We start from the raw sequence: 57,671 nt of genomic DNA on the forward strand, positions 1-57,671 counted from the left end.
TGGACTGGTCCGCCAACCCGCCGCGCGGCGTGGTCAAGCCGAATGTCAGAGTGGCCTGGGACGAGGCCTCATGCGTTCAGCTTGTCTGGCTCTATGGCGAGATCGCGGTCAAGTTCGGCGGCAATATCGACGGTTTCTTCAAATTGACCGGCAAGCCGCGCCAGCTCTTCGACACCGACAAGCCGCCGCAGCCGGATGTCCCGCCGGCCCCCTCGCTCAGGATTGCGAGCCTCGACATCGGCGGCGGCACCACCGATCTGATGATCACCACCTATTTCCATGAAGAGAACCGGGCCATTGTTCCCGTTCAGACATTCCGGGAAAGCTTCCGGATCGCCGGCGACGACATTGCACGCTCCGTGATCGAGCGGATCATCGTGCCGGCCTTCATCAATCACCTTTCCGCCCTCGGCGTTCAGGGGCCGCGCGAACTGCTGAAATACTGCTTCAACAATCACGCGAACATCACCAAGCAGGAAACCAACCAGAGGCGCCTGTTTGTTCAACGCGTGTTCCTGCCGGTTGCCTATGAGCTCATGGCCCAGTTCGAGCAGATGCCCCCCCATGACTACGGCAGCGCGCGCAGCCTGAGCCTGGGCGAATTGCTTCCCGGGATTGACGAGACGGCACGCGATGCCACCGGTTTCATCGAGGATCAGATCCCGAACCGCGACGAGCTGAACCTCCTTTTGAGCGACATCCGCATTCCCTTCAACTTCGAGAGCCTGAGACAGGCGGTCCAGGAACCGCTCGAGGCGGTGATGGACAATCTCTGCGAAGCGACCGGGCACTTCGACTGCGATATCGTGATCCTGTCGGGGCGGCCGAGCAAACTGCCGGCGGTGCGCGAAATGGTCTACAACCGGCTGTCCGTGCCGACCAGCCGGATCGTCGCCATGCATGAGTACCGGCCCGGCAACTGGTATCCGTTCCGGTCCCACGACCGCGTGCGCCTGGGGGATCCGAAGACCTCGGCGGTTGTGGGCGGCACCCTTTGTGCCCTGTCTGAAGGCCGGCTGCGCAACTTCCTGCTTTTCACCAACAGACTTCAGATGCGTTCGACCGCGAAATACATCGGCCGCCTGGAGAGCAACAACAAGTTGCTGAACAAGAACATCGTGTTCTCGCCGGATGACCTGAACGACAGCGCGCAGGGCGAAGTCATAAAGAACGTCTCCTACTTCACCAAGGAATTCTACGGTTACAAGCAACTGCCCCTGGAACGCTGGGTCGCCTCTCCGCTTTACCTGCTCAACGAAAACAAGAGTTCCAACTCCTATGCCACGCCGATCACGATTTCCCTGAAGCGGGCGGAACTCGTCGATGAGGAGAACCCCAATGAGCTGCTCGATGCGGAAAGCCGCAAGGAGGAGCTTTTGATCGAAGAGGCGATCGATCGGGAAGGCACACCGGCACGCCGGTCCCTCAGTCTGGTGTTCAGGACGGTGGACGACAACAGCGACAGCTACTGGCTGGATTCCGGAATTATTTCTATCTAGGATTTTCGAGGCCGAACGATGAACGACATTGCAGACACACTGGAAGACGGCGCCCGCGACACCGCCACGACGGTGCAGGAGCTGATTGACTGGACGCGTTTCCTGGCAAACGAAAAGACCGTGGCCGGCCAGAAACCCCATGTGCTGAAAGAACTCATGCGGGGGGCCATATCGGCCAAGCGCCTCGCCAAGGCGGCGCAAAGGCCGATGGCTGTTGCGGTGTTCGGGGCAAGCCAGGTCGGCAAATCACACCTGATATCGGTTCTGGCACGCAAGGACGACACCTTGCAGGCCGTGTTCGACGGCATCGATGAACCTGTGAGCTATATCGACAAGATCAACCCGGACAAGGGCACCGAGGCAACCGGCCTCGTGACGCGCTTCACGATACACCGGAGCCCGACACCGGACGGCTTTCCGGTTCAACTGGAACTTCTGGAACATGCCGACATCATCAAGATACTGGCCAACAGCTACTTCTTCGACGGCAATCCGGCGCGCTACGAGGAATGCATGGAGCCGCAGGAGATCACGGCCCATGTGGACGCCTTCAAGCAGTATGAAACCCTGCCGGAAAAAGACAACGGCCTGACGCCCGAAGATGCCTGGGACCTGGAAGCCTATCTCAGCAACAACATCAAGGAATCCGAGCTCACCAAGAGGCTGCGGCGTTCGGAATTCTGGGAAGTTTCAGCGAAGATCATAAACAGGCTCACGCTGGAACAATGCGCCGCGTTCTTTGCCATCCTCTGGGGCCGCCATCAGGCCCTGACGGATGTCTATCTTTCACTCGTCACCGGTCTTGAAAAACTGGCTTTCGCCAGGGACGCCTTTGTTCCGCTGTCGGCGATCGACGTGACCGTCCCGGACGTCCAGTCCATCCTGGATGTCAGTGCGCTCGACAAGCTGGCCGACACCGATGGCGCTGGCGAAAACGTCGACGTCCGTGGTTCGGAAGGGCATCAGGCGTCTCTGCCCCGTCCGGTCGTCACGGCGCTGACCGCCGAACTGCGCATCTGCCTGAAGGATCGCCCCTGGGATTTTTTCGATCACACCGATCTGCTTGACTTTCCGGGCTATCGCGGGCGTGGCCTCAAGGCCAAGGGCATGCCCGGCGAAAGCGACGGCGACGAACCGCAGGGTCTCGCCAAGGCCTTCGAAACCGCTCTTTCAAAGACGGTGTCCGAACTGATGCTGCGCGGCAAGGTGGAATACCTGTTCCAGCGCTACGTCGCGGAGCAGGAGATCACCGCGATGCTGCTTTGCGTCAAGGAAAGCAACATGGACGTGGTCCAGTTGCCGGATGTCATTTCGCGGTGGATCGCATCGACACACGGCCAGACGCCGGAAGACCGTTCCGCAAGGCAGACGCTGCTCTATTTCGTGCTCACGCGTTTCGACATGCATTTCGAGGAGAAGGTGTCGGACGGATCGCTCGGCGTCGGCGCGCGGTTCGAGGGTCGGATGAAGGCCTCCCTTCTGGACCCGTTCGGCTCTTCGGAGAAGACCTGGGTGCAGAACTGGGCGAACGGGTTGCCGTTCCGCAACTGTTTCCTGATGCGAAACCCGAACGTGCGCAACCGGGCCATGTTCGATTTCGACGACAGGACCGAAGCCGCGATCCTGCCCGATCGTGTCGACTGGGTGAAGACCCTGCGGGAAGCCTTCATTTCCGTGGAGGCGGTGCAGCGCCACTTTGCCGATCCCGAACGTGCCTTCGACGAAATGATGCGCCTCAATGACGGCGGCTCCCGGTACATTGCGGAAAATCTCGCCTCGGTCTGCAAGCCGTCGGTGAAAACCGATCAGGTCCGCGCCTCGCTGAACGCACTGCGCCGCCATCTGACCTCCGTCATGACCCCCTTCTACGTGCCCACGGACATAGGTGAACGCGTCAAGGAACGGCTGGAGGTCTACAGCGGCCTGGCCGCCGAACTCGACCAGGCCGATCAGAACCACAAGCTCGGCACGCTGCTCAAGGGCCTGACCATCGATCCGATCGATCTTCGCGAGCAGCTTTATCGCGCGGACTTCCCGGCACCGGAAACAGGCACAGGCGATGCACGCGACAACGAGGCAAAACCGGAAGCGCAAGACAGGAAGCCGGCGGAAGGCCGGCGCGTTCCGGGGCGCCGCGTCCCCGGTCGCCGTGCGCTCGAACAGAGCGATGCCGGGAGCCCCCGCTCCTCCGAAGGCCCTGCGCCCAACGGCGCCGGCCCCGCCGTGCCGGTCCAGTCACTGCCCTACCGCCAGGCCTTGACGGTAGTCGAAGCCTGGCAGGACAACATGTACGAGATCGCGTCAAACCAGCATTTCTGCCAGGAAGTCGGCGTTTCCGCCGACAAACTGGGGGAGCTGGTCACCGAGGTTGCGAGCGCCGCCCGCAGGCAAAGGCTCATCGAACTGCTCTCGGAAAAAATCGCGGAGCAGGGTTTTGCCGGTGACCGCCGGGATCTTGCCCACGACAAGGCCACTGTCGTTTCGTCCCACTACCTGAACAAATTCATCTCGGATCTCGGCTTTTCGCTCCGACCGGATCAGGACCGGCTGCTCGAGATCCCCTATGGCGACACCGTCGAGCAGCAGGAAGTCTTCGCCCCCCGCCCCGTCACCTATGACGCCACGGGCATTGGTGCGCAGGCGGCACCGCTGCGGGACGCTTATGTCAGCGACTGGCTGGCGGCGCTTTACAGAACCGTCGAGGAAAACGCGAGTTCGGAAGACGGCCTGAACGTCGACGTCATCGAGAACACAAAGCTTGGCGACGCGCTGGACCGGTTGAGATCACAATACTAGGGCTGCGGGGCTGACAGGAAAATGTCGAACAAGGGTATCGAAGTTGCAAGGGACAAGGGATCCGGCCACGCACGGCTTCATGTCGGGCGTCCGGTCACGGCCCCGGTCCGGATCGCCGTTCAGCGGTGTGACCGGGACAACCGGACCTTCCTCGGCCGGCCAGGCGCAGCGACCGGCAGCAAGGAGCAGGCCTGGCAGGACTTTCAGACCTATTTTGATGTCGAGTTGGAGGGCGGGCAATCCGGCACCGGCGGCAGCCTGCTGCTTGGCCCGGAAATCTGCAACTACATCGATCCCTATCTCGATGTGATCTTCCTCGTCCAGGATGACAGCGGCGCGGAATTCCGGACCGACTACGAATTCTGGCCGGAGGTGCCGAAGTCGGGAAATCGCGGTCAGGGCACCATTGTGATGCCGCCGCGACCGGCCGAGGATGCCCCGCAGCCGGCGCCCCGGAACGCGGACACCGACACGCCCAGTCCCGGACCGGAGACACCCGGCACGGACGGGGATCCGGAGACCGGCGGGAACGAGACCGGCCTGGACGGGATCGACGGGGACGAAAACGCGGGTGCCGTGAACGGCGGCAGCAGCGAACAACCCGGCCGCCAGTGGCGGCTCTGGGCCGCGACGGCCGCGAGCCTCGTCCTGATGGCCTCCGCCAGTGCCGCCCTTTTCACATTCCACGAAGACATCCTGTGCAGAACCGGGCTGGCGGAGTGTTTGCCAGCAGAAGTCGTCCCAGTGGACCCCGAGCCCGAGCCCGAGCCCGAAATCCCGACTGGGCAGTCTCCGTGGGACGAGCTGATTTCGGGCGGCCCCGATCGCTGGGCCGGGCTCTACACCGATCCCGCGGCCGATCCGATCGAGGTGCACCGGCTCGCAACCACGCTGATGGAGCAACCGGACGAACCCGAGCGCTTCAACCACGGCGTCGAGGCCCTGTGGGCCGCCGCCCGGCAAAATCATCTGCCTGCCCTTCTGGAATTCGCCACGCTTTACGACCCGGCCCTCGGCGGCAGCGCGGCGTCGGCCGGGATCGAGAAGAAACCGGGTCTTGCCATGGACTACTACAAGCGCGCCGAAAGCGAAGGCAGCCCGGAAGCCACGCCGGCAATCGAGCGTCTGTGCGGCTGGTTGGCCGAGCGGCGGTATTCCGGTGACGGCTCGGCAAACGGAATTTACCTGGACAATTGCGGAGATTAGGCATGACAAGCACGAAAATTGCGACCCCGTTCCGGCGGCTATCGTTGTGTCTGCCGGGCACGGGGATTGCCGCGCTGATTTTTCTGGCCATCGCCTGTCAGGCCAGCGCGCAGGCGGCCACTGCCCTTCTGGAGCCGGGAACGTCGCAGATCTATCAGAGAATCATAACCAAACCCGACGGAGTCCTGGTCGAGGCTCCGGCCTCAGGCAGCCGGGTGATCGAGGCTGACGTCGCCGCTTTTTCGATCTTCTACGTGTTCGACCGCACCAACGGCTATGTCGCCGTTGGCGCCAATATCAACGGCGATGCCAAGGGCTGGATCGCGGAAACCCATGTGGTGAAGTGGCGCAGTCCGGTCGTGGTCGCTTTCAACAACCGGGAAGAAGCCAACCGGCCGCAGCAGTTGTTTTTCGACAGCAAGGCCAGTCTGGAAACCGTTGTCCGCGATGAGGAAACCGTCACACTGGTCTCCGGCCTGACCGCGGCTGCGCAGGCGGGAAATCCACCGAGCGCCGGAGTGGTGGCTCTTGAGCCCGAACACATGATCGACATCGAACAGAATTTCTATCTGTTCCCGATCCTCGATTTCAGTCACTCCCGGCTGGCATTCCGCCAAAGAGGCTACCTCCTTGAAGTCGCCTCGATCTCGGAGAGCGAACCCGAACAACAGGACCGGCAATTCCGGGCCGGCATCATCTTCGTGATCGACACCACCAAGTCGATGCAGCCCTATATCGACCAGACACGCGAAGCAATCCGGTCGATACAGCAGACACTCTCTACCTCCGAATTCGGGTCAGACGTTCGTTTCGGGCTTGTCGGCTTCCGCCAGGCGCCGGGAAATCGCACCGGTCTGGAATATCATGTGAAGACATTCCTTGAATTGGCGGAAGACAGCACGGCAGAAAAATTCGTCGAGGTCATCGGCACGATGAGCGCAGCGACTGTTTCCACCGAAGGGTTCACGGAAGACGCAATCGGCGGTCTTTACGAAGCGATCGAAGAGACTGACTGGGATGGCATCACCTCGAAATACGTCGTCCTGGTGACCGATGCCGGGCCGCGGCCCAGCGTCATGGGAGACAATCATGCCGGCGCCATGAACATAGAACAGCTCACCGCCCTGGCAGAACGGAAAAGGATACGCCTGCTCGCCATGCATCTCAAAACCGATGCCGGGCAGCCGGACCACGAGTATGCCCGAAGGGCCTACACCGCTGCGACGCTCCGTCACGGACATCCTTCCTACATCCCCATCGAGGGTGGCAAACCCGAGGCGTTCAGGGACCAGGCCGGCAACATTTCCAGACAGCTCGTCGAGAACGTCACCGCCGCAAGGGAGGGCCGTGTTCCGGAAGCGATCAATGACAGTCTGGGAGCGCAATTCATGGCGCGTGCCGGGCGGGCAATGCAGCTTGAATATGTCGGTGCGGCACAGGGAACGGAGGCGCCCCGGTTTCTACGCTCCTGGACAAGCGACATGGCGCTGATCAACCCGAGGACGCGCGCCCTGGACGTTCGCGTTCTGATGACGCGGAACCAGCTTTCCACGCTGGCGCAGATGCTGCAGCCGCTCGTCGAACAGGCCATGGCACCGGGCATGGACGCCGATGCGTTGACGTTTTTCCAGCGTCTGCAGGAAATCGCGGCGCAATCGAATACGGACGGGGCCCAGATTGCCGATATCAATCCGACCGGGCTGGTGCTGGAAGAGTTCCTCTCCCGCTTGCCCTATCGAAGCGACATTCTCTATCTCCAGGAAGAAGACTGGGTCAGAATGTCCCGGCCCGACCAGCGCAGCCTGATCCACGGATTGAGTTCCAAGCTAAGGTATTATCAGACTGTCCACGATGCGCCGGACCGCTGGGTGCAACTCGATCCGACCGCCTCTCCCGGGGAGAGCGTCATCCTGATGCCGCTGTCTCAGATGCCCTGAGGGAGCCGTCCAACATGGCCAAGTTATACGTGGAACGGCTGGTCAAGGTCCTCAAGGACAAAAACCGCCGGTTCAGGCTCGATGTGCCGCACTTCTCGCTTGAACCGGGAGATTGCAAGGCCATCCTGGGCGTGACCGGCTCGGGCAAGACCACCGCGATGGACATTCTCGCACTGGCCAGTCCGGTCAACCGGGCCGGCCAGTTCCGCCTGGAAGCGGATGGCAGCACACACGATCTTGGAACCGGCGCCGCGCACGCGGATCTGGCCCGGCTTCGGGCACGCCATTTCGGCTATGTTTTTCAGTCCAGCCCGCTGTTCCCGTTTCTGTCCCTGAAGGAAAACATCCTGTTGAGCCAGCAGTTGGCGGGCAGAAAGAACGGCAAGCTCATCACCAGCCTGCTGGCCGCCCTGGACCTTCGGGTGGATCCGCGCACGAAGGTGACCGACCTGTCCGTCGGCCAGCGCCAGCGCGTGGCGGTGGCCCGCGCCCTTGCCCATCGCCCGAGTTTCATCATGTGCGACGAGCCGACCGCATCGCTCGATCCAGCCACGGCAAGACGCCTGATCAGACTGATCGTGATGCTTGCCCGGGAGTATCGGTCCGCGGTCCTCATCATCACGCATAATCCGGAATTGCTCGAAGATCATAATTTCGAAATTTTCAGAACCATACCAAACAAGAAATCCAATCACTCAACGCTCAGACCTCACAATTGAAAGTAGTTTCGTGAACGGCATCCGACTTGGATTAATCTATTTCTTTCGAGTTCCCGGAGTGAACTTGCTGGCGGTCCTGGCTTTGTCGGCCTGCACCCTGCCGGTGCTGATATCCTGGGGCCTGAAAACCGGTTATGTCGATCCGATGATCGACGCCCTGCGCGGCAACCCGACGGTTCTGGAAGTACGTCTGCGCGGCGACCGCGCGATCGAGCCTCAGGAAATCGCGACGCTCGGCAACCTGCCCGGCATCGGCTATCTGGAGCCGACGACGCGAAGCCTGTCACTCAGGGCCTTCGCCTCGAACCTGGACAGGTCGCGCGAGGAAACGGCCACCCTCGTGCCGTCCAGCGAGGGCGATCCCCTGCTTGACGGAGTTCCCCCACCAAACCACGAGCAGGCCTATGTCAGCGCCCGGCTGGCGCGGCAACTCGAGCTTCGGCCGGGCGACACCTTTCCCCTCTATACGAGCCGCAGCACCGCCCCCTACGATCTGGAACTCCTGCTCGAGGTCGCGGGCATCATTCCGGTGGAAGTCGTTTCGGCCAGGAAAGTGTTCCTGGCGCCGGCCCTCACCTACGGGATCGAAGATTTCCTGGAGGGATATGAAGTGCCCGGCCTGGGTGTCTCGGGCACGCCCCGCCCGGTCGGGCAGCGGACCTTTGCAAACGCCCGGGTATTTGCCGACGGCATCGAAATGGTGGCGCCGCTTCAGACCGCTCTCGAGGAGCGCGGATACTACGTCGATACCAACGCGGCCTCCATCTCGTTTGTTCTGTCCATGAGCCGCGCGGCAACGTTCCTGACCGGTTTTTTCGGCGTGATCCTCGCCATCGGCTCGGCATTCTGCCTCTGGTCCTGCCTCAATATGAGTTTCACCCCGCAACGGCGCCACATTGCGTTGTTCCTGCTCATGGGAGGGCAGTTGAAGGACGTGATCGGCTACGTGCTCGTTCAGGTAATCGGAGTCTACATCAGCACAATCTTCACGCTAACTCTGGCATTTCTTTCGGTTTCTACACTTCTCGACAGGATCTGGTCCCAAGTCGACCTGATCAACGGCGGCGATACCCACCTTTCGATTCAACAACTTTTTGTTGCTTTTTTTCTTCTATTGGGTATGGTCTCCCTTATTGGTTTATTTTTTTCGTTTAAAGTTTTTTGTAAGTTTCCAGCGAGCGTTCTCCGGAATGAGTCATTTTAAACCTGCACTGTCAGGTTTTGCAGTAATTTGTCTTTTTTTACTATCAGATACGGCAATCTCTGCAAACGAAACCTGGCCGGAACTCCTGTACAATCCTGCCCCGTCGGAGGGAGACCAGAATCTTCCGCTGCCCTGCGGCGGAACCCTGACCCTGCGCAAGATCGTGACCAACGAGGTCTACGATCCCGACAATCCGCAAAGTGCCTTGTCCGACCGGGAGATCACGATTGGCAACAACAACAGCCAGAACCGGCGCTACATGGAAAACACCCGGGCTGAACATATTGCGGGGCCCATCGCCACCGGCCCGGGCGAACGTTTCTACTACATGGGCAAATACGAGATCACGACGGCGCAATACCAGGCGGTCATGGGCAAAGGCGCCGACTGCCCGGACCTGACCGCCCTGGAAGCGGAACTGCCGCAGAACAATCTGAGCTGGTACGAGGCCGTCGAGTTCACCCGCCGCCTCAACCAGTGGATCTATTCGGAAGAAAACAGTCTGGCCGCCCTGTCGGCGTTGGAAATCGCCAATGCCTATGTCCGGCTGCCCACCGAGGTGGAATGGGAATTCGCGGCCCGCGGCGGCGGCCGTGTCGGGTCGGCCGAACATGCCAATCTGACATTCCCGATGGATGCCCCGCTGGCCCAGTACGCCTGGTACAACGACAGCCAGTCGGCGGCGGGCAGGCTGCAGCCGATCGGTGCCTTGCGTCCAAATCCGGTCGAAATCCACGACATCTACGGCAACGTCGGCGAATTGACGCTCGAGCCGTTCCGGATGACCCGCGGCCCGCGCTTGCACGGCCAGGTGGGTGGATACGTCGTGCGGGGCGGCTCGTTCCTGAGCAGCAGTTCCAATGTGAATTCCGCACACCGCGACGAGCTGCCGTATTTCTCCCAGGAAGCCAGTGGCGAACACCGCACCCGCGCCAACGGAATGCGCGTGGTTGTCGGAACATCGGCAATCAATCAGACGGACATCGGCGCACTCGAAGCCGCGGCGCTGAGCCTCGGCAGCCAGGGGCCGCAATCGCTCGCGCCGAACGCGCAGGATCGTCTGGCGGCGGTCGCCCGGCAGACTGAGAGCGCCGAACTCAGACAGGAAATCGAGCGGCTTTCAACCGAACTGGACAACGAATTCGTCCGCCGGGACGAGCTGGAAGCAAAACACCTGAAAGCCATCCTCGAAGCCGCGTCCCTGCTGCACCGGGAGCTCACCGTGTCGGCTTTCTCGATCAAGAACCTCTTCGAAAGCTATCGGCTCGGGGTTGATCTCGGCGATACCGAAGAACAGCTCCAGTCCGACCGCGACTGGATCGAAAGAGAACTCGCCCATTTCGATCTCTACGCCCGGATCTATACGAACACGGTCCAGAAGCTGGCTTCGAACGACATTTCCAGGATCGGGCGTCTTGCCGAGGAACTGGCGGCGGAATGGCGTGCCCAGGGCGACACCGACGGTCACGGCACTCTTACGTCAACTGTCGAACAGGTCCGCGCTTACGCGGACGGGCAGGTGACCGATACGCGGGAGATTATCCGCAACGTGATTGGCGGAGACCTTCCCCGCAACTGATTTTCAGCGATACTATTGGGGGTATATATTATGTTTAAGTCATTGATAAATATTAAGTTTACCAGAGTTCTCACCATCAGCCTGATTTGCGCGGCTCTGACCGCCTGCCAGACGACCGGCGGCGGCGCGAACCTGTCGGTCGCGGAAAGGCAGCTGCGTCAAACGGAAACCAAACGCCTTGCGCAGGGCGTGGTCAGCGGCGCCGCGGTCGGTGCCGTTGTCACCGGTCTGATCACGGCTGCAGCCGGCGGGTCGCCGGAAGCCATCATCCGCAACGCCGCGATCGGCGGCGCGGTCGGCGGCATCGGCGGCGGCCTCTACGCGGGCAACGTCAACAAGAATTCGCGCGGCTACGCTCAGCAGCAGCAAGCCTACAAGGGCATCATTTCCCAGGCGGACGCCAACATTGCCTCTTACCGCCGCATGGCCTCCGCAGCCAACCAGGTGAGAGCGGATGAGGCCCGCAAGATTTCGCGACTGAATGAACAATTGCGCCAGGGGGCAATCACCAAGGCCCAATACCGTTCCGAGCTGTCCTCTGCCAGGGCCAATATCCGGCTGATCGAACGCCAGATCAACAATGCGCAGGCCGACGTGACCAGCCTGAACACGGCGATCCAGAACGGAGCACCAGGCGGACTGGTCTCGCGCCGCAATCAGCTCCAGGCGCAGAAAAACCTGCTCGTTCAGCGTCGCGACGCCCTGAAGAATGTCTACCGCCGCGCTCCGGACAGTGTCGGTGTCGGCATCTGATCCGTTCCGTGAACCGGCCACGTGGCTAACCCACGCATTTCATTGGATATTCGACATGCAGAAAAAACATTTTTTAAGGACCCTTGCACCCGCCGTTCTGATTGCCGGGGCGGCCGCCCTTTCCGGATGCCAGTCAAGTTGCACCGGCGACCCGACGCTGGACGGCCTTTATTGCGCAAGTGCCGGGCTCAGCAGCGGCAGATATGCCGCCGACACCAGACGGCTGCAGGCACAGGCCGACAGCCGTCTGGCCAGCGCGAGCGCTGCCCGGTCCCGGGCAGCCACCGCCCAGCGGAGCGCCTCCGCCTCGCAGCGACAGACCAGCGCCCTGCAAGGCCGGGCGGCCTCCCAGCAGGCCGAGATCAACCGGCTGCAGCGACAGCTCAACGCGTCTCAGGCGCGCCTTGTGAGCCTCCGCAGCACCGGATCTCCGGGCGAAATCGCCAGCCTTGAACGCGAGGTCGCACGGCTGCAGCGCCAGATATCCGTCCTGCGCAGAAACTAGAAAACCGATGACCTCCTCCCGATCCCGACTGCTGTCCGCAGGGTTTTGGCTTGGCTGGGTCCTGGCGGTGCTGATTATGTGCATCGCCGGGTACCTGCTGCTTTTTGCCTGCGGTATCACACTGTTCGCGCACACGATCAGCTGGTGCCCTCAATCCGGGCCGTCGGACTATGCACGGCTCGAGAAGGAGCTGCGGGTCCTCGAGGGCAAGGCCGTCTCGACCCTGCTTTGTCAGCCCCCCGCCGGAGGCAGATCACCGGTCGGTACCATCGCCCCCTCCCTGTCTCCTGCCGGGACCCAGGGCACCGGAGGCGGAATTGGAGGATCGGGCGCGACACAGGGCGCCGCCGCCCCCGGGCCGGTTTCAGGTGGCGGCGCCCCGCCAACTGAAACCGGGCCCGGTCCCGCCGGTCACGTGGCACCGGACAACGGCCAAGGCATTCCCCCCGGGGCCGCCGACGGCACTCCGGGACCCGGGAGTGCCTCTGGGAGCCCCTCTGGGAACGCCCCAGGCCTTGCCGCACCGGCCTCCGGTGATCAGCCATCCGGACAGTTGCCACCCGGCACCCCGCCTGCGGCGGCTCCCCTGGACAATGGTCCACCCGCTGCCGAAGCTCCGGCGGGACAGGCACCGGAAGGCCCCACGCCAACCACGCCGGCCCCGGATGCCCCTGTGGACCAGGAGGCGGCGGCCGGCACGCCGGATTGTTCCGGGACATCCGCCTCGCCGCAAACCGTCAGGGATCTTCTGCTGGTCCTGGACCATTCCAAGAGCATGGCCCTTCCGGCGGATGCGAATGCTACGGAGATCGAGGGTCTCGAACACATCATCGAGACGGGCCGCGCGTCCGAGGTCATGAAAGCCAACCGCAAGTACAACCAGCTTATCGCCAATGCCGGCACCAGTCGCCTCGATGAACTGAAGACAACGGTCCGCGAGATTGTTGAAGGCGATCCGGTGGACAGGAACTGGAGCCTGATCACATTCGCCGGCTGCTCAGGTGTCAGCGTCAAGGGAACGTTTTCCAAAGCAGAGCGGCCCGGCCTGATCGGCTTGGTCGAGAAACTCAAGGCACGTCCGTCCACCCCATTGGCAAAGGCGCTCGAGAGCGCGCTTCGACACGCCCGGTCGTCCGGTGACCACAGCGCCGCTTTGGTGCTTGTAACCGACGGTCGCGATACCTGCCGCGGCGATCCCTGTGCCGTGGCGCAAGCCGCGGGCCGGGATGTGCCAGTGCATGTCGTGACGATCGGTCAGGCGACGCAGCATGCCTGTATCGCCGAAGCGACAGGTGGCCAGCTCTTCACATCGGTGCGGGGGGCCGATCTCAGGGAGGTCTTGTCCAGCGCCGTCCGTACGGCAACTCCGGAGGGGTGCTGACCATGTCCTGGAAAGTTTTTGGCCCTGTCATCGCCTTGCTGCTTGCGCTTCCGGTGTCACTGCCAGCCGTTTCGCAACAGACATCGCCTCAGCTGAGCCTGCCGGGCATCGAGCCCCCTCCGATGCCTCCGGCCCGGCCACAACAATTGCAATTGCCGCTGACACCTGGCCGCCCCCAGACGCCTGAGAATTCTCCACCAGATCTTGACAACAGTGCAGACAGCGTCCTGGGCCAGTTGGGAAGGGATATCGCCAGATCAAGCGGAGCGATAACAGGGCTCGGGCTTGGCATTCTCGACACGATCGAGCAAAGCGGGACCTGCAACACCTTTGACGAAAGGCTGCAACGGGCACTCATGAATGCCGAGGCCAGCATCCTGTCCGACGCGGGCGGCATGATCGTCGGCGGCCTGCTGACCTCTGCCCTGGGCGGGAATGATCCGGGTTTGCTGTCGAAAAGCGTTGGTGACGTCGCCGGAAAAGTGGTGACTCACAAACTGAACAGGGCGATGTCCGAAAACATTGAAAATTACCTGCGCAGTCGCTTCAGCAACGACGAAGTCCTGGCTTACCAGTTGTGCAAGCTGACCCAGGCCGGAGAGACGGTTCGCGATGCCTTTGAACGGGCATTCGATCTCAGGTTCGCGGAGAGATGCAATCTGCGGATCGCTGAAGTCGACAGTCTTGGCGCGGCGGATTTCGAAGAGCGGTTTGCCTGCGCTTACCGGGATCGCGCCGACAGGGCCGCCCTCGACGGCATGATCGATGACGTCTTCCAGGCCAATCTCATTGTCTGCCGCGCCGGTCTTTCGCTCATCAGGGAACTGGCCCCCAACCGACTGCGGGTCGCGTCGGGTAGGCCGGAGACGCTCGGTTGCGACAGCAACGAGGATGTCACACGGACCTGGCAGGCCTACCTCGACGGCAGGACGGACTAGAAAGATGGCGCCACCCATTCACCGTATCGCCGGTGTTCCCGGCTCAGGATGCATGAAAATCCGGGTGTGCGAACGCGTATCCCGGTGATGTTTCGGCACCGAAAATTTCCTCAAACGTGCCCTGATGCAGAACCGGCGCGGCGGCATCGGTTTTTTCCAGAAAAAGGACGGATTTGCACGAGGGCGCGATGCGCATGTCGTGTGTGACCACCACGACCGGCTTCGATCCGGCAATCCGCGTCAGTGTCTTGCCGACCTCCGCCGTCAGCAGGGGATCGAGGGCGGATGTCGGCTCGTCGAACAGGAGGATCTGGGGCTCCAGAACAAGTGCCCGGGCAATCGCGAGCCGCTGCAACTGCCCGACCGACAAGGTCTCGGCGGACCGGCCGAGAAACGCCCCGCTGCATGGAAGGCCCGCTTGCAGGCACGCCGCTCGTGCCGCGTCCAGATGCCTGCTCTTCCGGCGTTCGCCCTGGATGCAGATCTGCGGGAGTGCGAGGTTTCTCAGGACGCTTCCATGGAAGGCCACCGGTTTCTGCGGCAGATACAGAACCTTGCGGCGCAGATCGGTTTCTTCCATGTCCCCGACCGGGCGGCCGTTGAACAGGATCTCTCCCGAGCGCTGCCGCACGTCCTTGTCCAGCAATCCCGTGGCTGCCCGGCACAGGCTGCTCTTGCCGCTCCCGGACCCGCCGAAGAGACCGGTCAGCCCGGCACCGGAAATCCCGAACGACAGGTTTTCGACAATCGTGCCGGTACCGCAGGCAAGCGAGACGTTCCTGAATTTCAGGGTCGGTCCGGTCGTCTCAATATGCATTTCAGTCTCCAGTCCGGCTGCGTTTGAAAATGAAAGAAAGAAGGCCCGGAAGACACTGCAACAGGCCCGAAAGACCGAACAGCAGAGCCGCCGCCGCATAGGCGGTGTGTTGCTGTCCGGGAGTTTCCTGAACAAGAACGAGAACATAGACAGACAGCGTCGCTCCCGGATCCATCAGCGAAGAGGCCAGTGCGAAGGAACTGCCGGACGTGAGGATCACAGCCGCGGCGTCTCCCAGGCCGCGTGCAAGCGACAGCCGCAAGGCCGTCCACAGAGAGGGCGCTGCGGCGGGCAGAACGCAATACCAGACGGCCTGGAACCTGGTCATGCCCATCATCCGGCACGTCGGCGACACGCGCCGCGCCTGAATGGCAAAGCCGTCCTGAAGCGTTGTCGCCACGATCGGCGCCAGGAGGCAGCCGAGGGTCAGGATGCCTGTCAGGGCCGACACCCCCAAACCCAGAACGCCGCCAAAAAGACTCGCACCCGCAACGCCCCAGAGCAGACGGGGAAACGTGCTGCCGAAATCGACGATCTGCCGGACGGCACCGCCGGGCGCCCGTCGGCCCAGCGCGGCGAAGGAGGTCAGGACCCCGGGCAAGGCCACCAGCCAGGCCAGGGCCGTCGCCCCCAGCACGATCCAGAAGGTGTTGCGCAGGACATGTGCCAACGCACCGAGCGAAGCGCTGCCGGCGGCAAGCTCCAGTCCGGGTGCGGCCAATGCCACCAGGACCAGCATCGCCGCGAAGGGCAGGATGGTCACGGTGAACAGCAGGATGCGGGGAACGGCCATCATGAGTTTCACTCTCCCTCGTTCGTGCCGCGCCTGATCCGGGCGGCGGCGGCCACACACATGGCGATCAGCAGAAGCAGCGTTGCGACGGTTACGGAAATGGCGGCCATGTAGTCGCCCGTGGCGACCGGAAACCCCTTCAACACGGCGGTGGCCAGCGTTTCCGTTCCCCCGAACACGGTCGGCGGAATCGCGGAAACGATGCCGCCAATGACGAGGCTCGCAGCCGTCGCCTCCCCCAGACCGCGCGCCAGCGTCAACAGGACCAGCGCCCCGGCCGTGCGCCTGATCTCCGGCCACAGACCGTGATAGAGGCAGGACACATGGGCAAAGCCGAGTGCCTTGAGCGAGACAAAGCGCGCACGGTCGGCATTTTCGATCAACGCAGCAAGCGACAGGACGAAACCTGCGAAAATCATGCAGGCGATCGCACACACGCCGGCCAGCAGGGAGAGCCCGGTGAAGGGTGTCAGGCAGGCCAGGACCAGAACCCCGACGACAATCGACGGCACGCCGGCCCAGACCCCCAGCGACACCCGCGCCAGCGCGACCAGCTTGCTGTCGTCCCTCTGCGCCATCAGGAAAGCACAGGGTGTTCCGAACAGGACCGTCAGCAGGGTGGCCGGCAAGGCCGCAAACAGGCTGCAGATCACAAGGGCGCCCACGCCGTAGTCCTGGCCTCCCGGGCGCCAGACAGGCTGCAGGAACCGCAGCCCGCCGGCCGAGACCAGCACCGAAGCGGCCTCCAGGATCAGAAAACCGGCCGCACCGAGGATCATCGCCGGTAAAAACCATTGCGAAACACCCGCGACACCCTTTTTCAAGACAGCTTTCGCGCGGCCGGTCATGTCAGCCCTCCCGTGCCGGTGCAAAGCCATGGTCGGCAAAGACCTTCCGCCCCTCCGGTCCGGTCGCGAAATCGACGAAGACCTGCGGCGCCAGGCTCCGGCGAAGCCCATTCACGCCGCTGCCCCCCAGCGATCCGGCCGTGTGCGCCGGACCCGCGTGATAGGCGTAGGCCAGCGGCCGGATGATCGGATAGGCGCCACTGGCCACCGTCTCCAGGCTGGGCGGGACACCGTTCAGGCGGATGATGCGCAAGCCGATGCCAGCGTCCAGCGCGGCCAGGGCATCCACATGGGAGACATAGCCCACCGCGCCGGCGGTGCGGCTGACATTCAGGACCATCTGGCCATTGCTGCCGGCCTCCGCATCCCCATGGAGCTGTGCAGGCACAAGACCCAGACCGCTGGCAAACGCCTGCCGCGTTCCCTGACCCTCCGGTTTCTGGACCACCACAACACCCGACGGGCGGGTCTTGCCGGAAGCAAGATACCGACAGTCCTCGACGGACATGACGTCCGGCAGGGGCGTATCGGGATGCGCGATGATGGCGATGCCGTCATACGCGGCCACCCGCACAGCGAGACCGTCCCGCTCCGCCTGCGACAGTTTCCTGGCGAGCATGGCGACATCGGAAGAACCCCCGCGAAGAGACCTCAGCCCGTAGCCGGTGCCGCCGGAACTGACATCGCACCGGAAATCGGATCTTTGGGCATTGAACAGGTTCGCGATGGTTTCGGTGGGAGGTGCGATCGTGGACGCGCCGGACACGGAAAGGCGTTGCCTCGGGTCGCCGCAGCCGCTCAGGCCGAGAGCGCCCAGTGCACCGAGTGCAGCGACCCCCTTGAGGACATCCCTCCGTCCCGGCCGCAAGCGCGCGGCAGGACCGGAGACGGGGGAGGGCAATGCCCTCCCCCTCCTGGTGCCCTTCGGCATCAGAGCGCCTTCAGCGCCGTGAGTGCCTTGCGCGGCGCAAGCGCCCCGAGAGCACCGAGAGCACCGAGAGCACCGAGAGCGCCGAGAGCGCGTTTGTTGACAGCCATGTTGTTTCCTTTCTCACGTTGCGGATCATTCCGCGATTGCGGTCGTCACGATGACTTCCGCTGAGAAGGAATCTAGCGAGAACGCTCCATTGAAACATCAATAAGCTATTGATTTCAAATTATTTTCTTTGAATTCAAATCTGATTTCAAATTTCAAAAATCTGAAATTTTCGCTTACCATTCGCCGATAACGTGCTATTTTTCGTAAGGTATCTCTTTCCTTGAATTTTCTGGAGGAACTTTGCCCGAAAGACGTGCTTTCGCAGATCAGGAGTATCTGGAGAAGATTTTATATGAGCATTTTTGTAATCGAAGATTTTGGAAAAAAAAGTGACTGGCTGCTCGGGAAAACTGAAAATTCGTCTCTTGCGCAGATCGTTGAAACGCACGGAAACACAATTGAAGACAAGCCGCATTCCTTGGGCTGGATAAAACGCTTCTCGAGCGCTGTTCAACAACAGAGACAGTTGATTATCGCCTGCGATATCTACAACGACACCAGCTTGCCGATGGACTTGTCTCAAATTGAGAAATGGCCTCGCACAACGACTGACTCAAAGTACGATTACTGGAAAAAGCGGTTCAGGGTTACCGATCAATATGCCCTGGCAATGTCCGCGTTGCTGGGCATTGGCCCGCCACAGGACGATCCGAATGAAGCGCAGGAAGTGCGTAATGAGGCGCTCCGCAAATGGTTTGAAAACAATTGGACAAGCTGGACCGAAGCCTCTTGCGACAAATTTGTTGCCGACTACGAGCAGGCTCTGATTGACGGAACGCTTCGGTTTCCGAAACGGGTAACCGATTTTTTCCAGATAAACTTGCCAGTCCCTGAAGCGGCGGGCCCGGCTGCCACAGACACACATTCGACCGGACCGGAGGGTGAACAGCCTGCGGGCCGAAGACCGGTGCCCCACCAATCACAGCCGCAGAACGAAGTTTCTGAAAAGATACCGGACCAGCCGCAAACCAGGGCCGCACAAACCGGCCTGGATCACGACGCCCGGGAAAAAAGTTCCCGGCCAAAATGGCTGATTTCAGCCGCCGTCGCCGGGATACTTCTGGCAGGCGGCGGCGCCTATGTCATTTCTGCGCGCTCCGCAGTACCCCAACTCCTGTGGCCGTCCGACAATTGGGCGGAATGTGTGCCCGGCGGCGGGCCGGTGACCGTGACGACGGCCGGTGGAGCGGTTCCGGCGGTTTTTTCCTGTCCACCCGACGGCTGGCTGGCCCTTCCGTCTCCCGGCCGCGCCGATGCGGCCATCCGGACGGTCGAACAGTCGGACCCGGACCTGACGCTCACGCCGGAAGAACTCACTTACGGCAGCCAGGTCAAAAGGGTCTATCGCCCGCAACGCTCCATCACCGAACTGGCCTTTGCCCCCAGAGACGTCGTCCTCCGGTTCGAGTGCGGCAACGGCGCCGACATTGTCGAGATCAGCCGCGAGGGCGCCGCGACAAGGGCCCTTCATTGCTCAACCAAGGAACGGCCTTTCAACATTCTTACTCCGGAAGACGCCAGAGTAGATCTGGTTTTCCGGAACCAGGGCGGCGGATCACCGCAGAGCTGCCAGGCGGTGTTGGCTCACGTCGACACCATCGACCTGATCTACCCGGATGTCTGCACCGCATCGATCCCGGACAGTATTGCGCGGCCCCCGCTCCGCCCCTTTGTCGCAGGCCTGGACACCCGCACCGATCCACATACCGGGCTGGTCTGGATGCGGGACCTGTTTCGATATGGCAACGCTGCCCAGATCGAACCGGACAACGCGGACAACAGCCTTGCGGTCATACTGGCGGCGGTTGTGAGGGACACCGGCCAGGACGGCTGGCGGATCGCGAGCGACGTGGAGGTCCAATCGGCTGCCAGGAGCATTTTCCTGCCGCAGGGTCCGGTGGAGACCGAGCGGTTGCGCGGGATCGTGGCCGATCCGGATTGTTCGAACGGCGGCTTCGCCAAACTCGATATTTCCGCAAGACAGGACGCGCCCCTGGCGGGCACCGGGTTCGAACTGGCACGGCCATGCAACCTGAACGCGCCCGAGTTCGGCCTCTGGCTTGTCCGCGAACCGTGAAGCCGGTCTTCGGTCCGCTTTCACGCTGAATTCCGACGATCCGGCTAATTCAACCGGCAGACAGAACAACGGGGGACGTCACATGCTTAAATCATATGGCAGGTCACTGCTGCTTCTAACCATCTGGGGAACCGGCCTTTTTTGGGCACACGCAGCCCAGGCAAGCGACCGGGCGGTAAAATGCCAACCGCTCGCCTTGGCCGAATACTGCTTTCCCGGCGGGTCCTTCCACGATCTGGTCCCACTCGACCGGCTCGAAACGCAATTCAATGAAAAAGCCCGCGAACTGAAGGCGAAACGCAACAAACCTTCCGCGCTGCCGGCCTGGCGCAAACAGGAACTGGAAGACATGTGGCTGGCAGCCCTGTCGAGCGCGTTCGACTATGCCGACAAGCATTCCCTCAAACTGGAGCACTTGAGCGCCGTCAGCCCGCAGGACGCCACCGGCTCCGGGTCGCAACCATCAGCCCTTCTCAACGATGGCCCCTTGCTCCGCCTGACCTTCAGGGAAGAAAAGAAAAACGTGTTTCGTCTCGATGGGTCCATCCAGATTCATTACGACCGCACATTCGGCAAGCCTCTCGTCAACGGCAAGGACCTGCCGTCGGAGCTCCAGCCATTTTTGCTGATGTTGCCCGTGCTGGGAAGCAGCGTTCCCAGAAACGGCGACTATGTCGATCTGGACGACATTCTCGCCACACCTTTCCTGAAACCCTTTGCAGACCAGTATGCGCGGGCCAGCAAAAAGTCCGGTACGAATTTCCTGGGAAGCCTGGGCTACGAAGTGGTGGCCGCACTCGAAATGGCCTTCGAGGAAAAGATCCGGGACCGGAATCGCACCCTGGAACACGCCATCCATTTCTACGCCTCCGATGAAGATCCGGCGTCGACGACGCGATCGCCCCAGGTCCTGTTCACGGGAGAACTGCTGCTGCCGGACTCGATGGTCGCCGCCCTGTCCGATACGGAATTGATGCTGCTCATGTTTCACGAGGCAATGCATCTTGCCCGGCCCAATTTGTTCATGCTGCTCAGCGCCGCGGATCTCATCCAGCGGGAAAGTTTCCCGGACCTCGATACCGCACAGAGCGCGCCTTTCCTCGCCAATCTTCTGGGCCAGGAAGCGCGCGGAAAAGATGCAAATTGCCCGCTGGACATTGTCCATGACGATGAACTGGCGACGGACTACTACGTCTTCCACCTGTTCCGCAGAAAGCCGGAACTGGCACAAGCCTACAATGCTTTCCTGAAACGCCTGCACAGCGAATTCGATCCCGGCCGTGTGTCGCCCATGTCGTACCGCGTTCAGCTCGGCGACTACATGATCGGTTATCTTGAAGACGGAGCCTGGACCTCGAAAAACAGCCAGCTGGAGGACAAGCTCTTCTGGGAATCGTTCATGTCCACACTCTCCTCCCGCGGTCTTTCCTATCTGATGGGCGAGCAGATCCGCATTGAACATTTTCTTCAGGAAATGGCCAAACATCCGGAACTGAAGCACAGCGTCAGCATGATGCGGACTTTCATCGAATACTACAAGAACAACGCCTTTCTGAACGAAAAGGCCGTAACGCACACGGGTTCGAACCTGACCTGCCGGGATGTAGTCCTCATGCTGAGGACGGACGAATGAACGGGGTCGAAACGATGTGCCGCCAAGCCCTGACCTGCACCGGTTTCCACCTGGCGCGGCCATGCAACCCGAACGCGCCAGAGCTCGGCTTCTGGCTTGCCCGCGGACCGTGAAGCCGGTCCTCGGTCCGGCTTCACGCTGATTTCCGGCGCTCCGGCTACTTCAACAGGCAGACAGCACGATGGGGGACATCACATGCGCAAATCATATGGCAGGTCACTGCTCCTTCTGAGCGCCTGGGGAGCCAGCCTTTTCTCGGCGCCTTACGCAGAGGCAACCGACAAGGCGCTGAAATGCCAACCGCTCATATTCTCTGAATACTGCTTTCCCGGCGGGTCCTTCCACGATCTGGTTCCGCTCGACCGGATCGAGGCGCAACTCAACAAAAAGGCCCACGAACTGAAAGCGGAACGGCGCACGCCTTCCGCGCTGCCTGCCTGGCGCCGGCAGGAACTGGCAGAGATGTGGGCGGCGGCCCTGTCAACCGTATTCGACTATGTCGACACCCATTCCGTGAAGCTTACCGAGAGCGGCGTGATCAGCCCGGAGAGCGTCGTCGGCAAGGGACCACAAGGACCCGCCTTTCTTGAAGCCGGCCCCTTGCTGCGGCTGACACTGACCGAAGACGAGGAAAACGCGTTTCGTCTGAAGGGATCGATCCAGATCCATGAGAAGCGGGCACTCGCTGCGATCTTCAGCAACCAGGCAGACATGCCGTTGAAATACAGGGTTCTGCTGGGGACTTGGCCGCTGATCCGCAAGAATGTTCGTCAGAAAGGCGCGTATATCGACCTGGACGAGCTGTTGGCGTTGCCCTTCATCAAACCCGTTGCCAAGGTCTTCTCCGGCAGCAAAGTAGGCATCCTGGAGCTCCTGGGCGCTGAACTCGTGCTTTCAATGGTGCCCGCTGTCGAGGAACAAATCCGGGGCCGGAACCGGAACCTGAACCATTCCATCCACTTCTACGCGGACGGCACGGGTGACGTCGCGCTGACAGGGTCGCCCCAGGTGTTGTTCACGGGAGAGCTCATGCTCCCAGACACCGTCGTTGCCGCTTTCAGCGACCAGGAGTTGATGCTGCTCATGCTTCACGAGGCAATGCATCTCGCCAAGCCCAATTTCTTCATGGTGGTCAGCGTCGCCGATCTCATTCAGCGGGAACACTTCCCCGAGTTCCAACACAGCAATGCAAGCCCACTCATCGCAAATTTTCTGGGTCGGAACTCGTCTGCGGTAGCGATGAATTGCCCGGTGGACATTGCGCATGACGATGAATTGATAATCGATCTCTTCGTCTTCAAACTGCTGCGTGAAAAGCCCGCTCTGGCACAGGCCTATAATGCCTTGCTGAAACGTCTGCACAGCGAATTTGACCCCGGCCACGTCTCGCGCATGTCCTACCGGGTCCGGCACGGTAACGACACGATCGACGAATTTGAAAACGGCGCCGAGAGATCACACAACGGCGAAATCGAGGCAAAACTGTTTCGGAAGTCGATGATGTCCATGTTCCTCACACGCGGACCCTCCTATCTGGCGGGGGAAGAACTGCGCATGGAGCACCTCCTTCAGGAAATGGCGAGGCATCCGGAACTGAAACACGACGTTAGATCTCTACAGATCGTGCTCGAATACTACAAGAACAACGCGTTTCTGAGCGACAACGTAAAAGCAGACACCAAAACGAAAATGCCCTGCCGGGATGTATCCCGCATGTGGAGGACGGACGAATGAACGTGATCGAAACGATGCTCCGTCAGATGCGCGCAGTCCTTGTGCTGGCGGCCGGTTGCCTCTCTACCGCCGGCAGTCAACCCGCCATCGCCGCAGAGGGACCGTTTCTGAGTGCGGAGATGCGTCTCTATTTTGAAGGTCCGCCCCTTGCATCCGCCAGATCCACGCAGTCCATCGTCCTGATTTACCTGCCCGCTCCGGCATCGCAGAAGTCAAGCTATGACCATCAGCACGATGCCATCGAACAGGCGGCAAGACGGCTGAGCACGGACGTCCAGGTGGTGCCCCTGACGGACCTTGCGCCGGTTCCGGGCGAACACGCACACAGCTGGTTGCGCGCGGCCGATTGCCATCGGCGGCCGTCCATACTGCCGTCCGAGGACGATCCCGCGCTCTATTTCAGCTTCTCGGGGCGCTCCAACCGCTATTGCATCGGTGTTTCAAGCTCCGGCACTCAAAGCGCCAGGCTGATTTCGACCTTGCGCGACCTTGAGGAAACAGACTGCAGCTACAACAGGGAGTTTATCAGGAAGGTGCTCGGCTGGATGGAACCGAGAAGCGACGCCCAGTATGACGGTGCCTCACTCTTGAACTTCGCGGATCTCGGGGAAATGCTTCGGAACAGCGCCCGGGCCGTTTGCGATGGCTGGTAACGCGTTGGAGCGGTCCTTGCGGTCCGCCCGCTGACAGCGGTGTCGCCCCTCCCTTGGGAGACGCAATAGACACCACCGGCCGGAGAGCCTGGTGGCACGGTGGCACGGTGGCAGCCTGCCTGAACAGCCAGACCCTTGAAGAGGTCAATGGCTGCCGGCAGGCTTTAGCTCCATTCTGCTGCCGCTGCTTCGAAGTCCTCGGCAAAGGCTGCCTTGAACATCGGAAACAGGGCTTCGGCAAGGTCCCGGCCGGCGATGCTGTCGCTGCTATAGTGGACCCCCGCCCATTCGCGGTTCTCGGCGACACGGTTGGCGATTGCCGCAAGCGGTTCCCGCAGATGAGGCGCAAATTCGCCGAGGGCATGAGCCACGAGATGGGTCTGGAACGAATGCCCGCTCGGATAGGCCGGGTGACCGGGCACGTCGATCAGCGGAAGAATGCCCGGATCCACCTGGCTTGGCCTTGGCCGATTGAACTTGTTCTTGAAATACATGATGATCGGGCGCCCGCCGATGACCATGTCGAGCACCACCCTTGTCGTCAGTGGATGGGATTTCCCGTTGAACAGCATCATTCTGCCGAATTTGGGCGAGACTTCATCCGCCTCTTCCAGAATTTCGTCACGGCGGACATCAAGCCGTTCCGGGCTCGCCTGCATGACGCGAAGATCGTCCAGCTCATGCTGCTGAACGGATTTCGAGGTCGGATAAGGCGGGACTTCAACTTCCCGCCATTCCGGCGTTTCCAGCAAACGGATCATGCCGAGACAGGCACGAAAGTCGGGCTCCCAATACCGGTCGGGAAACGCCCTGGACGTGGTGTTGTCTACAATCATATTTTACCTCCATTTCCGGCCGCAAACCACTTGCGGCAACAGAAACAGAATGCCCTTTCGACCCGGAATCCAGCGTGAATTAACTCCGGAAAATTACGGAAGTCAGACCCGGATTTTACCGCTCCGGGATTCCGGCCTTGCGCAGGCCTTCGCAATAGAGCTCCAGCTGGTCCGGATCGCGCAGCGGATAATTCTGACGCACGGACTCCACGGTGAAATTCGGCTGCCGCGCCAACAGGATCTTGCGCATGCGGGCCGCCTCCGCATGCAAATTCAAGTGCCCGAGACAGACAAGAAAAGGCTTGATTGCATTGACGAAATTCGGGTTGCCGTTGGTTGTGCGGCGCCCCCATTCCGCGCCGGTTTCGAACTGACCGAGCAGCGTGTGGGCGATGCAGTAGATGGTATCGAAGAAATAGCCGAACGGATCCTGCGGGCAAAGGCTGGAATACTCCTTCATCCGTTGCAGCGCCACATCCGAATGCCCCAGGTAACACTGGTTGATCGCGCTGAATGCCCAGGCGAAACCCGAATTCGGATTGAGATAAAGCGACTTGTCGAGCATGACCTCGCCAAGTTCGGGCTGACGCATAAGAAAGGAATCCACATGACCCGCAATCGCATAGGCGCGCGAGTCATCCGGCGCCAGCTCGATCGCCTGCCGGGCATGCTGACCGGCGGTGGTCAGGTTCTTGTCGTTTCCCCACCCCTGTCCGAGATAAAACGCATACCAGAAGGCCATCCAGCTGTGCGCGGGCGCATAATTCGGATCAAGTTCGAGGGCTTTCTTCAGCGAAATGAACGCCGTGTCGAACTCGTCGCGAGACAGCCGGTAGATTGAGGGGATCGCGCGCAGCACCCACTCGCTGGCCTGACCGGTTTCGTCCGCGGCCGACCGTATCGCCCGGTCGATCTCCAGTTTCAGCACGCGCATTTCCAGGTCCCCCGCGAGGTCACGCGCGATCTGGTCCTCCAGCTCGAACACCTTGCCCTGGGTCTGCCGATACCGCAGCGTCAGCAGCACTTCCGCATCACTGCAGCGGACGAACTGGACGTTGACCTTTATCTGGCCGTCGATTTCCCGGATCAATCCCTGAACGATGTACTGGACGTGGAGGATCTGTCCAAGTTCGGCGGGCGGCATCGCATCCACGGACATTCCGAAAACCGAACTGTGGGCCACCGCCGCGAAATCATTCAGTTTGGACAGCGCTTCGATGATCTGTTCGCAGATGCCGATGCGCAGCAGGCCTTCCTCGAAATTGTCCGGCTTGACCGTGAAAGGCAGCACCGCGATCCGGATCCGTTCGGAGGGAACGTGATCGATTTGCGAAGGTTTCGGCAAATGGGCGGATCGGACTGACCCGGATGTTATATCTTTGAAAACGCTGATTGTTTCATCCTGAGGAGGGCAATCGAATTCCGTTTTCAGATAGGTCTCCAGCTTCTCGAAGTGGCGTCTGGCCGCCAATGGATTTCCCTGAACGGCATGGGCGATCATGATCGCGCAATGGGCCCCCTCGTTCGCCGGGTCGAGGCGCAGGGCAATGCTCGCACGGCGAAGTCGTTCGGAATGGACCTTGTCGGTCTTGACCAGCGAGGTGAAATCCAGAAGTCCCTCGACGATCCGGTTTGTCCAGTGAGCCCGCTCATTGAACACCCATTCGGACAGTTCTGGCTCACGGGCCAGTTCCAGTTGCCCCAGCAGTTCCAGCAGTCCCGGCCCCATGAGTGACGAAAGATCCACCTGCTTGCCCGCTTCCAGTTGTGCCGCCACACTGACAAGGTCCACGTCAACCGCTTCCGGACGCAGGGCAATCCGGTTCCGATGCTGCAGGTCGAACAGATGATTGAATGCGGCCTCACCCATGGAGGCCTTGATGGCAGCCGTGCAGTGCCGAAGATTATCCTGCAGTTTCTGATCTGTCGCCTCACCGGACAGGCCCGACCATAGAATATTGTAAAGTCGTTCGCGTTCTGCCTGACAGCCCTCCGACAGTGCCAATATGGCGATCAGTGCAGCCCCCTTGCGATTTTTGACGTGAATACTCGAGCCGTCTTCAGTGCACAACTGAAACCTGCCGATCAACTTGATTGTAAATTTTCGGGCAATGGTCAAACGGCTTGCCTGTAGACAATAGTTCTGGAAAGGCAGATGCACGACATCTTGGGCTGGAGATAAAAAAACTAGCAGCCACGAGTTACAAATTCAACTCATACGTTCACCCAATTTTCACGATCTTTCCCGTCTCAGAACGCGTAATTTTCACGCTGTTTGCCGTCCCGGCGTGACAGTTTTCATCGGCAGATCTGGCATGTGCACAAACGCATATGAGCCAGTCGATCGCCGGGAGAACAGACGTGGCAACACCAGAAAAAACGCAATTCTCGCGATCTTTTCATCTCGCGCGCCGGCCCCATCGCCCCATCGAAACCGCCGCAGCGGACGTCGCGAAGCGCAATGCCCCCGGACCGGGTGCCGGCAACGGCTCGGCAGGTTTCCGGTCTCAACCGGGACAGACCGCAGCGGCTCGCTTATCTCGATTGACGGCGCCTTGCGCCGCGCTGTCCGGCATCCGGAAGAAATTTTCCAGAACAGAAAGGTGAACGCGTCATGACCCATCATCATTCAGACCCCGACCTGAGCCCCATCCTGAACGTCCGCAATCTGGCGAAGACCAAGGGAGACCCGCAGAAAACGACGTTTACGCTCGAGCTTCCCGAAATGAAGGTCGGTCCCGGGCAGGTTGTCGCGATCGTGGGCGAGCCCGGCTGCGGAAAGACCACGCTGCTGGACCTGCTGTCGATGACGACCGCGTCCGACAGGTGCGAGGTGTTTGAAATCGCCGCGATGACAAGAGGCGGCACGCCCGATCTCCTGACCGCGGCTTCCGCGAGCTACGAAGCTTCGCTTGGCGGCTGCCGTCCTCACATCGGCTATGCTCTCCAGTCCGGCGGACTGCTCCCCTTCCTGAATATCTGGGAAAATGCCGCCCTGCCGTCGCAGACCTTCGGACGGCGGGTGCCGAGCGCCAGGATCGCCTCGCTCGGTACCCGTCTCGGCATTGGCGACAAGCTCGATCTCCTGCCCAGGCACCTGACGGCCAGCCAGCAGCATCGCGCGGAAATCCTGCGCAGCCTGGTTCACACACCCTCGCTGGCGCTCGCAGATGAAATTCCGGCAAACATCGCTCCGGAAAGGGCGGCCAGGATCATGCATGACATCAAGGATCTCATCGTCGAGCAATCCGGTTGCGCCATCATTGCCGCCCGGTCCCCGTCGATGGTCGAAGAGTTCGCCGATCAGATCTATACCTTCCATCAGTCGGTGGATCCGACCGGCAACCACTGCAAGTCAATCTGCTTCAGGGCAGATTCCCCGGCGGCATTCGATTTGCGCGGTGCGAACATGATCGAGTGCGAGGTGCTGCACTGACGGCAGCCGGCAAGAAGCTGCGCTGCACGGGCGGGACGCTCCGACGCGCCCTCCCCCGGCCTTGACGGATCGGAACGCGGCCATCCGTGGCGCGGCTCAATCGGATACCGCGTCCTGACCCCGAAATTTCAGCAAGGCAAGCGCATTTTCATGGCAGACCATGGCGCGCTCCTCGCCGGACAGCGGGGCCTGTTCGATCCAGTCACCGGCCTCGGACGCCCGTTCGAACGGATAATCGACTGAAAAAAGCACCCGGTCCGCACCCATCATGTCGAGGGCACAGCGCAGCGGCGCGTCGGCGCACATGCCCGAGGTGGTCACCCAGATATTGTTCCTGAAATACGCCGACGGATCCTTTTCCAGGCGCATGGGTCCCCGGTTGGAGATCTCCCAGCGGCTGTCGAGCCGCCACATCAGGTAGGGCAGACATTCGCCAAGGTGTCCCAGCACCAGCTTCGCACCGGGATACCGGTCGAATGTACCGGCAAAGACCAGCCTCAACGCATGGGTCGCCGTCTCCACGGTCCACGACCAGACCGGGCCCCAGAGCTCGGGATGCTCATGGTACATGTGCACCCGCTCCGGCGGGTTGTTCGGGTGGATATAGACCGGCACCTCCAGATCCGAGACGCGCTCCCAGAACGGCGCATAGCGGTCATCGTCCAGATAGGTGCCGCCCGTCTGGCCATTGATCATCGCACCCTGCATGCCGAGCTGGGTGACACAGCGCTCCAGCTCGTCTGCGGCGGCGGCGGGGTCCTGCATGGCAAGATGCGCGAAGCCACCATAACGATCCGGCCGCTGCGCCATTTCTACGGCCAGGAAATCGTTGACCTGACGCGCCAGACGCACGGCGGTTTCGGTGCGTTTTTCCGCCTGGACGCCGGGTCCCGCGAGGGAAAGGACTGCCTTTTCGACGCCGATGCCATCCATGGCACCGAGCCGCATCTCGCCGAAATCCTCCAGCGCGGTCCGCGCTTTGCCGAACAGGTCCGGGCTGATGTTCGGCGCGGTCGTCGTCCAGTAGTCGACGAAATCGGGATGCATGAAGTGTTCTTCGAGCGCGATCTTCGGGGTCAGGGTCATTCCAGGTCCTTCAAAGTTCGAAAATCTTCTTGTCTGTCTTGTGCAGGCAATCGCCGACGCCGTCGGAGGTGACCAGGTAGTTGTCGCAGATCACCGCGAACACCCGGCCGTCGTCGTAGCCCGGGTGAACGGCCAGGCACATGTTTTCGGCAAGAGGCAAGGTCTCGTCGCTGCGGATCAGCGGCCGCTCCACCATCTCGCACCCCTGGCCATGGGCATAAAGCCGGATCTCCGGCGGCAGTCCGCGCGCTTCCATCCAGGCGTCATGCGCCGCCGCGATGTCGGCCGGGGCCGCTCCCGGCTTCATCAGCGACAGGGTGTGCTCCTGGGCGTCCTTCACATTCTGGAACGCCTGCAGCAGATGGTCGTCGGCCTTGCCCAGCACCATGGTGCGGGCAATCTCCAGATAAAAGCCGCCGGGACCGTTGATCTCGATCAGCAGCGACATGTGATCGCCGGACTGGATTTCCCGGGTCTGAAAGGGCCGGTTCATGAATCTCGACGGCTGGCCGAGAGGCGCGGACAGGCCGAGATAGATGCCCTGATCGGACCCGAGCCTGCGGCCGACGGCTTCCGCATGGGCGGCCACGTCGCGATCGGTCAGACCCGGCCGGATGAAGTCGCAAACCTCCTCGAACACCTTGTCCTGCAGAGCGGCGACCTGCCGGATCAGCGCGATTTCCTCGGCGCTCTTGACGGCCTTCACCCGGTCCAGGGCGTCGGTGACGTCAACCGGATCGAACGCGGTCTCCAGCGCGCGCATCAGCCCGTGCGGCAGCGCCGCCGGGCACACTGTTCCGACACGTACAGCCCCGGCGTCCTTCAGGGCGCTCACCACGAGATCGCTGTCGTAATCGATGGTGTAGTTGATCGAGTGGAAGGACGGCGTGCCCAGGACCCGCTCGACACCGCGCGTTGCCGGTGCCGCCCGATCGGTCTTGCGGTCGGTGCCGAAGGCCCCCATCTCGATCACCGTCATCGGCCGGTCCCGGAACAGGATCACCGTGCGCGGGTAGCCATTGTTGGCCGGCACATCGGTCAGCCAGCGCACGTAACCGCCCATCCAGTCCTCGCGCGCCTGGCAGACGATCGCATCGAGATCATGCGCCTCCATGACGCCGCGGGTGACGGCCCAGCGCCGCCCGAGCTCCCCCATCGAAACCGGAGAATTGGTCATCGGTCCAGCCTTCCTTTCAGCGCGGACACACCGCCTTTTGCATAGTCGGTCATGTTCGCCGCCAGGATCGGCAGCGCCTGTTCCCGGTAAACGTCGGAAAACCCGCCGATATGTGGCGTGACGATCAGGTTGGGCAGGTCCCAGAGAGGATCGCCGGCCGGCAGTGGCGATCTGGAGAAGACATCCAGGGCCGCACCCGCGATACGCCCGGCACGCAAGGCTTCTTCCAGCGCATCCTCGTCGAGACAGCCGCCGCGGGAGATGTTGATCAGAATGCCGGTTGGTTTCATGGCGGCAATCACCGCCGCGCCGACGATATGATGGGTCTCCGGGGTGTAAGGTGTCAGCAGGATCAGGAAATCCGCGGCGCCTGCCGCCTCGGCGAGCTCTTCGCGCGGGTGGATCTTCGCGAAACCCGGCGCTTGGCTGCGACCGCCGGAAACGCCGGTGACCGTCATGCCGAACGCCGCGAGAATGCCCGCGAGATGCTCCGCGATGGCGCCCAGGCCGACAATGCAGGCCGTGCGCCCGTTCAGGATCGGCTGCGGCCAGCGCTCCCAGGCATGCGCTTTCTGATTGGCCAGCATCTTCGGAAATTCGCGCAACGTGGCCAGCATCATCATGACGGCCAGTTCCGACATCTGCGGACCGTGAATGCCATGGCAATTGGTGATCGCGATGTTTTTCAAGCCCTTGAGGTTGTCCACCCCCGTGGTCAAAGCCTGTATCCATTCCAGCTTTTCGCAGGCCGAAATCAGCTTCGGGCTGAGATAGGGGGCAAGACCGACCAGAACCCTGGCGTCAGGCGCCAGGGCAAGCGCCTCCTCCTCCGTTGCCGCGGACTTGAATTCAAGATCAGGTACGCTCTCAGCCAGTCTGGAGGCATAGAAATCAGCATTCGATTCCAGGATCAGGATCGACATCGGGTCCTCAATACAAGATGGATGGCAGCCACAGCGCCAGGGACGGGACAAGAAACAGGATCGCGATCAGGATGACCGGAGCGATCAGGAACGGCAGGATCGACCGGTAGAGCTCCTGCATGCGCACCTCCGGCATCTGGGCACGGATGATGAACAGGTTCATGCCGACAGGCGGCGTGATCAGGCCGAGTTCGACCAGGAGGGCGACCAGAACGCCGAACCAGACCGGATCGAAGCCGAAGCCGGTCACGATCGGCAGGAACACCGGCACGGTGATCAGCACCATGCCGATGCCTTCCAGGAAGCAGCCGAGCACGATGTAGATGACGACGATGATCGCCATCACCTGCCAGGCCGCAAGGTCCGCGGACTGGGCCAGCATGAGCAGCGTATCCGGGAGCCGGGTCTGGACGACAAAATTGGCAAACAGCGTCGCTCCGATGATGATCATGAACAACGCGCAGGACACCAGAACGCTGGCCCTGATCGCATCGAAGAGGCCCGTCATAGAGAGGGACCCGCGCAGGAACCCCAGCAAGGCCGCCCCGAACGCCCCGACGGAGGCAGCCTCCGTCGGGCTGAAGATGCCGGCATAGATGCCGCCGATCGTCAGGATGAAGAGCACCATGAACTGCCACGGTCCCCGCAGTGCCCGGACCCGGTCCCGGAACGGGGCCGCGGCCTCGTTCGGCACGGAGGACCCGCGATGGGCCACGATCAGCGCCACGGCGACATACAGCAGAAGCAGCACCAGCCCCGGCAGCATGGAGGCCGCGAACAGACGCGCCACCGACGTTTCGGTGATCGACCCGTAGATCACCAGGATGATGGAGGGCGGGATCAGGATGCCGAGCGATCCGCCGGCGGCCACCGACGCCGCCGCGTACCCCTCCTTGTAGCCCGCGCGCTTCATTTCCGGCATCGCGATCCGGGTCATGCTGGCCGCGGTGGCGACGGAACTGCCGCAGATCGCACCGAACGCTCCCGACGCCGCCAGGGTGGCCAGGCCGAGCCCGCCGCGCACCCCCGACAGAATCACCCGCGCCGCATTGAACAGTTCCGCCGACATGCGCGATCCCGTGGCGATCTCGCCCATCAGGATGAAAAGCGGCACGACGGAAAGATTGTAGTTGGAGGCAACGTCGAACATCGTGGTGCCCGCGATGAATTTCGCGGACATCAGGCTGTTCAGCGCCCAGTTGCCGACCAGGCCGATCACGCCCAGCGCCAGCCACACCGGCTGCCGCAGGAACAGCAGGATCAGCATCACGGCGATGCCGCCGAGACCGAGGACAAAAGTGCTCACAACCCGCCCTCTTCGTCCGGCGCGGCCGGGGCCTTGCGAAGCGACTGGCGGAGCTGCAGCAGATAGGCCCAGAAAATGCCGACAAGCCCGGTAAAGGCAATCAGCCACAGCGGCCACTTCGGGATACCCAGCTCCAGAGAGCGTTCGCCCCAGCGCCAGGCATCCAGTGCCGGTGCGATCATGGCCCAGCCGAAAAAGGCAAACAGAAGAACGCCCGTCAATGCCGCGACGACCGCGAGCCCGCGAAGAACCTTCTGCGGGAAAAAGGCGTCGGCCAGATCGATGACGATCTCTCCCCGGCGGGCCACCACCGGTGCGATGCCGAACACCGTCATGACCAGCAGCGAAATGCCGACCACATCATACGCTCCCTGGATCGGGATATTGAAGACGGCACGCAGGACAATATCGCCGACCACCACGAGCATCATGACCGTCAGGGCGAGCCCCGCGATCAGATGCATGACCCGGGTCACGGGATCGGTCTTTTCTGGATTTTCGAACATCAGACGCGTCTTTCAGGTTGACGGTGCGGCCTGCCCGGAGGCAGGCCGCTGTGCCGTCATTTCGTGTAGGCCTCAAGGAAGCCCTGCGCCTTGTCGCCCGCACGCGCCTTGCCGTCCTCGACGATGGAAGCGAAGGCCTCATGAAGGCTCTCGAGCTGCGCATCGTCCAGCGTGACGATGTTCACGCCCGCATCGGCCATGTATTTGCGGCCGTGCTGCTCACCCTCGTCCCACAGGGAGCCGAACCACGCGGCCCGGTCCGGACCGGTGGTCTCGTCGATCAGCTTCTGCATCTCCGGGGAGAGACGCTCATAGGCAGCGTCGCTCATCACGACGGCGAATGTCGCCGATGCGAGCCCGGGTTCCAACGAGTACTTGATGACCGGCCCGAGGTCGAAGGCCATGGTTGCCTCGAAAGGAAAGGTGGCGCCGTCGACAATGCCCTTGGAGAGCGCTTCACCGGTTTCTGCCGGCGGCACCGGCACGGGCGCTGCCCCGAGCGTTTCGACGATCTTTTGCCAGGTCGAACCGGCATAACGCAGGCGCAGCCCGTTCAGGTTGCCCAGATCGCTCGGATCGGTGTTTGCCAGATTGATCTTGAGCGGCGGAGTGACCGCCATCCACAGAATGCGCGTTCCTTCATGCTCGCCGGCGATATACTCGGGCGCGAGTTCGGTCAGGCGGCGCGAGCTGACCGCGCTTGCATCCCCTTCGGAGGGATGGGTCAGGGGAAGCCCGGCCAGTTCCGTCATCGGAAACCGCCCGGGTGTGACCGCATGCAGGAAGATCGCGATGTCTGCGACGCCGGAGCGCACGATATCGAACTGCCGCGGAGCCGGTCCGAGCTGGCTTGCGGGAAACACTTCCAGCTCCAGTTCACCACCGGACTTGTCCGTGAGCTCTTCTCCCCAGGCATTGATAGCCTTTACGAACGTGTGCACCGGCGGCAGAAACGTGGTCACCTTGAGCGTTTCCGCCATCACCGGGCCGGTGAGCATGCCCACCATCAAGGCCCCGGCGACCGCCTTTGTTGTAGAATTCATCATCATATCCTCCTCCCAAATCGCAGCGGGGAACACCCGCCGGTCTCCCGCCCGGACCGGGCGGAAATTCTCAATGCGTTCCGTCGGCCAGTTCCCTCCAGCGCAGCGCCAGTTCCGGCCAGTGCGCGGATCCGCCGGCCTTCATTGCCTCGGCGCTGCCGGGCGGCAGGTGATCCGTGATCCCTTGTGCATAGGCCGGCACCGCCTTCCAGGCTTCCAGCCATGCCCCAACGCGGGGAAATGTGTCCTCCCAGAGGCCGCTGAACCCCAGCCGGTCGAGCCGGTCGACATAGGCGGACAGGGCCACGTCGCTGATGTCAGGGCTGGCTCCGTTCAGGAACGGCCCCTCCTCCAGTTCATTCTGCAGGTCGGTGAACAGGCGCCGCAGATAGATCAGCGCCTGTGCCACATAGGGCGAGGCAAGCCCGTTCAGGATCAGGTCCTTGCGTTTCTTTCCCATCATCGGATCGGGAAACCGGGCCGCCAGCGCGTCGATCTCGGCGCTGGTTTTCTCGGCCAGGATCTTGCCGCGCATCGCAGTTGAAAAACTGAGCGTGTTGATCGCCGCGTGAATGGGCAGGCACCGCAGCAGCCAGTGCTCCGCACGCACCCGGGCACCCGCTTCCGACGGCATCAGCCGCCCGCCGAAGTGTTGCCTGTCGAGATAGGCCAGGATCAGGCTCGACTCGACAACGACGAGACCGTCGTCGACCAGCGTCGGCACCACCGCGTCGGGATTGAGTTTCAGATAGTCGGGATCGAACTGGTCGCCCGCCTGAAGGTTCAGCATGCGGCTTTCGTAGCTCAGGTCCATCAGTGCGAAACCGATACGGACCTTCTGCGAACAGACGCTGGTGGGGGCATGATAAAGGGTAAGCATGAACGGCCTTTCAGAAATTTACCTTGTCGCCACCCTTGAGGCCGAGCATCTCGCGCGCCTCGTCGGGTGTTGCAACTTCGCTGCCGAGCTCTTCCACGATCCGGAGGATCTTGGCGACCTGCTGGGCGTTTGAGTCGGCGAGCTTGCCGCGGCTGATGAACAGGCTGTCCTCCAGGCCGACACGCACATGCCCGCCCATCTGGCTGGCGGTGGTTGCCATCGGCATCTGGGCCATCCCCGCGGCCAGAACCGACCAGCGGTAATCGTCGCCGAACAGCTTGTCCGCCGTCTTCTTCATGAACACCAGATTGTCGATATCCGCACCGATTCCACCCAGGATGCCCATGACGAACTGGATGAAGATCGGTGCCTTGAAGAGCCCCGCATCCATGCAGAATTTCAGGTTGTAGAGGTGACCGACATCATAGCACTCGTGCTCGAACTTGATGTCGTGTGGGGCCAGGGTCTCGGCGGCCTCGCGAATGTCCCTGAACGTGTTGCGGAAGATATTGCCGTCGGAATTGGCGACATAGTCGCGTTCCCAGTCGAACTTCCAGTTCTCGTAGCGTCCCGCGAGCGGATGAAACGAGAAATTCATGCTGCCCATGTTCATCGAGCACATTTCCGCGCTGAACGTCGCCGCGGGCCTGATCCGGTCCTGAATGGAAAGCGACAACGATCCGCCGGTCGAGATGTTGACGACCGCGTCGGTCGCCTGCTTGATGCGCGGCAGGAACGGCGCGAAGTCGGCGGGATCGACGGAAGGCGCCCCGGTCTCGTTGTCGCGCGCATGCAGGTGCAGGATGGACGCGCCCGCTTCCGCGGCGCCGATGGCCTGCCGGGCGATGTCGTCATAGGTGTAAGGCAGCGCATCGGACATGGTCGGGGTATGGATCGCCCCGGTGACCGCGCAGGTTATGATGGTCTTGTTGCGTTTGCGAGCCAATGCCGCCTCCCTTTTCAAGTCTTGTTTTTCACCACCCGCCGAGACAGCGGGAACAGTTCCAGGCCTGTGCGCGCCTTCAGGGTTCCCCAGAGCCCCTTCGGTGCCTTGAGCATCACGACGATCGCCACCATCCCCAGGATCAGCAGGTAGGTAGATCCGAGATCGGCCAGGGTTTCGCGCAGCAGAAAGAACACGATCACACCGATGATTGGCCCTTCCAGCGTACCGATGCCGCCGATCACGACGATGAAGATCACGAAGGCGGTCCAGTCGTTGACACTGAATGCCGCATCCGGCGAGATCCTGAGCTTTTGCAGGAAGATCAGCGCTCCGGTCATCGCGGTGAGCCCTGCCGTGAGCACATAGACCGCAAACTTGTGCCGCCAGATGTCGATGCCGAAGCTTTGCGAGGCCAGTTCGCTGTCGCGGATTGCGGTCAGGGCCAGCCCGCTGCGCGAGCGCAACAGGGCGTAGATCACCACAAGCACCAGCACCGCCATGCCGAGCGCCAGCCAGTAGGTGGTCGCCTCGCGCATCGACCGGCTGGAGGCGATCGATTTCACGAGCGCGACCGGCAAGCTGGTCCCCGATCCGCCGCCAAGCGCGGATACCTGGGCAAAGGACAGGCGGAAGACCTCCGCCATCACCCATGTGCCGATCGCGAAATAGGCCCCGCGCAGCCGGAAGATGAGCAAGGCGACCGGAACGGCCACCAGCGCTCCGAGGACCCCGGCCAGCGGAATGGCCGCGAGCGGCGACAAGCCGGCGAACATCGCCAGGGCGAACAGCATGTAGCCGCCGAAGCCGACAAACGCCTGCTGGCCGACCGAGACCAGACCCGCATAACCGGCGAGCAGGTTCCACAGGCACGCCAGCGAAAGATAGAGAAAGATCTCGCTGAGGAGCCGCATGTCGGCGCGTCCGGCCCACCACGGCGCGGCGACCAGCAGGGCCAGGACCACAAGCCCCAGGACCGCCGCGGTCACGGCCGTCTTCGAGGATCGCGAAATCTTGTGAGTGTGTGCTGGTGTCATCAGTCGATCCTGGGAAACAGGCCGCGCGGGCGGACGGCGAGCACGAACAGAAAGGCAAGGTGGCCGGCAAGCAGCTGCCATCCCGGATTGATCTGGGCGCCGATGTTCTGGCTGACGCCCAGGATGATACCGCCGATCAGGGTGCCCCAGAGATTGCCGAGGCCGCCGATGATCACCGCTTCAAAGCCGAAGATCAGCCGACCGGGCCCGATCGACGGATCGAAACTCGTGCGGATACCGAGAAACACGCCGGCAATGCCGACCACGGCCAGGGACAGGGCCATGGCCAGTCCGAAGACATGAGCCTTGTTCAGACCCATGAGCTGGGCAATGTCCTGATTGTCGGACACCGCACGGAAGGCCCGGCCGAGGGCGGAGTAATAGAAGATCCACTGCAGACCGGCGATGACGGCCACCGCGACCGCGAACATGAGCAGCGGCAGAACCCCGATATTGAGATCGCCCGGCAACGACAGGCTCGCGGTCTCAAGGGCACCGGCACTCATTTTCTGCGGATCGGCGCTGTAGATTTCCAGAAGACCGTTCTGGATGATCACCGACAGGCCGAAGGTCACCAGCAGCGGCGGCAGGATATCGTCGCCAAGCGTATGGTTGAGGATGCCGCGCTGAAGAACGTACCCGGTCGCCGCCATCACCGGAACGACCAGAACCAGGGCCGTCAGAGGCGACAGGCCCAGCGTCGTCGTGATCGTCAGGCCGAGAAATGCCGCCAGCACGATGAAGTCGCCGTGCGCGATGTTGACCAGCCGCATCACGCCGAAAATCAGCGACAGGCCTGCGGCGAACAGCGCGTACAGGCCGCCGAGAAGAACACCTTGAACAATGGCGTTGACCCAATCCATCTCAAACTCCGAAATAGGCGGCACTGATGGCTTCGCGGGACAGCTCCTGTGGCCGCCCCTCCAGCGAAACACGGCCTTCCTGAAGGCAATACACCCGGTTCGACACGCTCACCGCCTTGGCAATGTCCTGTTCCACGATGATCGCGCTCATGCCTTCGCCGATGATATCCGGCAGCGCTTCGTAGATGGACTTGATGATGATGGGGGCGAGGCCGAGGCTGATCTCGTCGAACAACAGGATGTCCGGATTGGACATCAGCGCACGTCCGATCGCGACCATTTGCTGCTGTCCGCCGGAAAGCGCGGTCGCCGGGACGGCCCGCCGTTCTTTCAGGACCGGGAACAGCCCGAAGACCTTTTCCAGAGACCAGGGACCCCTGCGGCCCGTCTGACCCCCGATGATCAGGTTCTCCTCGACAGACAGGGACTGAAACAGCTGGCGGCCTTCCGGCACCATCGCGATTCCCAGGCGTGCGACCTGGTCCGCCCTGAGGGCGCCGATGGCCTGGCCTTTCCAGGTAACCATCTGCGGCCCGTTCGACAGAAGCCCCGTGATCGAGCGCATCAGCGTGGTTTTTCCGGCTCCGTTGGCGCCGATGATCGCAATGACTTCCGCCGGATAAACATCGATCGTGACCCCGAAAAGCGCTTGAAAGTCGCCGTAATGCGCTTCCAGGGACCGGGTGGAGAGCAGCGCGTCAGGCATCGGCATCCACTCCCATGTAAATCTCCTGCACCGCCTGGCTGGACATGGTTTCCTTCGGGTCGCCATCGGCAATCTTCCTGCCGAAGTCGATGACGATCAGCCGGTCCACCACGGACAACAGGGCATGGACGATGTGTTCGATCCAGATCAGGGACAGTCCGGTCTTGCGGATGGTGTTGATGGTCGCGACCAGGTCGTGACATTCCTTTTCCGTCAGGCCTCCCGCGATTTCGTCGAGCAGAAGCACCTGGGGCCGCGCGCACAGGGCCCGGGCCAGTTCCAGCCGCTTGCGTCCCAGCAGGGTCAGGCTGCCGGCCGGGTCGTTGGCCTTGTCGATGAGGCCCGTCAGTTCGAGAACTTCAAGGCAATGGGCATTGGCGGATGAAAGCGTGCTCCTGGTTCCGTGCGTGGCCGCCACAAGGGTGTTCTCGAACACGGTCATCGCCGAAAACGGCTGGGGAACCTGAAATGACCGGGCGATGCCGGACCGGCAGCGCCGGGCGGCGCTCTGGCGCGTGACATCGCGGTCCTTCAACAGGATCTGTCCCCTGTCGGCATGAACCGTGCCCGTGATCAGGTTGAACATGGACGTCTTGCCCGCACCATTGGGGCCGATCACGCCCAGGGCTTCGCCATGGCCGAGCTGATAGCTCAGCTCGTCCGCGACGGTGATGGCACCATAGGCTTTGGAAACGCCCCTGAGTTCCAGAACTGTTGTCATTCAACTCCGCGCCTTTAAGTCTGATCCGGAGACGCACGGCCGCAGGGCCGTGCGTCTTGTCCAGTTAGCCGAGCAGCTTCAGCGTGCCCGTCGTGGAGATTTCCGGAGCGCTGTGATTGGACGTGATCACCAGCTCCATGCCATTGGCCCCCTTTTGCCACTGGCCGGCGACCAGAGGTGTCTTGGAGACGTTCTTGACCGGACCCAGGCCCCAGTTGATGTGGCCCACGACGGTTGCCAGATCGGTGGACGAGATTGATTCCAGGATCGCGTTCGGATCGTCGAGGTCCGCACTGCGGCGGATCACGTCGGTCGTCACCTCGAACAGTGCGTGCTTGAAGCCGATCGGCTGGGTCCACGGGCGCCCGGAGGAGGCCGTGTAGCCGTCGGCAAGCTGCTTTGCCGACATGCCGGTCAGGGACGAGGAGAACGGATGATCCGGCGTCCACCAGATTTCCGAGGTCAGACCATCGCCGCGGTCTCCCAGGGATTCGATGAACGAGGGGAACAGCAGTGCCTTGCCGAGCGTGGCCACCTTGGGGGCGAAGCCCTGTTGCGCCGCCTGCGACCAGAACGTGGCGAAGTCCGGCGAGATCATGTTGCCGGTGAGGATCTCGCAACCTGCGGCCTTGAAGGCCGAAATCTGCGACGAGAAATCATCGGTGAGCGGCTGGTAGCGGCCCGGATTCGTCAGCTCGAACCCGCTGCCGACCAGAGCGGGCGGGAAACCGTGAACATCATCGCCCCATGCGTTGCCGTCGGCATCATTGGGGAACAGTCCCCCCACCTTGCGCTCAACGCCGCTTTCTTCCCACAGCCCGAGGAAGGCCTTGATGACGTCCTCCAGTCCCCAGAAGAAATGGTAGGTGTAGTCGAAGCCCGTCGCCGGGTCGCCGTTGCGGCCGAAGAAATAGGGCTGCCAGGGGCAGTCGGTGGTGATGCAGGGCACTTCGTTCAGTTCCGCCTGGTCGGACACCGGATTGGTCGTGTCCGGGGTCGAGGCACCGACGATGATGTCCACCTCATCGCCCAGGATCAGTTCCGAAGCCACTTCCGCCGCGCGGTTCGGGTTCGACTGGCTGTCCTTGGAGATGATCTCCACCTGATAGGTCTTGCCGTTGTTTTCGATCCCGCCGGACAGCGCCTTCTGGACACCGGCGAGGACGTAATCATCGGCCTCCGCGAAACCGGCCAGCGGCCCGGTGCGTGGGCTCACGTGCCCGATCCGGATGATCGGGTCCGCGGCGTAGGCCCGTGTTCGGGTCAAAATGGCGGGTGCCGCCAGTCCGACCGAAGCTCCGGCCAGGAACTTGCGGCGATTGATACCTTCTGTCTTCCGAAATAGCGTCATCGATTTTCCTCCCAGATGCGCTTGGTACGGCAGGCTGTCAGTCGGGTAGAATCGTCTCGAGCCTCCGCAGATGAGTGGCCACGCGCCGGCGGACATCCTCCATGTCCTCCGGCGTCCAGCTCATGAATCCCTCGCCGCTTTTCATGCCGAGTTTTCCGGCTTTCACCAGATCGCGCAAATACGGCGAAGGCGCCGGCCGGTTATCCAGATCGGCCAGCACATTCTCATGGATATCGAGTGTCAGGTCGGTCCCGACGAGATCGGCGTTGGCGAGCGGGCCGAGCACCGAAAGGCGGCGCCCGAAACTGGCGTTGACCACCTGATCGACCGCTTCCGCCGTGCAGACCCCGCTCTCGACCAGGTAGATGGCCTCCCGCCACATGGCGTGCTGCAGCCGGTTGCCGATGAACCCGGCAACGTCCTTTTCGACCCGGACCGGCGTTTTTCCGACGGCGTCCAGCAAGCCCACCGTTTCCTCGATCGCGGCTTCCGCGGTCCACTCGGTGCGGATCACCTCGACCAGGGGGATCATGTGCGGCGGGTTCCACCAGTGTGTTCCCAGCGCTCTGGTCTTGTCTTCCAGATCGGCAACGATGGACGTGATCGGAATCACGGACGTATTGGAGGCGAACACCGCGTCCGGCGGTGCGAACCGTTCCACATCCTTGAAGAGGGCGCGCTTCAGGTCGACCTTTTCCGGCGCGGCCTCGAACACGAAATCCACGCCCCCGACACAGGTGGCGATCTCCGGATCCGGCGCGATCCGCGACACGGTCTCGTCTATTTCCCGCGTTTCGGCGCCCATTGCCTCGAGACTTGCCGCCACCCGGCCGTGCAACGCGTCCAGACCGGCCGAAACCGGATCGTACACCCGGACACCGTGCCCTGCCCGCGCAAAGGTCAGGGCGATGCCGTGCCCCATCAGACCGGCACCCAGGACAGCGATGTTGAGGGACTTTGCCATCGTCTAGCCCGCCGTGTATCCGCCATCGGCATAAAGGATATGCCCAGTGTAGAAATCGGATGCCCGGGAGGCCAGGAACAGCAGGGGACCGATCAGGTCCTCCGGCTCGCCGAGGCGCCCTTTGGGTACGCGGGCGAGAAATCCGTCCCGGAAGCCTTTGGCCTTGTCGTTGTCCTCGAACATCCAGGCGGTCAGCGGCGAGCGGAACACGGTCGGCGCAATCGCATTGACCGTGATGTTGTCCTCGCCGAGTTCGCAGCCGAGCGCCTTGGTGATGCCGTCGACCGCCGCCTTGGAGGCGCAATAGGCCGTGTAGCCTGCCGGATGACCCAGCAGGCCCCGCGCGGAAGAAACCAGCACGATCTTGCCGCCGCCCGGCTGCGCCTTCATCTGCTCTGAGGCTGCCCTTGCCAGAAGCCAGGACTGGGTGACATTGGCGTTCATGACGTTTTCGAAATCGCCGGGGGTCAGGTCCCCGATCTTGGCGACCTTGTTCATCCCGGACGCCACGACCAGAACATCCAGCGACCCGAACCGCTCGACCGCGCGCTCGACCAGTTGGCCGCACGCGGTCTCGTCGGACGGGCGTATGGCCATCGACGCGACTTCGGCGCCCAGGGCCTCGCACTCGGCCGTGACCGACGTCAGCGCGGCTTCATTGCCCGCGGCAAGCACCAGCTTGCAGCCCGCCCCGGCAAGCGCCTTGGCGGCAACCGCTCCAAATGCCCCGGAAGCGCCGGTGACCAGGGCCACCTTGCCCGACACATCGAAGAGACCGAGGGGATTGGTCCAGTTGTCCGTCATCGGCTCGCTCCCGGCGGATAGGGCAGGACCACAAGCATGGTACAGATGTGGTTCGTCCGGTTTTCGATCGTACGCACCTCGTCCGGCGCGATCGTGCAGCTGTCGTATTTTCTCAGGACCGTTTCCCGGCCCCCGGTTTCGACGGTCATCTCGCCGTCCAGCACGACATAGACCTTCTCGAAGGGTGTCGAATCCGGGCCGGCACCGCCGCCGGGCAGAAACTGGCTGAGCCCCACCCACTGATTTTCCGGTCCGCCTGGCTCGAACCCCTGGAGACGCAGCCCGACCATCTCGCGGTGGTTCGGCGCGTCATAGGGTTTGGCGTCCTCAAAACGTTTTACATGCATTGGCTTCCTCCCAGATTCCCGCATGTGGACCGGCCGCGGCAGCGGCCGGCTATGACGTGCTCAGAAATTTTCGCCGGGCTCGATCCGGTATTGCTGTCCCTTGTCGATCATTGCGACAAGACGGATGATGCAACCGTCACCACGGTCCCAGTTCCAGGGGAAGAAGGCGAAGGTGCAGCGCTTGCCCGTGACCGCGTCCAGGTCGCCGCCGACATTCTCGATGCCGAGGATGCCGTTGCTGAACAGCCTCTGGTGAACCGGCTCCCACTCGGGGAAGTCGTCTTTCCAGTCACGGCCGCCGGACCATTCCTTATATTCCCCTTCCAGATGGGGAAGAATGGGACCGTTGCGTTGCGGGCCGATTGCCGTTGCCAGCGGATGATCGTTGGCCTGGGTGTCATGACCGACGACCTTGATGCCCTTTTCGACCATCCAGTCGGCAGCCGAGGGAACCAGGCCCGGGCAATAGGCGAAATAATCGCCGTCTTCATACTGCTTGTGCCAGCCGGTGTTGATGATCAGCACATCGTTTTTGCGGATGGCATGGCCGCAGGCCTTTTCCAGATCGTCCGCCGTGATCTGTTCCCACTTCTTCTTCGGGATCGAGACGACAAGACCGGACCCGAAGAAATGCGGCAACGGCACTTCGTCGATAAACGGCGTTCCCTGCACCACATGGGCCGGCGCATCGATATGCGTGGTCACATGCATGGTGGTGGTGATGGTCTGCGACAGGACACCGGACTTCGCCATGTAGTGCTTCCGGTCGATCTGAACGTCCTGGAAGTAAGGCCAGTTCGGACACTGGAACCCGTATCGGTGCGAGAGATTGTAGAACTCCAGCCCCATGTCGTTGTCGGTGTTGGCCTGAAATTCAATGCCGCGGATCTTGACCATTTCGCAATACTCCTCCGATCACCGCCGAAGCGGTGTTGCGATGCTGATGACATTGTTTCTTATGATTATTATCAATGACGTTGTTTCGCATGATGGTACGCATGCACCGCATTGCAGTCAATAACTATTTGCGATTTGGGTCTTTTGTACCGTATGGTGGGTCAAGACTCTTCACCAGAATCAGCAAACGGACCGGCATTTCAGACCATGAGCGAACAAGAATTCTCACCGGAAAACGAGCCTGACAGGAGCCGCAACGGCATTCAGGTCATAGAACGGGCAGCGAAAATCCTGCGCTCTCTGAAGGAGGACCAGTCGGGAATGAGCCTCGGCCAGATTGCCGAAGCGGTCGGCCTGCCGCGGTCGACCGTGCAACGGATCGTGGGCGCCCTGCAGAAGGAACGGCTGGTGATTTCCGGAGCCAATGGCGGCAGGCTCCGGCTCGGCCCGGAACTGAGCGCCCTGGCCGAAGCCGCCCGCTACAACATCGTCGAGTGCTGCAGGCTTCATCTGACGGAACTCTCTCAGGCGACAGGAGAAACCGCCGACCTGTCCGTTCTGCGCGGGCCGGCCATGATCTTTCTGGATCAGGTGCCCGGCACCCACCGGTTGCGGACCGTGTCCTCGGTCGGCGATGCCTTTCCCCTGACCACCACCGCCAATGGCCTGTCCTGCCTTGCCCGGCTGGACGACGACATGGCCCGGGACCTGGCGCGCGCGGAGTGGAACCGTCAGCGGATCGAACGTGATATGTCCGGCTTCATGAAGACCCTCGCCGGGATCAGGGAATCCGGCCTTGCGTACGACCTCGACGAGCACACCCGGGGCATCTCGGCCATCGGGTTTGCCTTCCGGGACTGGTCGGGAGACCTTCACTCGATCTCCGTTCCGGTTCCCTCGACCCGCTTCAGGGAAATTCGGCCCAAGGTGGAGGCGACACTCAGGCTGACCGCCAGGCATGTCGAAGGCATGATGGAACACGGTACCGGTCCCGATCTCAGGTCCCGATGACCCCGGGCGGGCGTGCCGCCGTGCCGGGATTTCGGGTCTCGCATCTCCGGCGCCGGATCCTTGCCGGCACGCGCGGCCCTGGAACGACATTGCGGTTCATCCAGACGGACCAGCCGGCCGGGCCTGCGGGCATTCAAGGCCGACTGTTTTAAATCAAACGCGAAATATTCTAGGATCCATGACGACGCCCTGAGGCCACGGCCTGACAGAAGAGCAGTATTTTCCATGTTGAACCGCACGGCCTGCCGGTATTTTCTCGAAGTCGCCCGGCTGGGATCGATCAGGCTCGCGGCGGACCGGCTGCATGTCTCCCCTTCCGCAATCAGCCGCCAGATCGCGAAGCTTGAACGGGAATTCGAGGAGCAGATCGTCGAACGGCGCGCCGATGGCGTGCGCCTCACCGATGCGGGACATGTCATCGCAAAGAATTTCGCCACGATCCTGGATCAGATGGATCAGATCAAGGACGAGATCTCCGATCTTCGGAAGCTGAAATCCGGCAGTGTGTCCATCGCCACGGTCGAGGGCATCTCGGACCCGTTCCTGTCCGAACAGATCACCGCGTTCCACAAGCGGTTTCCGGCGGTCGAATTCAGGGTGCGCATCCGCGGCCGCGAACGGGTGCTCGAGGCGCTGGAAAAGCATCTCTGCCAGATCGGTTTCGTGTATGACCACTTTACCCATCCCAACATCGAAATCGCCGGCCAATGGCGCCAGCCGCTGCTCGCTCTGGCGCCGCCTTCCCATGAGCTGGCCGACGGCAGGCAACTGGAACTGGCGGACATCGTGTCCATGCCCTGCGTCGTGCCGGATGACAGTTTCGGCATCCATCATCTGATTTTTCGCGCCTACCGGAAGATCCGGGCGACCCCGAACGCGATCCTTGTGGCGGACCAGTTGCACTTCCTGATCCGCCACGCGATTTTCAACAATGCGATCGTGTTTGTGCCGCTGCAGGCCGCGCTGCGGGAGGTCGAGGCCGGCGCACTGGTGCCGCTCAATCTGCATTGCAGTGAATTCGACCACCGCTTCATCTACGCCATCGTGCGGCGCGATCAGCGGCGGTCTCCGGCCAGCCAGGCGTTCATAGAGGCCTTGTCGATGGCCTTTCCGGGCCATGAGAAATCCGATGCCGCGATGCTGGCGCGGCTCCGGGCGGTTCAGGCGTGAAGTTCGATCGTGATGTCCGCTTCCACCGGCGCGTCGAGCCCGAGCACATGCTGGGTCAGGGCCGCGCGCGCATGTTTGCCCTTGTCCTCGCCCCAGAGCGCCACGAACAGGTCCGAAGCACCGTTCAGAACCAGATGCGGCTCTGTGAAATCGGGTGCGCATGAAACGTAACCGATCATCTTCACGATCCGTTTCACCCGATCCAGATCCCCCAGCACGGCTTTCATCATGGCCAGATGGTTGATCGCCATGAGCCGCGCGGACGCATAGCCTTCCTCGATCGACAGGTCGGAACCGACCTTGCCCACATAGGGCAGCACATCCTCGTCATTCTCGTCCGGCTGCGTGCCCAGCGTCCCGGAGGTGTACAGCATGTTCCCCACAACGACGCCGGGAACGTAGTTGCCGATCGGTTTCGGCCGTCTCGGCAGGGTGATCCCCAGTTCGGTCAGGCGGCGTTCAGTCTCGTGAGACAAGGCTCTTTCTCCCTATTTGCAACTTCGTGGAAGTTCGCAAATTAGGCACAATTTTGCGGATACGGGAGTGCGCAGAAAGCAACGCATGTTTGCCGAAAGAGCAACGCTTGACGGTTCGCCTGATCCATAACATCAGAAATTATTCTTTTAAAACAGTATATTATTGAATTTCCCAGATGACTGGCGCTTCCAATCCGATTGACGGGGCTTCAATCGAGACAGTAGCGCGGCCGCCGCTTTTGCCTATGCTGAAGGCAGAACACCTGAACCACGAGGACCTGACCGGTGCCAGTGAAATCGATCGCCCAACTCGCAAACGACCTCCGCGAAGGTGCCATCACTTGCCGCGAGCTGATGGCGGCGGCCGTGGACCGCTATGCGGCGACCGAGCCGCGTCTGAATGCCTACCGCAGCTGGGCCGGAGACCGTGCGCTTGCCCAGGCCGATGCGGTGGACACGCTGTTGGCGACCGGGGTCGATCTTGGACCGTTGATGGGACTGCCGGTTTCGGTCAAGGATCTCTACGGTGTTCCAGGCCTTCCCGTGTTCGGTGGAACCGATACCGCCTTCCCGCCGGATTGGGAAACGGCGGGACCGGTCGTGTCGGCCCTGCTGGCACAGCTGGGGATCGTGACCGGCAAGACCCAGACTGTTGAATTCGCCTTCGGTGGCCTGGGAACAAACCCGCATGCGGGCACTCCCTTGAACCCCTGGTCCGGCCCCCATGCGCCGCGCGCACCGGGGGGATCCAGTTCCGGTGCGGGTATCTCCCTGGTTCAGGGATCCGCCCTGCTCGCCCTGGGCACCGACACGGCCGGATCCGTCCGCATCCCTGCATCCTTCAACGGTCAGACCGCCCTGAAGATCACCCATGGCCGCTGGTCGCTGGACGGCATCATTCCACTGTCGCCTTCGCTGGACACGCCCGGGCTTCTCGCGCGCACAATCGAGGATCTGGCCGTTGCCTTCGCCGCACTCGACCCTGACGGCGGCCGGCCTGTCGTGGCGGCGGAGACGGGTTTGCGCCTCGGCGTGGTCCGGAATGTTGTCTGGGACGGGATCGATGATTCCATCGCGCAGAACACCAGCTCGGCGCTGCGTGCCCTGGAAGGCGCCGGGGCAACGCTGAACGATGTAGAGCTGCCCTGCGCGGCCGCGCTCCTCGAGGTCTTCCGAGCCGGCGGACTGGCTGCGCCGGAGCTGCGCGCATTCCTCGACCGCAACTTCCCCGAACGCATCGAACGGCTGGATCCGGCGGTGATGGCAAGGGTTCAGGCGGCTGACGAGATCGGTGCCACGGAATACCTGCGCCGCCGCGCCGTGCTCGCCGAAAGCGGCCAAACCGCGCGCCGGGTCTTCGACACCGTCGATTTCCTGGTCACGCCCACGGTTCCGGTCAGCGCACCGGTCGTCGCGGATCTGGCCGACCCGGAGACTTATCGCGCCGCCAACATGCTGGCATTGCGGAACACGGCCATCGTCAACCTGCTCGGCTGGTGCGCCATAACCCTGCCGACGGGTCTCGACGCGAATGGAATTCCTTCCGGCCTGCAGATCATCGCGGGACCGGGTCAGGAAGAACGGCTGCTGGCTGTGGGGCTGGCGGTCGAAAACATCCTTGGTCAGGGACCGGACCTTCTGGGCCTGCCACCACTTTGATCTCCGATAAAACCAACCAAACCAGAGGGAAGTCATGAAACTGCAGACACTCGGCAAGGCTATGATCCTTGCACTCGGAACCACGCTCGCCAGTCAAGCCCATGCGGCCGACTTCACCTTCACCTTCGCCCACGTGCTGACGGAAGACACGCCCAACGCCCGTGCCGCGGTCGTGTTCAAGGAAGAAGTCGAGAAGAACTCGGACGGGCGCATCGAAATCAACATCCGGCCGGCAGCCCAGTTGGGCGGCGATGTCGAAATCATCGAACAGACGCAGATGGGCATGGTTCACATCGCCATCCCGCCGACCGGCAATCTCGCCAACTTCAACGAACAGATGTATCTGTTCGATCTGCCGTTTCTGATGAATGACGATGCGTCGATGAAACGCGTTCTCGACGGCGACGTCGGCACCGAGCTGCTGGGAACACTCGAGGCCAACAATCTGCACGGCATCGCGATGTGGGGCGCCGGCTTCCGCAACATGACCAACAACATCAGGCCCATCAACGGTCCGGGCGATCTTGAAGGCATCAAGATGCGGACCCTGCAGGCTCCCACCATTCTCGCAACCTACCGCGCCTATGGCGCCAACCCGACGGCCATGGCCTATGTCGAGGTTTACAACGGCCTGCAGCAGGGTGTGGTCGAAGGGCAGGAAAATCCGCTGGCCAACATCGCGTCGATGAAATTCTACGAAGTCCAGAAATACATGACGCTCTCCCGCCACGCCTATCACACCTACGCGGCGGTGATGAACAACGCTGCCTGGGCCAGCCTGCCGGACGATCTGAAAACCGTCGTCGAAGAGGCCATGATCGTTGGCCGGGACGCGGCACGCCAGTTCACCGACGAGGATGAAGCCAAGATCATCGAAGGCATCAAGGGCCAGATCGAGATCCAGGAACTGCCCGCCGAGGGACGTGCCGCGTTCATCGAAGCCTCGCAGCCGATCTATGAAGAGTTCCGCGAAAAGGTCACGCCGGCTCTGATGGACAAGGCACTCGCGGCCGCCAAGGGCGAGTAACGGACTTCCGGGGGCTGCGCACATGATTAACTGGCTCAACCGCATCGTCGACCTGATCGAAAACGTGCTGGTCACATCGCTGATCCTGTCGGCGACCCTTGTGGCGATCGTTCAGGTCATCGCCCGATATGTGTTCAACAACTCGCTCTACTGGTCAGAGGAATTCATCCTCTATGCACTCATAACGATGAGCTTCCTGACCATGGGGATGGGTGTGCGCTACGCGTCGCATATCAGCGTCGAGGCGGTCTATGCCATCGCAAGCCCCCGGATGGCCAAATTTCTCCAGATCGGGGCGGCCTGCCTCGGCCTGGTCTTCGCCGGAGTGCTGATCTGGTACGGGACGAAACTGTCCCTGAACACCTCCCGGATGGGACAGATGTCCCCGGCAATGCGCATTCCCGTGGGCTACATCTACACCGTGATCCCGGTTTCGGGTGCCTTCATGGTGCTGCGCTACCTGCTTGTATTGCAGGAACTTTTCGCCGGACGGAGCTACGTCCCGCCCCAAGTCGACATCAAGACGAGCTGAGGACAGGTCATGGTTGGCGCTCTCGTACCGGTATTCTTCGGCCTTCTCCTGTTCGGCCTGCCGATCTTCGCCGCGCTCGCGCTCGCGGTTGCAGCCGTGTTTTATTTCTGGGGTGGAATTGATCCGGTCCTCGTGCCCATGCGCATGTTTTCCGGCATCAACAATTTCTCCCTCATGTCGATCCCGTTCTTCATTCTCGCGGCCGAGCTGATGCGGATCGGCGGGCTGTCGGACCGTCTGATCAACCTGGCGCGGGCGATTATCGGCTGGCTTCCCGGCGGTCTCGCGGCGGCGGCGGTCGTGGCCTGCCTGATGTTCGGATCGATCTCGGGATCGAGCCCGGCAACGGTGATCGCGATCGGGTCGATCCTGTACCCGGCCATGGTGAAGGCCGGTTACGACAAGTTCTTTTCCATCGGCCTGATCACCACAGCCGGCACACTCGGCCCCATCGTGCCGCCGTCGATCGCCCTGATCATCTACGGCTCGGTCACCGGTACCTCGGTGGGCAAGCTGTTTGCCGCCGGCCTGCTGCCCGCGATGATGATCGGTGGCATCCTCATCGCCTTCGCGACCTGGTACTCCGCCCGGAAGGGATATCCGCGCGATGCAATGCCGACTTTAAAGGGAATTCTCACGGCGCTGAAGAACTCCGCCTGGGGTCTCGGCCTGCCGCTGATCCTCCTTGGCGGGATCTATTCCGGTGTGTTCACACCGACGGAATCCGCCGCCGCGGCGTGCCTATACGGCTGGTTTGTCGGCGCGGTCATCTATCGCAGTATTTCCGTGAGGGACACGCTGATGGTCCTGCGCAACACGGGCCTGATCTCCGGTCCGCTTCTCTTGATCACGGCCGGCGCGTCGGCATTCTCGTGGGTCCTGGCCAGCACGGGCACGCCCGCCCAGCTTGCCGCCTACATCCTCGGCGATGTCAGCAACCCCTTCCTGATCATCGCCTTCTTCAACGTGCTCCTCCTGATCGCGGGCTGCTTTCTCGACAGCGCCTCCGCGATCATCATCCTGGCGCCCCTGATGATGCCGATCGCCCAGCAGATCGGTGTCGATCCGATCCATTTCGGCGTGATCATGCTGGTGAACCTGTCGGTTGGCATGCTGACGCCGCCGGTCGGCCTGAACCTGTTCGTGGCCATGGGCGTCTCGGGAATGAAGCTGGGCGAGGTGTTCCTGGCAACCCTGCCGACCATCCTGCTGATGCTGGTTGCCCTGATCCTGCTCTCCTACATCCCGGCGATCAGCATGCTGTTGCCGGAAACGCTGTTCTAGAGCGTGTTGCATTTAAACGGAAAAATCAGCATCGCGTTTTGCGTTGGAACATCTGGTTCCAGAAAGTGAAAAGCGGTTCCGATTAAGTGCGATTTTCTCTAGAGCCATTCCCGCTCAGATTGGTTCGCGCCCGAACCGGGGCACGTGATCGTCAGTGTTTGTCCGACAGCGAGGAGGCCTGCCAGTTCGGATCGTGCTCTGCAGGCAGCGGCGCAAGACCCGCATTCCTGACGGCGTGAATGGCGCAGTATTCGTCCTTTTCCGAGGTGTCTCCGCTGACGCCGACCGCACCGATCGTGCTGCCGGTGTCATCCTCGATCAGGACACCGCCCGGCACCGGTATGAAGCGGCCTTCGGCGGCCACGGACAAGGCCGTCTGGAAGGTTGGCCGCGCGGACAGGTAGTCGCGGATCGTGCGCGACGGCAATCCCATGCCAAGGGCGCCCCAGGCCTTGCCGTAGGCGATGTCGAAGCGCAGCAGACCGCTGCCGTCCTCCGATTTCATCGTCACCAGCCGTCCTCCGGAGTCCAGCACAGCCACGGTCAGCGGCTTCATCTGTTCACGGCGGCCGATGGCCAGAACGGTTTCGGCGATGGTCTCGGCAGTGGCGAGTGCAAGGCTTGATGCCAGGCGCATTGTTGCAGGTCCTCAGTTACGCATCAGATCGGGCAGCCAGGTGACGATCTCGGGAAAAATCAGCAGAACGATGATGGTTATCACGTCCGCGATGAAGAACAGCATGATGCCCCGGAACACGTCCGGAAGCGGGATGTCGGGACGCACCGCGCTGACCACGAAACAATTGAGACCGATGGGCGGGGTGACAAGGCAGATTTCCGCCATCTTGACGACGATGATGCCGAACCAGATGGAATCGAAGCCCAGCGCGATCACCGCAGGATAGACCACGGGAAGCGTCAGCAGCAGCATTCCGATGGCGTCCATGAACATGCCGAGGACGGCATAGGCCAGCAGGATGCAGATCATGATCGTCATGGGCGAGGCATCAAGCGAGACGACCCAGGCGGTGAACGCTTCCGCGACCCCGGAAAAGCCGAGAAAGCGCACGAATATCGTCACGCCCCAGATCAGCGAGAAGATCATGACGGTGAGTTTGGCCGTTTCCATCAGGCTGGCCGTGATCGGACGCAGCCCGGTGCCGCGGAACAGGGCCACCGCGAAGACGATGCCCGCGCCCAGCGCGCCGGCCTCCGTCGGTGTCGCCCATCCCTGATAGATCGCGGAAATGATGATGAAGACCACGGCCACGATCGGCAGCAACGGCGGCAGCGACGTGAACCTTTCCCCCCAGGTTGCGCCGCCCACCGACGGCGCCGCCTCGGGACGGACCTTCGCCCAGCCGATGATGATGCCGCCGTAGATCAGCGCCGAGACCAGGCCGGGCAGGAAGCCCGCCAGCAGCAGGCGGCCGACCGACTCCTCGACGATGATCGCGTAGATGACGAGGATCGCCGACGGCGGGATCAGGGTTGCCAGGGTGCCTCCCGCCGCGACCACGCCCGCCGCCAGCCGCCGGTCGTAACCGTAGCGCAGCATTTCCGGAATGGCGACGCGGGCAAACACGGCGGATGTCGCTGTTGAGGCGCCCGAAACGGCAGCGAATCCGGCCGTCGCGAACACGGTCGCGACGGCCATGCCACCCGGAAGCCAGCCAAGCCACTTGCTGGCGGCATTGAACAGTTGTGTCGTCATGCCCGCATGAAAGGCGACAAAGCCGATGAAGATGAACATCGGCAGGACACTCAGGGCATAGATCGTCGACTTGGCATGCGGCACGATGCCGACGATGCCGGCGGCAGGGCCCCAGCCGATCAGTTCGACCAGTCCCAGAAGGCCGATGGTCGCTGCCGCGAACACGACACGCACCCCGAGCATGACGAGAAGGACCAGCAGTCCGATGCCGATCAGGCCCACCAGAAGCGGGTATTCAAATCCAAGTCCGATCAGCATCCGTCAGTCTTTCCGTCCTGGGAGGCCGCGAGCGCCTCTTCTGCTTCTTCCTGGGCGACCTGGGCCGCGTTCTTCATCAATGTCACGCCTTCGGGTGCGCGGGACGGATCGATGAACATGCGCACCGATCCGGCCAGCTGGACGGACAGCCGCAGGAACCACAGGGAAAACGCCACCGGAACCACCAGCTTGGACGGCCACACCGGAAACTCCGCATCGATTGTGGTGTCCCCGAGCTCAAACGACCGCCAGAAATGCGCGCCGCTGTACCAGATCAGCACCGCGATGATGCCCATGCCGACGAGCGCACCGACGATCTCGGCCGCCCAAAGACCGCGTCCGCGCAGATGAGACAGCAGCAGTTCCATGCGGATATGGGCGCCCATGCGCTGGGTGTAGGCGGCCCCGAGAAAGGCCATCCCGGCCATGGACAGCTCGACCAGGTCGACATAGCCGGACAACGGCGTGTCGAACACCGTGCGCAGCACGATCTGGGCGATCCCCAGGCACATGAGCAGAAAGATGAAGATCGCCGCCACGAAATTCGTTGCGTCTTCCACCGGCGACAGCCGCCGGTCGGCACGGGCAACGAGGCTGGAGCCGCCGGCAGCCGGATGGGTATCAAACATGGGTTCTGTTCCTGAACGGGAAATCGGCACCGCGGCAGAACCGCGGCACCACCCGGAAGGGGTTACTGCTTGCGCGCTTCCTCGGCATAACCAAGGAAGGCGTCCAGAACCGCCTGCGCATCGAAGCTGTCCTGATTGTCGGCCACCCATTTGGTCCAGACCGGCCGCCCGGCGATTTCGCGGAACCGGGTCAGTTCCTCTTCGCTGTAGGCGATCTTGTGCAGGGTCTTTTCGAAGAGCTGCAGATTGACTTCGTCCTGGGCGTCATAGGCCGCCTGCTGGGCGTCGAGCACGAGATCCCGGTTGTCCATGATCAGCGCCTGGTAATTTTCCGGCAGCGCCTCGAAGGCGGTCTTGTTCAGGACCCAACCGCATTCCGACGTTCCCGGAGCCAGGTTCGAGGTGTACCAGTCGGCTTCCTCGTTGATCTTGAAGGCAACGTGGGCATAGGTGAACGGAAAGGCCGCCGCGTCGACCGTGCCGTTCTGGAAGGCCGTGAGCGTCTCGGAGGCCGACAGGGTCTGCTTGGTCGCCCCGAGCGCCTCCATGGCATCGCCCAGGCCGCCGCCCGCGCGCACCTGCAAGCCTTTCCAGTCCTCGAGTTTCTCGGGAGGTGTCCCCTTGCCCATCAGTTCGAACTGCTGCAGCAGGCCCGAAACGTAGGGAATGGCGTTCCACTTGGCCATGTCGGCAACGATCGCAGGATGTTCGAACATGCGCATGCGCGCGGTCCGCCCCACCTGCGGATCGCCGATCGGAAGGAAGGGCAGGGAAAACACCATCCATGCCGGGTTCTTGCCGGGATGGTAGAAATTGCAGATGCCGGCGCCCTCGAAGGCGTTCAGCTTGAGGCCGTCAAGATTTTCGCGCGCCGGGCCGAGCTGTTCCGCGTAGAAAATCCGGATCTGAAACTTGCCGCCGGTCTCTTCCGCGACCTTTTCCGCCAAGGCTTCCATCCCGGCGGTAAGCGCCCGCGGGTTGCCGTACATCGAGATTTTCCAGAAGACCGACGGCCCGTCGACATTCGCTGCGGTGGCCGCCCCGAAAGGCGTCAGCGCCGAAATGGACGCGACCGCGAGGGTTTTAAGGAACTGTTTCATTGGGTCTCCTCCCCGATTACTGCAAGACGGCGCAAGCCGCCGGGACGCCCGTGAGCCGTCCTTCTTGGATCGATCCGCTTTTTCCGGCTCACGAAGCCGCTTTCAAAAAAATCGATATTATTTGATATACAATAACTTTATCGGCAGAAAAAGAGAAAATTACGGATGGCAGTAAAGGCAGCCGGCACCATGCCGACTGCCCTCGTGTACCGGGGCACCACCACAAGGCGCGGGACTGCGTCATCGACAAGGAATGTGATTGCGGCAGGATTCAGAGCCTGCCGGTCTTCCATTTTCCCGACAGGAGCCGCAGGTGAAACGGGAGAAGCTTCACCAGCTCCTCGAACAGCAGCAGCGAGAAAATCCAGATGACCGGCGCGTTGAAAACAAGCACCAGCAACGCCGTTGCCGGAAGACGAAATGCCCATTGCGACCAGATGAAGATGTGCATGACATAGACCGTCTCCCCGCCCGCCCTGAGCGTGTTGCCGCACATGGCGTTGGACACCTTCGGAAACGGCAGGAGCAGGAGAACCGGTAAAAAGCCCAGGAGCGCGGCGCGGGTATCCTCGTTGAGACCGGGATAGATCCGGCCGGACAGCAGACAGACTGCCAGATAGACCAGCGAGACCAGCACCGCGGCCCCGAAGGCCGCGCGCCACGCCGACCCCAGAAATGCGTCCAGGTCACTGCCGCTGCGCCTTTCTCCTATCAACTGGGCGACAAGAATCCCGGTTGCCTGGGCCCAGCACATGGCAATGGCACCAACCACCATGATCCACGGCATCATCAGCGTCAGCGCCGCGAATTCGGTCACGCTGAGGGCTGCGTAGATCAGGGTCGCCACGGCGTTGGCCAGCGATGCGCTCGCAAATGTCGCGGCAATCGGCAATGTGAACAGGAAATGGCGGCGGAGCGCCGCTGCAAAGGCGTTCCGCTGCCGCGTCTTCTGGCCGGCCTTGAGAATACCGGAGCGCCGGGCTTCCCGAACCAGGACCGAAAGCCTCAGGACCGCGCCGACAACCGTTCCCCATGCGGCACCGGTCACGCCCATTTCGGGCGCGCCGAAATGACCGTGTATCAGGATATAGCTCACCCCGACATTGACCGGCAGGGACACCAGATAACTCAGGAAAGGGACCCGCGTTTCACCGCGGGCATTGAAGAGGCTGGACAGGTTCAGCGCCACGGCCTCCGCCAGGAACACAAGCAGCAGGACACTCAGATAGTTTTTCGCTTCGGTCCCGATCCACGCTGAATGCGCAACCCTGTCGACGATCAGTTCGCCGGCCAGGAAAGCCGCACCGATACCTGCCAGCGCGATACAGCCGTTGATCAGGAGACCGCACAGGAAACCGGTGCGGAGCGCGGCCGGATCCGCGGCACCGAAGGCCTGCGCCAGTCTTATCTGCGTTCCGTTCGAGAAGGCGCCGAGGATACCCAGCAGCAATCCGCCGAACACCGATGCGATGCCCATGGCGGCAACCGCCGTTTCGCCCAGCGACGAAACCAGGATGGCATCGATCACGACGATGCCGTGCAGCATGATCGTCTTGAGAGTGAGCGGCCAGGCCACCTGGAAAACGGTACCGTTGGACGGCAGGCCACCGGAGCGGCCGGGTGCGCGGGAGCTTGTCTGACCGGGGTCTGTGCGGGCTTTGGGCAGTTTGCAGGGCCTTGGGGGCGAGGAAAGTGACGGCGGCACCGCAAGGGCTGCCGGCCGCAGTCCGGTCGGGCTGATCCTGGACGTCAGCCCGGGCTCTCCTCGAAAAAGCTTTCATTGGTCGCGGTGATGGATTCGATGGTGGCGTCCAGACGGGACAGATGGCGCATGCCCGCCACGACCGCCCGCTCGGCATCGCCCTCTTTCACGCAGGCGACGATTTCCTCGTGATCGGCAACCAGTTGCGGCATCCGGTCTTCTTTTGACAGACCGAGAATGCACAGACGGTCGACCTTGGCCTTTTCCGACGAAATGACCTCGAAGGCAAAGTCCAGTCGCGCGATCTGGCACAGGGTCCGGTGAAACGCGTAGTCGAGCGCTCCGAAGGCCTCATAGTCGTTGTCCGCGATCGCCTGCCGTTGCCGGTCGAGACAGTCTTCCAGCATGGCGGCACCGACACGGTCGCATTTGGCGGCGGCCCGCCGGAGCACTTCCGCTTCGACCGCGGCCCGCACAAAACGGGATTTTTCGATCTCGCGGGCCGAAAAGCGTTTGACCTCCGTCGCCCTTTGCGGACGGATCAGCAGCAGGTCCTGGTTTTCCAGGCGGCTGAAAGCGTCCCGAACCGGCTGCCGCGACACGCCGAACCGCGCCGCGATATCCGCTTCGGAAATCCGGTCGCCCGGTTTGAGGCGCATGCTGGCGATCTCTTCGTGGAGATAGTCATATATCTCGTCGACCAGCGGGCGTCTGTCGCCTGCCTGCTTGAGGTGCACCATCTTGTTTCCTCCAGAGTGGCCCGACTGCCTTCAGCCGGTCCCGTGCCCGTATCGTGCGGCCAGTATCGTCGGCCCGGTTTCGCTGGACCTGTTCGTTGAATAGCCCCGTCAGGCCACGAATGCCAACCCGTCAGCACCGGGTGACAAAGTCCCGCAAGGCGTCCCGGCTTTCTTTCCCTTGCCCGATACCGGAGGACGGGTTCGGTCGCCGTTCCTCCCCGAACCCGTGTTCAGGCCGTGTCGAGATCAGATTGGCACCGGGTCCGGACCGGCATGAGCGTCTCGGCCCTGCCCTTGATTTTCAAATTCAGACTAGTATTCCAGATTAGCTACTAGTATACCAGTCTAAAGTGATGGCGTGTGGAGATCGTTTCGACAACCACTGCCGGATGAAAAGGCTGCCGCGCCGGATGGGAGTTCATGGCGTGGCCG

52 protein-coding genes (1 of these 52 only partly in view) are annotated in these 57,671 nt (G+C 62.0%); 22 read left to right on the top strand and 30 right to left on the bottom strand.

Annotation, left to right across the window (positions count from 1 at the left end; genetic code table 11):
* From WNZ15_RS23935 to WNZ15_RS23985, 11 genes are all read left to right on the top strand, one after another.
* A protein-coding gene (locus WNZ15_RS23935) for a virulence factor SrfB (protein WP_342895559.1) crosses the window boundary here: on the top strand, positions 1 to 1,499 show its end. 1,651 nt of this gene lie to the left of the window's left edge; 1,499 of the gene's 3,150 nt are visible here — the last part of the coding sequence; the start codon falls outside the window, past its left edge; the stop codon is at positions 1,497 to 1,499.
* Between the two features lie 18 nt (positions 1,500 to 1,517).
* Positions 1,518 to 4,295, top strand: coding sequence for a virulence factor SrfC family protein (locus WNZ15_RS23940; RefSeq protein WP_342895560.1), 2,778 nt, complete (start codon positions 1,518 to 1,520; stop codon positions 4,293 to 4,295).
* A gap of 21 nt (positions 4,296 to 4,316) precedes the next feature.
* A complete protein-coding gene (locus WNZ15_RS23945) occupies positions 4,317 to 5,501 on the top strand; it encodes a hypothetical protein (RefSeq protein WP_342895561.1) in 1,185 nt (394 codons plus the stop codon).
* A gap of 2 nt (positions 5,502 to 5,503) precedes the next feature.
* Entirely contained in the window at positions 5,504 to 7,438 is a 1,935-nt protein-coding gene (locus WNZ15_RS23950; RefSeq protein ID WP_342895562.1) for a vWA domain-containing protein, read from the top strand.
* A 14-nt stretch (positions 7,439 to 7,452) separates the two neighbouring features.
* Positions 7,453 to 8,157: an ABC transporter ATP-binding protein gene (locus WNZ15_RS23955; RefSeq protein WP_342895563.1), complete on the top strand. Its 705-nt coding sequence runs from the start codon at positions 7,453 to 7,455 to the stop codon at positions 8,155 to 8,157.
* Between the two features lie 64 nt (positions 8,158 to 8,221).
* A complete protein-coding gene (locus WNZ15_RS23960) occupies positions 8,222 to 9,361 on the top strand; it encodes a hypothetical protein (protein WP_342895564.1) in 1,140 nt (379 codons plus the stop codon).
* A 163-nt stretch (positions 9,362 to 9,524) separates the two neighbouring features.
* Entirely contained in the window at positions 9,525 to 10,940 is a 1,416-nt protein-coding gene (locus WNZ15_RS23965) for an SUMF1/EgtB/PvdO family nonheme iron enzyme (RefSeq protein ID WP_342895565.1), read from the top strand.
* 30 nt (positions 10,941 to 10,970) lie between these two features.
* On the top strand, positions 10,971 to 11,693 hold the full coding sequence (locus tag WNZ15_RS23970) for a hypothetical protein (protein WP_342895566.1): 723 nt from the start codon (positions 10,971 to 10,973) through the stop codon (positions 11,691 to 11,693).
* A gap of 55 nt (positions 11,694 to 11,748) precedes the next feature.
* Positions 11,749 to 12,198 (top strand): hypothetical protein, encoded by a 450-nt coding sequence (locus WNZ15_RS23975; protein WP_342895567.1) that lies wholly within the window; start codon positions 11,749 to 11,751, stop codon positions 12,196 to 12,198.
* 673 nt (positions 12,199 to 12,871) lie between these two features.
* Positions 12,872 to 13,579, top strand: coding sequence for a VWA domain-containing protein (locus WNZ15_RS23980; RefSeq protein ID WP_342895568.1), 708 nt, complete (start codon positions 12,872 to 12,874; stop codon positions 13,577 to 13,579).
* 2 nt (positions 13,580 to 13,581) lie between these two features.
* Positions 13,582 to 14,517, top strand: coding sequence for a hypothetical protein (locus WNZ15_RS23985; RefSeq protein WP_342895569.1), 936 nt, complete (start codon positions 13,582 to 13,584; stop codon positions 14,515 to 14,517).
* A 43-nt stretch (positions 14,518 to 14,560) separates the two neighbouring features.
* On the opposite strand, the gene WNZ15_RS23990 is transcribed toward WNZ15_RS23985, so the two are convergent.
* The 4 genes from WNZ15_RS23990 to WNZ15_RS24005 are packed head-to-tail and all read right to left on the bottom strand — an operon-like array spanning position 14,561 to position 17,876.
* Positions 14,561 to 15,334 (bottom strand): ATP-binding cassette domain-containing protein, encoded by a 774-nt coding sequence (locus WNZ15_RS23990; protein ID WP_342895570.1) that lies wholly within the window; start codon positions 15,332 to 15,334, stop codon positions 14,561 to 14,563.
* A gap of 1 nt (position 15,335) precedes the next feature.
* A complete protein-coding gene (locus tag WNZ15_RS23995; RefSeq protein WP_342895571.1) occupies positions 15,336 to 16,130 on the bottom strand; it encodes an ABC transporter permease subunit in 795 nt (264 codons plus the stop codon).
* 5 nt (positions 16,131 to 16,135) lie between these two features.
* Positions 16,136 to 16,975 carry a hypothetical protein gene (locus tag WNZ15_RS24000; RefSeq protein ID WP_342895572.1) on the bottom strand — a complete coding sequence of 280 codons (840 nt, stop codon included), beginning with the start codon at positions 16,973 to 16,975 and terminating at the stop codon, positions 16,136 to 16,138.
* A gap of 1 nt (position 16,976) precedes the next feature.
* Positions 16,977 to 17,876, bottom strand: a complete 900-nt coding sequence (locus WNZ15_RS24005; protein WP_342895573.1) for a substrate-binding domain-containing protein — start codon at positions 17,874 to 17,876, stop codon at positions 16,977 to 16,979.
* Positions 17,877 to 19,176: 1,300 nt separating this feature from the next.
* Between WNZ15_RS24005 and WNZ15_RS24010 the strand changes: the two genes are divergently transcribed.
* The 4 genes from WNZ15_RS24010 (at position 19,177) to WNZ15_RS24025 (ending at position 24,111) form a co-directional block, all read left to right on the top strand.
* Positions 19,177 to 20,091, top strand: a complete 915-nt coding sequence (locus WNZ15_RS24010) for a hypothetical protein (protein ID WP_342895574.1) — start codon at positions 19,177 to 19,179, stop codon at positions 20,089 to 20,091.
* Between the two features lie 82 nt (positions 20,092 to 20,173).
* On the top strand, positions 20,174 to 21,724 hold the full coding sequence (locus tag WNZ15_RS24015) for a hypothetical protein (protein ID WP_342895575.1): 1,551 nt from the start codon (positions 20,174 to 20,176) through the stop codon (positions 21,722 to 21,724).
* Positions 21,725 to 21,919: 195 nt separating this feature from the next.
* Positions 21,920 to 23,458, top strand: coding sequence for a hypothetical protein (locus WNZ15_RS24020; RefSeq protein ID WP_342895576.1), 1,539 nt, complete (start codon positions 21,920 to 21,922; stop codon positions 23,456 to 23,458).
* Positions 23,455 to 24,111, top strand: coding sequence for a hypothetical protein (locus WNZ15_RS24025; RefSeq protein WP_342895577.1), 657 nt, complete (start codon positions 23,455 to 23,457; stop codon positions 24,109 to 24,111). The genes WNZ15_RS24020 and WNZ15_RS24025 overlap by 4 nt, the downstream gene beginning before the upstream one ends.
* Before the next feature lie 164 nt (positions 24,112 to 24,275).
* On the opposite strand, the gene WNZ15_RS24030 is transcribed toward WNZ15_RS24025, so the two are convergent.
* Positions 24,276 to 24,947, bottom strand: coding sequence for a phosphatase PAP2 family protein (locus WNZ15_RS24030; RefSeq protein WP_342895578.1), 672 nt, complete (start codon positions 24,945 to 24,947; stop codon positions 24,276 to 24,278).
* Positions 24,948 to 25,062: 115 nt separating this feature from the next.
* Positions 25,063 to 26,817, bottom strand: coding sequence for a BTAD domain-containing putative transcriptional regulator (locus WNZ15_RS24035; RefSeq protein ID WP_342895579.1), 1,755 nt, complete (start codon positions 26,815 to 26,817; stop codon positions 25,063 to 25,065).
* A 744-nt stretch (positions 26,818 to 27,561) separates the two neighbouring features.
* Between WNZ15_RS24035 and WNZ15_RS24040 the strand changes: the two genes are divergently transcribed.
* On the top strand, positions 27,562 to 28,383 hold the full coding sequence (locus tag WNZ15_RS24040; protein WP_342895580.1) for an ATP-binding cassette domain-containing protein: 822 nt from the start codon (positions 27,562 to 27,564) through the stop codon (positions 28,381 to 28,383).
* A gap of 96 nt (positions 28,384 to 28,479) precedes the next feature.
* Here the strand turns inward: WNZ15_RS24040 and WNZ15_RS24045 are convergent, their stop codons facing one another.
* The 17 genes from WNZ15_RS24045 to WNZ15_RS24125 form a co-directional block, all read right to left on the bottom strand.
* Positions 28,480 to 29,469, bottom strand: coding sequence for an amidohydrolase family protein (locus tag WNZ15_RS24045; protein WP_342895581.1), 990 nt, complete (start codon positions 29,467 to 29,469; stop codon positions 28,480 to 28,482).
* 10 nt (positions 29,470 to 29,479) lie between these two features.
* Entirely contained in the window at positions 29,480 to 30,646 is a 1,167-nt protein-coding gene (locus tag WNZ15_RS24050; protein WP_342895582.1) for a M24 family metallopeptidase, read from the bottom strand.
* Positions 30,643 to 31,569, bottom strand: coding sequence for a D-2-hydroxyacid dehydrogenase (locus WNZ15_RS24055; RefSeq protein ID WP_342895583.1), 927 nt, complete (start codon positions 31,567 to 31,569; stop codon positions 30,643 to 30,645). Before WNZ15_RS24055 ends, WNZ15_RS24050 begins: the two co-directional genes overlap by 4 nt.
* Before the next feature lie 7 nt (positions 31,570 to 31,576).
* The gene (locus WNZ15_RS24060; RefSeq protein WP_342895584.1) at positions 31,577 to 32,875 is read right to left on the bottom strand and encodes a TRAP transporter large permease; all 1,299 of its coding nucleotides are present in this window, start codon (positions 32,873 to 32,875) and stop codon (positions 31,577 to 31,579) included.
* Positions 32,872 to 33,381: a TRAP transporter small permease gene (locus WNZ15_RS24065; protein ID WP_342895585.1), complete on the bottom strand. Its 510-nt coding sequence runs from the start codon at positions 33,379 to 33,381 to the stop codon at positions 32,872 to 32,874. The genes WNZ15_RS24060 and WNZ15_RS24065 overlap by 4 nt, the downstream gene beginning before the upstream one ends.
* A gap of 56 nt (positions 33,382 to 33,437) precedes the next feature.
* The gene (locus WNZ15_RS24070; protein WP_342895586.1) at positions 33,438 to 34,424 is read right to left on the bottom strand and encodes a TRAP transporter substrate-binding protein; all 987 of its coding nucleotides are present in this window, start codon (positions 34,422 to 34,424) and stop codon (positions 33,438 to 33,440) included.
* A gap of 70 nt (positions 34,425 to 34,494) precedes the next feature.
* Positions 34,495 to 35,304, bottom strand: coding sequence for a glutathione S-transferase family protein (locus tag WNZ15_RS24075; protein WP_342895587.1), 810 nt, complete (start codon positions 35,302 to 35,304; stop codon positions 34,495 to 34,497).
* A gap of 10 nt (positions 35,305 to 35,314) precedes the next feature.
* The gene (locus WNZ15_RS24080) at positions 35,315 to 36,250 is read right to left on the bottom strand and encodes a 3-keto-5-aminohexanoate cleavage protein (RefSeq protein WP_342895588.1); all 936 of its coding nucleotides are present in this window, start codon (positions 36,248 to 36,250) and stop codon (positions 35,315 to 35,317) included.
* Positions 36,251 to 36,264: 14 nt separating this feature from the next.
* The gene (locus WNZ15_RS24085; protein WP_342895589.1) at positions 36,265 to 37,284 is read right to left on the bottom strand and encodes a branched-chain amino acid ABC transporter permease; all 1,020 of its coding nucleotides are present in this window, start codon (positions 37,282 to 37,284) and stop codon (positions 36,265 to 36,267) included.
* Positions 37,284 to 38,147, bottom strand: coding sequence for a branched-chain amino acid ABC transporter permease (locus WNZ15_RS24090; protein ID WP_342895590.1), 864 nt, complete (start codon positions 38,145 to 38,147; stop codon positions 37,284 to 37,286). Before WNZ15_RS24090 ends, WNZ15_RS24085 begins: the two co-directional genes overlap by 1 nt.
* A 1-nt stretch (position 38,148) precedes the next feature.
* A complete protein-coding gene (locus WNZ15_RS24095) occupies positions 38,149 to 38,859 on the bottom strand; it encodes an ABC transporter ATP-binding protein (protein ID WP_342895591.1) in 711 nt (236 codons plus the stop codon).
* On the bottom strand, positions 38,846 to 39,574 hold the full coding sequence (locus WNZ15_RS24100) for an ABC transporter ATP-binding protein (RefSeq protein WP_342895592.1): 729 nt from the start codon (positions 39,572 to 39,574) through the stop codon (positions 38,846 to 38,848). The genes WNZ15_RS24095 and WNZ15_RS24100 overlap by 14 nt, the downstream gene beginning before the upstream one ends.
* 64 nt (positions 39,575 to 39,638) lie before the next feature.
* Entirely contained in the window at positions 39,639 to 40,925 is a 1,287-nt protein-coding gene (locus WNZ15_RS24105; protein ID WP_342895593.1) for an ABC transporter substrate-binding protein, read from the bottom strand.
* Positions 40,926 to 40,962: 37 nt separating this feature from the next.
* Positions 40,963 to 41,889, bottom strand: a complete 927-nt coding sequence (locus tag WNZ15_RS24110; RefSeq protein ID WP_342895594.1) for a 3-hydroxyacyl-CoA dehydrogenase family protein — start codon at positions 41,887 to 41,889, stop codon at positions 40,963 to 40,965.
* Positions 41,890 to 41,892: 3 nt separating this feature from the next.
* Positions 41,893 to 42,693 (bottom strand): SDR family oxidoreductase, encoded by an 801-nt coding sequence (locus tag WNZ15_RS24115; protein WP_342895595.1) that lies wholly within the window; start codon positions 42,691 to 42,693, stop codon positions 41,893 to 41,895.
* Entirely contained in the window at positions 42,690 to 43,040 is a 351-nt protein-coding gene (locus tag WNZ15_RS24120) for a cupin domain-containing protein (protein ID WP_342895596.1), read from the bottom strand. The genes WNZ15_RS24115 and WNZ15_RS24120 overlap by 4 nt, the downstream gene beginning before the upstream one ends.
* 60 nt (positions 43,041 to 43,100) lie before the next feature.
* Positions 43,101 to 43,937, bottom strand: a complete 837-nt coding sequence (locus tag WNZ15_RS24125) for a cyclase family protein (protein WP_342895597.1) — start codon at positions 43,935 to 43,937, stop codon at positions 43,101 to 43,103.
* A gap of 207 nt (positions 43,938 to 44,144) precedes the next feature.
* On the opposite strand from WNZ15_RS24125, the gene WNZ15_RS24130 reads away from it, so the two are divergent.
* Both WNZ15_RS24130 and WNZ15_RS24135 read left to right on the top strand, forming a co-directional pair.
* Complete coding sequence (locus tag WNZ15_RS24130; RefSeq protein ID WP_342895598.1) at positions 44,145 to 44,948, top strand: IclR family transcriptional regulator; 804 nt, start codon at positions 44,145 to 44,147, stop codon at positions 44,946 to 44,948.
* A gap of 225 nt (positions 44,949 to 45,173) precedes the next feature.
* Positions 45,174 to 46,118 (top strand): LysR family transcriptional regulator, encoded by a 945-nt coding sequence (locus WNZ15_RS24135; protein ID WP_342895599.1) that lies wholly within the window; start codon positions 45,174 to 45,176, stop codon positions 46,116 to 46,118.
* Here WNZ15_RS24135 and WNZ15_RS24140 read toward each other — a convergent pair.
* Complete coding sequence (locus WNZ15_RS24140; protein ID WP_342895600.1) at positions 46,109 to 46,594, bottom strand: RidA family protein; 486 nt, start codon at positions 46,592 to 46,594, stop codon at positions 46,109 to 46,111. The genes WNZ15_RS24135 and WNZ15_RS24140 overlap by 10 nt on opposite strands.
* Before the next feature lie 285 nt (positions 46,595 to 46,879).
* On the opposite strand from WNZ15_RS24140, the gene WNZ15_RS24145 reads away from it, so the two are divergent.
* Genes WNZ15_RS24145 through WNZ15_RS24160 form a run of 4 tightly spaced genes read left to right on the top strand, consistent with a single transcriptional unit; the run spans position 46,880 to position 51,096 of the window.
* Complete coding sequence (locus tag WNZ15_RS24145; protein ID WP_342895601.1) at positions 46,880 to 48,253, top strand: amidase; 1,374 nt, start codon at positions 46,880 to 46,882, stop codon at positions 48,251 to 48,253.
* A gap of 34 nt (positions 48,254 to 48,287) precedes the next feature.
* The gene (locus WNZ15_RS24150) at positions 48,288 to 49,280 is read left to right on the top strand and encodes a TRAP transporter substrate-binding protein (RefSeq protein WP_342895602.1); all 993 of its coding nucleotides are present in this window, start codon (positions 48,288 to 48,290) and stop codon (positions 49,278 to 49,280) included.
* A gap of 22 nt (positions 49,281 to 49,302) precedes the next feature.
* Complete coding sequence (locus tag WNZ15_RS24155; RefSeq protein ID WP_342895603.1) at positions 49,303 to 49,812, top strand: TRAP transporter small permease; 510 nt, start codon at positions 49,303 to 49,305, stop codon at positions 49,810 to 49,812.
* Positions 49,813 to 49,821: 9 nt separating this feature from the next.
* A complete protein-coding gene (locus tag WNZ15_RS24160) occupies positions 49,822 to 51,096 on the top strand; it encodes a TRAP transporter large permease (RefSeq protein ID WP_342895604.1) in 1,275 nt (424 codons plus the stop codon).
* Positions 51,097 to 51,247: 151 nt separating this feature from the next.
* Here the strand turns inward: WNZ15_RS24160 and WNZ15_RS24165 are convergent, their stop codons facing one another.
* From WNZ15_RS24165 to WNZ15_RS24190, 6 genes are all read right to left on the bottom strand, one after another.
* Positions 51,248 to 51,733, bottom strand: a complete 486-nt coding sequence (locus WNZ15_RS24165; protein WP_342895605.1) for a heme-binding protein — start codon at positions 51,731 to 51,733, stop codon at positions 51,248 to 51,250.
* A gap of 12 nt (positions 51,734 to 51,745) precedes the next feature.
* Positions 51,746 to 53,068 (bottom strand): TRAP transporter large permease, encoded by a 1,323-nt coding sequence (locus WNZ15_RS24170; protein ID WP_342895606.1) that lies wholly within the window; start codon positions 53,066 to 53,068, stop codon positions 51,746 to 51,748.
* On the bottom strand, positions 53,062 to 53,697 hold the full coding sequence (locus tag WNZ15_RS24175; RefSeq protein WP_342895607.1) for a TRAP transporter small permease: 636 nt from the start codon (positions 53,695 to 53,697) through the stop codon (positions 53,062 to 53,064). The genes WNZ15_RS24170 and WNZ15_RS24175 overlap by 7 nt, the downstream gene beginning before the upstream one ends.
* Positions 53,698 to 53,759: 62 nt before the next feature.
* The gene (gene dctP / locus WNZ15_RS24180; protein WP_342895608.1) at positions 53,760 to 54,797 is read right to left on the bottom strand and encodes a TRAP transporter substrate-binding protein DctP; all 1,038 of its coding nucleotides are present in this window, start codon (positions 54,795 to 54,797) and stop codon (positions 53,760 to 53,762) included.
* Between the two features lie 271 nt (positions 54,798 to 55,068).
* Positions 55,069 to 56,373, bottom strand: coding sequence for an MATE family efflux transporter (locus WNZ15_RS24185; protein WP_342895609.1), 1,305 nt, complete (start codon positions 56,371 to 56,373; stop codon positions 55,069 to 55,071).
* 173 nt (positions 56,374 to 56,546) lie between these two features.
* On the bottom strand, positions 56,547 to 57,239 hold the full coding sequence (locus WNZ15_RS24190) for a GntR family transcriptional regulator (protein ID WP_342895610.1): 693 nt from the start codon (positions 57,237 to 57,239) through the stop codon (positions 56,547 to 56,549).
* Positions 57,240 to 57,671 lie beyond the last annotated feature (432 nt).

It is taken from the genome of Roseibium sp. AS2, from assembly GCF_038900065.1.
GTDB lineage: Bacteria > Pseudomonadota > Alphaproteobacteria > Rhizobiales > Stappiaceae > Roseibium.

What these genes read in the sequence shown, in the direction of transcription:
- WNZ15_RS23940 (WP_342895560.1), top strand. Translation starts at nt 1,518, where the DNA reads ATGAACGACATTGCAGACACACTGGAAGACGGCGCCCGCGACACCGCC.
- WNZ15_RS23945 (WP_342895561.1), top strand. Translation starts at nt 4,317, where the DNA reads ATGTCGAACAAGGGTATCGAAGTTGCAAGGGACAAGGGATCCGGCCAC.
- WNZ15_RS23950 (WP_342895562.1), top strand. Translation starts at nt 5,504, where the DNA reads ATGACAAGCACGAAAATTGCGACCCCGTTCCGGCGGCTATCGTTGTGT.
- WNZ15_RS23955 (WP_342895563.1), top strand. Translation starts at nt 7,453, where the DNA reads ATGGCCAAGTTATACGTGGAACGGCTGGTCAAGGTCCTCAAGGACAAA.
- WNZ15_RS23970 (WP_342895566.1), top strand. Translation starts at nt 10,971, where the DNA reads ATGTTTAAGTCATTGATAAATATTAAGTTTACCAGAGTTCTCACCATC.
- WNZ15_RS23975 (WP_342895567.1), top strand. Translation starts at nt 11,749, where the DNA reads ATGCAGAAAAAACATTTTTTAAGGACCCTTGCACCCGCCGTTCTGATT.
- WNZ15_RS23985 (WP_342895569.1), top strand. Translation starts at nt 13,582, where the DNA reads ATGTCCTGGAAAGTTTTTGGCCCTGTCATCGCCTTGCTGCTTGCGCTT.
- WNZ15_RS23990 (WP_342895570.1), bottom strand. Translation starts at nt 15,334, where the DNA reads ATGCATATTGAGACGACCGGACCGACCCTGAAATTCAGGAACGTCTCG.
- WNZ15_RS23995 (WP_342895571.1), bottom strand. Translation starts at nt 16,130, where the DNA reads ATGATGGCCGTTCCCCGCATCCTGCTGTTCACCGTGACCATCCTGCCC.
- WNZ15_RS24000 (WP_342895572.1), bottom strand. Translation starts at nt 16,975, where the DNA reads ATGACCGGCCGCGCGAAAGCTGTCTTGAAAAAGGGTGTCGCGGGTGTT.
- WNZ15_RS24015 (WP_342895575.1), top strand. Translation starts at nt 20,174, where the DNA reads ATGCTTAAATCATATGGCAGGTCACTGCTGCTTCTAACCATCTGGGGA.
- WNZ15_RS24020 (WP_342895576.1), top strand. Translation starts at nt 21,920, where the DNA reads ATGCGCAAATCATATGGCAGGTCACTGCTCCTTCTGAGCGCCTGGGGA.
- WNZ15_RS24025 (WP_342895577.1), top strand. Translation starts at nt 23,455, where the DNA reads ATGAACGTGATCGAAACGATGCTCCGTCAGATGCGCGCAGTCCTTGTG.
- WNZ15_RS24030 (WP_342895578.1), bottom strand. Translation starts at nt 24,947, where the DNA reads ATGATTGTAGACAACACCACGTCCAGGGCGTTTCCCGACCGGTATTGG.
- WNZ15_RS24035 (WP_342895579.1), bottom strand. Translation starts at nt 26,817, where the DNA reads ATGGGTGAGGCCGCATTCAATCATCTGTTCGACCTGCAGCATCGGAAC.
- WNZ15_RS24040 (WP_342895580.1), top strand. Translation starts at nt 27,562, where the DNA reads ATGACCCATCATCATTCAGACCCCGACCTGAGCCCCATCCTGAACGTC.
- WNZ15_RS24045 (WP_342895581.1), bottom strand. Translation starts at nt 29,469, where the DNA reads ATGACCCTGACCCCGAAGATCGCGCTCGAAGAACACTTCATGCATCCC.
- WNZ15_RS24050 (WP_342895582.1), bottom strand. Translation starts at nt 30,646, where the DNA reads ATGACCAATTCTCCGGTTTCGATGGGGGAGCTCGGGCGGCGCTGGGCC.
- WNZ15_RS24055 (WP_342895583.1), bottom strand. Translation starts at nt 31,569, where the DNA reads ATGTCGATCCTGATCCTGGAATCGAATGCTGATTTCTATGCCTCCAGA.
- WNZ15_RS24065 (WP_342895585.1), bottom strand. Translation starts at nt 33,381, where the DNA reads ATGTTCGAAAATCCAGAAAAGACCGATCCCGTGACCCGGGTCATGCAT.
- WNZ15_RS24070 (WP_342895586.1), bottom strand. Translation starts at nt 34,424, where the DNA reads ATGAATTCTACAACAAAGGCGGTCGCCGGGGCCTTGATGGTGGGCATG.
- WNZ15_RS24075 (WP_342895587.1), bottom strand. Translation starts at nt 35,304, where the DNA reads ATGCTTACCCTTTATCATGCCCCCACCAGCGTCTGTTCGCAGAAGGTC.
- WNZ15_RS24085 (WP_342895589.1), bottom strand. Translation starts at nt 37,284, where the DNA reads ATGACACCAGCACACACTCACAAGATTTCGCGATCCTCGAAGACGGCC.
- WNZ15_RS24090 (WP_342895590.1), bottom strand. Translation starts at nt 38,147, where the DNA reads ATGGATTGGGTCAACGCCATTGTTCAAGGTGTTCTTCTCGGCGGCCTG.
- WNZ15_RS24095 (WP_342895591.1), bottom strand. Translation starts at nt 38,859, where the DNA reads ATGCCGATGCCTGACGCGCTGCTCTCCACCCGGTCCCTGGAAGCGCAT.
- WNZ15_RS24100 (WP_342895592.1), bottom strand. Translation starts at nt 39,574, where the DNA reads ATGACAACAGTTCTGGAACTCAGGGGCGTTTCCAAAGCCTATGGTGCC.
- WNZ15_RS24105 (WP_342895593.1), bottom strand. Translation starts at nt 40,925, where the DNA reads ATGACGCTATTTCGGAAGACAGAAGGTATCAATCGCCGCAAGTTCCTG.
- WNZ15_RS24110 (WP_342895594.1), bottom strand. Translation starts at nt 41,889, where the DNA reads ATGGCAAAGTCCCTCAACATCGCTGTCCTGGGTGCCGGTCTGATGGGG.
- WNZ15_RS24115 (WP_342895595.1), bottom strand. Translation starts at nt 42,693, where the DNA reads ATGACGGACAACTGGACCAATCCCCTCGGTCTCTTCGATGTGTCGGGC.
- WNZ15_RS24120 (WP_342895596.1), bottom strand. Translation starts at nt 43,040, where the DNA reads ATGCATGTAAAACGTTTTGAGGACGCCAAACCCTATGACGCGCCGAAC.
- WNZ15_RS24125 (WP_342895597.1), bottom strand. Translation starts at nt 43,937, where the DNA reads ATGGTCAAGATCCGCGGCATTGAATTTCAGGCCAACACCGACAACGAC.
- WNZ15_RS24130 (WP_342895598.1), top strand. Translation starts at nt 44,145, where the DNA reads ATGAGCGAACAAGAATTCTCACCGGAAAACGAGCCTGACAGGAGCCGC.
- WNZ15_RS24135 (WP_342895599.1), top strand. Translation starts at nt 45,174, where the DNA reads ATGTTGAACCGCACGGCCTGCCGGTATTTTCTCGAAGTCGCCCGGCTG.
- WNZ15_RS24150 (WP_342895602.1), top strand. Translation starts at nt 48,288, where the DNA reads ATGAAACTGCAGACACTCGGCAAGGCTATGATCCTTGCACTCGGAACC.
- WNZ15_RS24155 (WP_342895603.1), top strand. Translation starts at nt 49,303, where the DNA reads ATGATTAACTGGCTCAACCGCATCGTCGACCTGATCGAAAACGTGCTG.
- WNZ15_RS24160 (WP_342895604.1), top strand. Translation starts at nt 49,822, where the DNA reads ATGGTTGGCGCTCTCGTACCGGTATTCTTCGGCCTTCTCCTGTTCGGC.
- WNZ15_RS24165 (WP_342895605.1), bottom strand. Translation starts at nt 51,733, where the DNA reads ATGCGCCTGGCATCAAGCCTTGCACTCGCCACTGCCGAGACCATCGCC.
- WNZ15_RS24170 (WP_342895606.1), bottom strand. Translation starts at nt 53,068, where the DNA reads ATGCTGATCGGACTTGGATTTGAATACCCGCTTCTGGTGGGCCTGATC.
- WNZ15_RS24175 (WP_342895607.1), bottom strand. Translation starts at nt 53,697, where the DNA reads ATGTTTGATACCCATCCGGCTGCCGGCGGCTCCAGCCTCGTTGCCCGT.
- dctP (WP_342895608.1), bottom strand. Translation starts at nt 54,797, where the DNA reads ATGAAACAGTTCCTTAAAACCCTCGCGGTCGCGTCCATTTCGGCGCTG.
- WNZ15_RS24190 (WP_342895610.1), bottom strand. Translation starts at nt 57,239, where the DNA reads ATGGTGCACCTCAAGCAGGCAGGCGACAGACGCCCGCTGGTCGACGAG.